Origin of the sequence: Occallatibacter sp., assembly GCF_036502485.1 — a bacterium.
Lineage (GTDB): Bacteria > Acidobacteriota > Terriglobia > Terriglobales > Acidobacteriaceae > Telmatobacter.
This window is the reverse complement of record NZ_DASXYM010000137.1, coordinates 1-57,671: the sequence shown is the minus strand read 5'-3', so window position 1 is coordinate 57,671 and position 57,671 is coordinate 1. Positions and strand designations below refer to the sequence as shown.

The 57,671-nt window shown below is 61.7% G+C and carries 37 protein-coding genes and 1 tRNA gene (1 of these 38 running past the window's edge); 19 read left to right on the top strand and 19 right to left on the bottom strand.

Annotated features, from left to right (window positions below; all coding sequences use genetic code 11):
• Nucleotides 1–2,409, top strand: partial view of a penicillin-binding protein 1A gene (locus VGL22_RS17670; RefSeq protein ID WP_465268268.1) — the 3' portion only. It extends 147 nt beyond the left edge of the window; the window shows 2,409 of its 2,556 coding nt (coding positions 148–2,556); its start codon lies off the left edge, out of view; its stop codon occupies nucleotides 2,407–2,409.
• 298 nt (nucleotides 2,410–2,707) lie between these two features.
• On the opposite strand, the gene ribF is transcribed toward VGL22_RS17670, so the two are convergent.
• The 4 genes from ribF to VGL22_RS17650 form a co-directional block, all read right to left on the bottom strand.
• Nucleotides 2,708–3,682, bottom strand: a complete 975-nt coding sequence (gene ribF, locus VGL22_RS17665; RefSeq protein ID WP_465268267.1) for a riboflavin biosynthesis protein RibF — start codon at nucleotides 3,680–3,682, stop codon at nucleotides 2,708–2,710.
• Nucleotides 3,679–4,512, bottom strand: coding sequence for an MBL fold metallo-hydrolase (locus VGL22_RS17660; protein WP_465268266.1), 834 nt, complete (start codon nucleotides 4,510–4,512; stop codon nucleotides 3,679–3,681). The genes ribF and VGL22_RS17660 overlap by 4 nt, the downstream gene beginning before the upstream one ends.
• Nucleotides 4,513–4,734: 222 nt before the next feature.
• Nucleotides 4,735–8,295 carry a carboxypeptidase-like regulatory domain-containing protein gene (locus VGL22_RS17655; RefSeq protein WP_465268265.1) on the bottom strand — a complete coding sequence of 1,187 codons (3,561 nt, stop codon included), beginning with the start codon at nucleotides 8,293–8,295 and terminating at the stop codon, nucleotides 4,735–4,737.
• A gap of 832 nt (nucleotides 8,296–9,127) precedes the next feature.
• Complete coding sequence (locus tag VGL22_RS17650; RefSeq protein WP_465268264.1) at nucleotides 9,128–9,946, bottom strand: RDD family protein; 819 nt, start codon at nucleotides 9,944–9,946, stop codon at nucleotides 9,128–9,130.
• Here VGL22_RS17650 and VGL22_RS17645 point away from each other — a divergent pair.
• A complete protein-coding gene (locus VGL22_RS17645) occupies nucleotides 9,945–10,925 on the top strand; it encodes a stage II sporulation protein M (RefSeq protein WP_465268263.1) in 981 nt (326 codons plus the stop codon). The two genes, VGL22_RS17650 and VGL22_RS17645, sit on opposite strands and share 2 nt — an antisense overlap.
• 105 nt (nucleotides 10,926–11,030) lie before the next feature.
• On the opposite strand, the gene VGL22_RS17640 is transcribed toward VGL22_RS17645, so the two are convergent.
• From VGL22_RS17640 to VGL22_RS17630, 3 genes are all read right to left on the bottom strand, one after another.
• Complete coding sequence (locus VGL22_RS17640) at nucleotides 11,031–11,759, bottom strand: CPBP family glutamic-type intramembrane protease (protein WP_465268262.1); 729 nt, start codon at nucleotides 11,757–11,759, stop codon at nucleotides 11,031–11,033.
• Between the two features lie 27 nt (nucleotides 11,760–11,786).
• Entirely contained in the window at nucleotides 11,787–13,316 is a 1,530-nt protein-coding gene (locus VGL22_RS17635) for a glycoside hydrolase family 27 protein (RefSeq protein ID WP_465268261.1), read from the bottom strand.
• A 109-nt stretch (nucleotides 13,317–13,425) separates the two neighbouring features.
• Nucleotides 13,426–14,625 carry an acyltransferase family protein gene (locus VGL22_RS17630; protein WP_465268260.1) on the bottom strand — a complete coding sequence of 400 codons (1,200 nt, stop codon included), beginning with the start codon at nucleotides 14,623–14,625 and terminating at the stop codon, nucleotides 13,426–13,428.
• Nucleotides 14,626–14,878: 253 nt separating this feature from the next.
• On the opposite strand from VGL22_RS17630, the gene VGL22_RS17625 reads away from it, so the two are divergent.
• On the top strand, nucleotides 14,879–15,304 hold the full coding sequence (locus VGL22_RS17625; protein ID WP_465268259.1) for a hypothetical protein: 426 nt from the start codon (nucleotides 14,879–14,881) through the stop codon (nucleotides 15,302–15,304).
• Here VGL22_RS17625 and VGL22_RS17620 read toward each other — a convergent pair.
• Nucleotides 15,301–16,254 (bottom strand): EamA family transporter, encoded by a 954-nt coding sequence (locus VGL22_RS17620; protein ID WP_465268258.1) that lies wholly within the window; start codon nucleotides 16,252–16,254, stop codon nucleotides 15,301–15,303. The two genes, VGL22_RS17625 and VGL22_RS17620, sit on opposite strands and share 4 nt — an antisense overlap.
• Nucleotides 16,255–16,364: 110 nt before the next feature.
• Nucleotides 16,365–18,581, bottom strand: a complete 2,217-nt coding sequence (locus tag VGL22_RS17615; protein ID WP_465268257.1) for a protease pro-enzyme activation domain-containing protein — start codon at nucleotides 18,579–18,581, stop codon at nucleotides 16,365–16,367.
• A 351-nt stretch (nucleotides 18,582–18,932) separates the two neighbouring features.
• On the opposite strand from VGL22_RS17615, the gene VGL22_RS17610 reads away from it, so the two are divergent.
• Entirely contained in the window at nucleotides 18,933–21,140 is a 2,208-nt protein-coding gene (locus VGL22_RS17610; protein WP_465268256.1) for an OPT family oligopeptide transporter, read from the top strand.
• A gap of 227 nt (nucleotides 21,141–21,367) precedes the next feature.
• On the opposite strand, the gene VGL22_RS17605 is transcribed toward VGL22_RS17610, so the two are convergent.
• Entirely contained in the window at nucleotides 21,368–22,939 is a 1,572-nt protein-coding gene (locus VGL22_RS17605) for a carboxylesterase/lipase family protein (protein ID WP_465268255.1), read from the bottom strand.
• 246 nt (nucleotides 22,940–23,185) lie between these two features.
• Between VGL22_RS17605 and VGL22_RS17600 the strand changes: the two genes are divergently transcribed.
• The 3 genes from VGL22_RS17600 to VGL22_RS17590 all read left to right on the top strand — a co-directional run bounded on the left by VGL22_RS17600 (nucleotide 23,186) and on the right by VGL22_RS17590 (nucleotide 27,213).
• Nucleotides 23,186–24,604 carry a PAS domain-containing sensor histidine kinase gene (locus VGL22_RS17600; protein WP_465268254.1) on the top strand — a complete coding sequence of 473 codons (1,419 nt, stop codon included), beginning with the start codon at nucleotides 23,186–23,188 and terminating at the stop codon, nucleotides 24,602–24,604.
• A gap of 48 nt (nucleotides 24,605–24,652) precedes the next feature.
• Nucleotides 24,653–26,335, top strand: a complete 1,683-nt coding sequence (locus tag VGL22_RS17595; RefSeq protein WP_465268253.1) for a SpoIIE family protein phosphatase — start codon at nucleotides 24,653–24,655, stop codon at nucleotides 26,333–26,335.
• A 128-nt stretch (nucleotides 26,336–26,463) separates the two neighbouring features.
• Nucleotides 26,464–27,213, top strand: a complete 750-nt coding sequence (locus VGL22_RS17590) for a hypothetical protein (RefSeq protein ID WP_465268252.1) — start codon at nucleotides 26,464–26,466, stop codon at nucleotides 27,211–27,213.
• A gap of 234 nt (nucleotides 27,214–27,447) precedes the next feature.
• Here VGL22_RS17590 and VGL22_RS17585 read toward each other — a convergent pair whose 3' ends face one another.
• Nucleotides 27,448–28,359, bottom strand: a complete 912-nt coding sequence (locus VGL22_RS17585; RefSeq protein WP_465268251.1) for an IS1595 family transposase — start codon at nucleotides 28,357–28,359, stop codon at nucleotides 27,448–27,450.
• Between the two features lie 128 nt (nucleotides 28,360–28,487).
• Here VGL22_RS17585 and VGL22_RS17580 point away from each other — a divergent pair, with 128 nt between their 5' ends.
• The 9 genes from VGL22_RS17580 (at nucleotide 28,488) to VGL22_RS17540 (ending at nucleotide 41,193) form a co-directional block, all read left to right on the top strand.
• Nucleotides 28,488–30,389: a serine/threonine-protein kinase gene (locus VGL22_RS17580; RefSeq protein WP_465268250.1), complete on the top strand. Its 1,902-nt coding sequence runs from the start codon at nucleotides 28,488–28,490 to the stop codon at nucleotides 30,387–30,389.
• Nucleotides 30,390–30,919: 530 nt separating this feature from the next.
• The gene (locus VGL22_RS17575; protein ID WP_465268249.1) at nucleotides 30,920–31,978 is read left to right on the top strand and encodes a threonine aldolase family protein; all 1,059 of its coding nucleotides are present in this window, start codon (nucleotides 30,920–30,922) and stop codon (nucleotides 31,976–31,978) included.
• 505 nt (nucleotides 31,979–32,483) lie between these two features.
• The gene (locus VGL22_RS17570) at nucleotides 32,484–33,233 is read left to right on the top strand and encodes an SDR family oxidoreductase (RefSeq protein WP_465268248.1); all 750 of its coding nucleotides are present in this window, start codon (nucleotides 32,484–32,486) and stop codon (nucleotides 33,231–33,233) included.
• 96 nt (nucleotides 33,234–33,329) lie between these two features.
• Complete coding sequence (locus VGL22_RS17565) at nucleotides 33,330–34,691, top strand: Gfo/Idh/MocA family protein (RefSeq protein ID WP_465268247.1); 1,362 nt, start codon at nucleotides 33,330–33,332, stop codon at nucleotides 34,689–34,691.
• 51 nt (nucleotides 34,692–34,742) lie between these two features.
• Complete coding sequence (locus tag VGL22_RS17560; RefSeq protein ID WP_465268246.1) at nucleotides 34,743–35,708, top strand: 3-keto-disaccharide hydrolase; 966 nt, start codon at nucleotides 34,743–34,745, stop codon at nucleotides 35,706–35,708.
• A gap of 398 nt (nucleotides 35,709–36,106) precedes the next feature.
• Entirely contained in the window at nucleotides 36,107–37,147 is a 1,041-nt protein-coding gene (locus VGL22_RS17555; RefSeq protein ID WP_465268282.1) for a PhoH family protein, read from the top strand.
• 337 nt (nucleotides 37,148–37,484) lie between these two features.
• The gene (ybeY, locus tag VGL22_RS17550; RefSeq protein WP_465268281.1) at nucleotides 37,485–38,099 is read left to right on the top strand and encodes an rRNA maturation RNase YbeY; all 615 of its coding nucleotides are present in this window, start codon (nucleotides 37,485–37,487) and stop codon (nucleotides 38,097–38,099) included.
• Nucleotides 38,096–39,418 carry a hemolysin family protein gene (locus VGL22_RS17545; RefSeq protein WP_465268245.1) on the top strand — a complete coding sequence of 441 codons (1,323 nt, stop codon included), beginning with the start codon at nucleotides 38,096–38,098 and terminating at the stop codon, nucleotides 39,416–39,418. The genes ybeY and VGL22_RS17545 overlap by 4 nt, the downstream gene beginning before the upstream one ends.
• 86 nt (nucleotides 39,419–39,504) lie before the next feature.
• Nucleotides 39,505–41,193, top strand: a complete 1,689-nt coding sequence (locus VGL22_RS17540) for a M1 family metallopeptidase (RefSeq protein WP_465268244.1) — start codon at nucleotides 39,505–39,507, stop codon at nucleotides 41,191–41,193.
• 19 nt (nucleotides 41,194–41,212) lie between these two features.
• On the opposite strand, the gene VGL22_RS17535 is transcribed toward VGL22_RS17540, so the two are convergent.
• On the bottom strand, nucleotides 41,213–41,719 hold the full coding sequence (locus VGL22_RS17535) for a helix-turn-helix domain-containing protein (RefSeq protein WP_465268243.1): 507 nt from the start codon (nucleotides 41,717–41,719) through the stop codon (nucleotides 41,213–41,215).
• Between the two features lie 398 nt (nucleotides 41,720–42,117).
• Here VGL22_RS17535 and VGL22_RS17530 point away from each other — a divergent pair, with 398 nt between their 5' ends.
• Nucleotides 42,118–44,655 carry an ABC transporter permease gene (locus tag VGL22_RS17530; RefSeq protein ID WP_465268242.1) on the top strand — a complete coding sequence of 846 codons (2,538 nt, stop codon included), beginning with the start codon at nucleotides 42,118–42,120 and terminating at the stop codon, nucleotides 44,653–44,655.
• 123 nt (nucleotides 44,656–44,778) lie between these two features.
• Here the strand turns inward: VGL22_RS17530 and fusA are convergent, their stop codons facing one another.
• The 5 genes from fusA to purL form a co-directional block, all read right to left on the bottom strand.
• Nucleotides 44,779–46,938, bottom strand: coding sequence for an elongation factor G (gene fusA, locus VGL22_RS17525; protein ID WP_465268241.1), 2,160 nt, complete (start codon nucleotides 46,936–46,938; stop codon nucleotides 44,779–44,781).
• Nucleotides 46,935–47,204: a hypothetical protein gene (locus VGL22_RS17520; protein ID WP_465268240.1), complete on the bottom strand. Its 270-nt coding sequence runs from the start codon at nucleotides 47,202–47,204 to the stop codon at nucleotides 46,935–46,937. The genes fusA and VGL22_RS17520 overlap by 4 nt, the downstream gene beginning before the upstream one ends.
• A 138-nt stretch (nucleotides 47,205–47,342) precedes the next feature.
• A complete protein-coding gene (locus VGL22_RS17515; protein WP_465268239.1) occupies nucleotides 47,343–49,415 on the bottom strand; it encodes a fused MFS/spermidine synthase in 2,073 nt (690 codons plus the stop codon).
• A gap of 93 nt (nucleotides 49,416–49,508) precedes the next feature.
• Nucleotides 49,509–51,038: an amidophosphoribosyltransferase gene (gene purF, locus VGL22_RS17510; protein ID WP_465268238.1), complete on the bottom strand. Its 1,530-nt coding sequence runs from the start codon at nucleotides 51,036–51,038 to the stop codon at nucleotides 49,509–49,511.
• On the bottom strand, nucleotides 51,035–53,506 hold the full coding sequence (gene purL, locus VGL22_RS17505; RefSeq protein ID WP_465268237.1) for a phosphoribosylformylglycinamidine synthase subunit PurL: 2,472 nt from the start codon (nucleotides 53,504–53,506) through the stop codon (nucleotides 51,035–51,037). Before purL ends, purF begins: the two co-directional genes overlap by 4 nt.
• A 182-nt stretch (nucleotides 53,507–53,688) precedes the next feature.
• Here purL and VGL22_RS17500 point away from each other — a divergent pair.
• Nucleotides 53,689–53,775 (top strand) — tRNA-Leu (locus VGL22_RS17500).
• 350 nt (nucleotides 53,776–54,125) lie between these two features.
• The gene (locus VGL22_RS17495; protein ID WP_465268236.1) at nucleotides 54,126–56,102 is read left to right on the top strand and encodes a hypothetical protein; all 1,977 of its coding nucleotides are present in this window, start codon (nucleotides 54,126–54,128) and stop codon (nucleotides 56,100–56,102) included.
• 77 nt (nucleotides 56,103–56,179) lie between these two features.
• Here the strand turns inward: VGL22_RS17495 and VGL22_RS17490 are convergent, their stop codons facing one another.
• Together VGL22_RS17490 and VGL22_RS17485 are read right to left on the bottom strand one after the other, a co-directional pair.
• Nucleotides 56,180–57,187: a tyrosine-type recombinase/integrase gene (locus VGL22_RS17490; protein ID WP_465268235.1), complete on the bottom strand. Its 1,008-nt coding sequence runs from the start codon at nucleotides 57,185–57,187 to the stop codon at nucleotides 56,180–56,182.
• Nucleotides 57,188–57,358: 171 nt separating this feature from the next.
• A complete protein-coding gene (locus VGL22_RS17485; protein ID WP_465268234.1) occupies nucleotides 57,359–57,574 on the bottom strand; it encodes a hypothetical protein in 216 nt (71 codons plus the stop codon).
• Between the last annotated feature and the right edge of the window lie 97 nt (nucleotides 57,575–57,671).

The following is a 57,671-nucleotide window of genomic DNA, read 5'->3' as shown; positions in this document are numbered from 1 at the left end:
CTGATTGTGCTTTCGGCGGTGACGGGATCGCTAGCGGGGCTGACGCTGGTGTACTCCTCGGACCTGCCGCAGATCGAGGACCTGGAGCGCTACCGGCCTTCGACCACCACCGATCTCTACGACCAGAAGGGCCGGGTGATCGGATCGTTCGCTCTGCAACGTCGCATCGTGGTGAACTACAACGACTTTGCGCCGGTACTGCGCAAGGCGGTCATCTCCATCGAAGACAAAGATTTCGAGTCGCACGGAGGCATCAACTTCTGGCGCATCTGGGGCGCTGCCTGGCACGACATCCGCAGCAAGGGGCGAGCACAGGGGGCTTCCACGCTGACCATGCAGCTGGCCCGGAACCTGTTTTTGTCCGCGGACCGGACGGCGGGCAGGAAGGTGCAGGAAGCCTTTCTGGCCATCCAGATTGAACGCTCGTTCACCAAAGAACAGATTTTCACTCTGTATGCAAACCAGATCTACCTGGGCAGCGGGATGTATGGGTTTGAGGCCGCGAGCCAGTTCTATTTTGGCAAGCACGCCGAGGATGTGAGCCTGACAGAGGCGGCGCTGCTCGCGGGTCTGCCCAAGGGGCCGTATGCCTACTCGCCGGTTCTGAACCCGGAGAAGGCGCTGAAACGGCGCAACCTGGTGCTGAGCGAAATGGAGTCAGACGGGCTGATCACGCACGAAGAAGCCGCGCGCGCCAAGGAGAACCCGCTGGGGTTGAAGCTGACGCAGCCCGAGAGCTCCGTGGCCCCGTGGTTTCAGGAAGAGGTGCGCCGCGAGCTGGAGAAGCAGTTCGGCACCGAGCAGGTGCATGAGGCCGGTCTGCGGGTGGATACCACGCTCGATCTTGACCTGCAAAAGACCGCCAACAGCGCGGTGCTGGACGGACTGGCCGCCTACGAACGGCGGCACGGGTGGAAGGCGCGCCTGCAGAACGTGACGGCCGACGGGTCCGATCTGGAGAGCTACCGGCATCCGGACTGGACTTTGAAGTACGCTGCCGGGGATTATGTGCATGCGGTGGTCACCTCGGTGCTGCCCACCATGGTGCGCGGGCGGATCGGCTCCGACGAGGTCATCCTGCAGCCCGATGACTGGAAGTGGACGGGGCAGCGCTACGCGGACGCGCTGCTGAAGCCCGGCGACGTGATCTACGTGCACCTGCAGGATGGGTTTGAGGGGAGCGCGCGCAAGGCGAGCCTGGAGCAGGATTCCGGCGTGCAGGGCGCGCTGATGCTGATGGACAATACCACGGGCGATGTTCTGGCCATGGTGGGCGGGCGCGACTATTCGGTGAGCGTGTTCAACCGCGCCACGCAGGCGGAGCGGCAGACGGGTTCGAGTTTCAAGCCGTATGTGTATACGACGGCGATCGAGGATGGCGCGAAACCGGACGACATTGTTGTGGACGGGCCGGTGAGCTTTGGGTCGTACACGCCGCACAACTACGAGAACGACTACAAGGGCGCGATGACGCTGGTGAATGCCTTCGCGGAGTCGCGTAACATTCCGGCGCTGAAGCTGGCCGCGCACGTAGGCATTCGCAAGGTGATCGACATGGCGCACCGGTTCGGGGTGACTTCGAACATGCCGGCGTATCTGCCGGTGGCGCTGGGCGCGGTGGAGATCTCGCTGGAGGAGCAGGTGGCGTCGTACTCGGTGTTTCCCAATGACGGGATCCGGGTGCAGCCGCGGATGATCCGCAAGGTATCAAATGCGGACGGGATTACGCTCTGGGAAGATCCGCCGCAGGTGAAGGAAGTGATCAGCCAGCAGACGGCGCGCACCATGATGACGCTGCTGCGGGCGGTGACGGCTCATGGAACGGGCGCGGCAGCCTCGCAGTTGAATCATCCGCTGGGAGGTAAGACGGGAACGACCAGCGATTACACCGATGCGTGGTTCCTGGGCTTTTCGCCGAGCGTGACGTGCGGCGTGTGGGTGGGATTCGACAGCCGGGAGTCGCTGGGCGAGAAGGAGACCGGGGCGAGGGCCGCGCTGCCGATCTGGATGACGGTGATGAAGCAGGCCATCGCGGGCAAGGATAACGAGCGGTTCCTTGGGGACCAGGGCGATGTGAAGGCGCCGCTGCTGCAGGCTTCGGCTGGTCCGGGGGTTGCCGCTGGCGCGGGGGTTGCGGCTGGGGCGGTGAAGGCGGATGCTACGGCTGGTTCGGCTGGCATCAAGCCGGCAGCAGCCACCAGGGTATCCACGATGCCCCGCTCCTCGCTGCCCGGAATGGGTGCCAAGGCAATCACTACTGTGCCGGTGCGGAGCGCGCCGAAGTCCGTGAGTGCGGCGGCTGCCGCCCGGCCGGCGAATGGGCCTGCGGTGAAGCCGGCGCTTCCTGCTGCGAGCGAACCCGTAAAGGCCAGGCCGGTGGTGAAGCCGGCGATCAATCCGGGCAGATAGCCACGGTAACTCCGTGCAGAATCCTGTCGCCTTTTTTCTGGCGACAGGGTGGAAACCATGAACCCCAATTCAGACAGGTACGGGATGCTCTCTTCCAGCGCCCCTACCGGGGCTTCGCAGGTTTTCTTGGGCTGCATACCCAGGACTTTGTCCCCGGATAACCTCCTGCCGTCGCTGCGGGACTGTGTCGTGGCGCCGGCGAAATCCAGGTTCATTGCAAGTGCAACTCGCGCTACGCGATTGAGGCTGCTCAGAACGACACCGAAGGTGGGGTCCGCACGGAACCTCAGCGGGACATTCAGGGACCGGCACGGCGGAAGTAGCGCTGAGCTTTCTTTACGTCGGCGAGGATCTGCGCTTTGAGGGCCTCGGGGGTGGGGAACTTCTGCTCGCCGCGGAGGTGGAGGAGGAATTCGAGCTCGAGCGGCGTTGATTCGTCCAGGTCGACCGGCTGGAAGTTGAGGATGTGGGTCTCGATGCTGAAGCCGGCGCCGGCAAAGGTGGGGCGGTTGCCCACGTTGGTGACGGCCTGGAAAGTGCGGGTAGGGCTGCTCCCCGGCTGCACGCCCCCTCCCTGCTCGATGTGGAGGCGGGTCACGTAGACGCCGTGGGCGGGAACGAGGCCGTTGTAGGCGGCCAGGTTCACGGTAGGGACGAGGAGGCGCGCGCCGACGCCGCGATCGCGCTTCTGGGTGGAGCTTATGGCGAAGGGGCGGCCCAGCATCCAGCGGGCGCGGCGCATGTCTCCGGCGGCGACGAGCGCGCGGATGGCGGAGCTGGAGACTTCAAGGCCGTGGACGCAGACGGACGGATGGACCGAGACCCTGAACCCGCATTCCTCGCCGAAGCGTGCGAGCTCCTGGACGCCGGCTTCGGCTCTGTGTCCGAAGCGGAAGTTGCCGCCTTCATGCAGACCGGCGATACCGAGGGCGTCGCCCAGAACCCATTCCACAAACTGACGGGCGGTGAGGCGAGCGAGTGCCTCGTCGAACAGCAGGATCACGATGGCGTCGACACCGGTTGCGGCGAGCAGGCGAACGCGGTGGTCCATAGGGGTGAGCAGGCCGGGGGCGCGGCCGGGACGGAGGAACTGCTCGGGGTGCGGGTCAAACGTGATCGCGACGCCCTTCATGCCGCGGGTGCGGGCCTCGTCGACCACCGCGTTGAGGATCTGGCGGTGGCCAAGGTGCACGCCGTCGAAGTTGCCGATGGCGGCGATGGAGGGGCCGAAGCCGGCAGGGAGGGAGCGGAGGCCGCGATAAACGGGGATCATGCCGCCTCCGGGGCGCCGTTGAGGCGGATGGGGACTTCGAGCCCGTCCCAGGCCATGCGCACGTTGTGAGGGAGGAGGCTGTTGGTCTCGTGGTGGCCGAGCTCGTGGGCGATGTGGGTGAGCCAGGTTTGGCGCGCGCCGATGCGTCTGGCCCACTCGACGGCCTGCGCGACCGTGGCATGGCTGGGGTGGGGCTCATGGCGGAGGGCGGGGAGGACGAGGGTTTCGAGGTCCTGAAGGAGGGCGAAGCTGGATTCGGGAATCTCGCTCACGTCGGTGAGATAGGCCGTGTCGCCGAAGCGGAAGCCGGCAACTTCGAGCTTGCCGTGGAGGACGGGGACGCGAAGAAATTCGGCGCCATGGAGGTTGAGGCGGTCGGCGAGGGGGCGAATCTGGACGCGGGCGCGGGTGGCGTAAGTGGCGTTGGCCTTGAAGGTGTAGTCGTAGACGCGCTCGAGGACGGCCTGGGTCTCAGGTGATGCGTAGAGGGGGAGCGAACTGCCGGCGCGGTGGGCGACGAAGCTGAGCGGACGGAGGTCGTCGAGGCCGAAGATGTGGTCGGCGTGGGCGTGGGTGTAGAAGACGGCGTCAAGCTGGGTGAGGCGGGTGCGGAGGGCCTGCTCCCGGAAGTCGGGTCCGGTGTCGATGACCACGTTGCGTTCCCGGGGAGGGAGGCCGGGGGCGGGCTGGGCCTGGCTCCAGCGGATGAGGACGGAGGGGCGGAGACGGCGGTCGCGAGGGTTGGCCGAGGTGCAGACGGAACAGGAACAGCCGACCGTGGGGACACCCATGGAGGTGCCGGTGCCGAGGAATGTGAGGGTTCCGTTCATGGGGAGTCAGAGGTCGCGATGGTGGCCTAGCTGGGTTTGTGGTTTCCCACCCCAGGTTTGTGGTTTCCCCAGGCGGGTTGGAGTCTGTGGTTTCCCACTCTAAACACAACGGCGTGTTTAGCATCCGTGCTTCGATTCTCTCGCGGCGTGTCACTCCAGGCAAATTGACCAAAAAAAGGGCGCGTCGGGAATAGCCCGGCGCGCCCGCTTGTTTGCGTTGCTTTAGAACACGAACTTGCCGCCGAGTTCCAGCGTGCGAGGATCCCACGCGCTGGTGACCTGGCCGAAGTTGTTGGTGACCTTGCCGAAGTTGTCGGTGCCCAGGTTGGAAGAGACACCGTTGGGCTCGAAATGGTTGAAGGTGTTGAACGACTCAAAGCGCAGTTCGACGTGAGCGCGCTCCGTGATCGAGAACGACTTGTAGAGCGATGTGTTGAAGTTCAAACGGCCGGGGCCGACCACCGCATCCTTACGAGCGCTGCCGAATCCCATGTTGGGGCCGCCCAGCCACGAAGGCACGGGAGCCGAGAACGAACTGGGATCGAACCACTGACCGCCATCCGCATTGGAAGGCTTGTGCTTGATGTAGTGGGTGTGTGCGATCTGGTTGGGACGGTTGGTGTATCCGCCGCCCAGTCCGACCGGATCCCACGGAATGGAAAGTCCAACGCCCTGATTCGCGATGATGGTGCCGGTCTGCGCGAGCGCCGTGCCGGCCACTTCCCATCCGCCGAGGAGCGACTTGGTGAAGCCGGTGGAGTGAGCGAAGAACGGCGTCTTGTACACGTAGTTGATGCTGAGGATGTGACGGCGATCGAGCGCACCGGAACCCTTGTCGTACTTGATGTTCCAGGGATTGCTGACTCCGTTCAGGTCGTAGCTTGTGATGTCGATTTCATGCGAGAAGGTGTAATCGACCTCACCGCTGAGACCCCAGCGGTTCTGCAGGCGAAGACCGCTCTGGAAACCGTTGTAGTTTCCGTTGGTGGTGTTTTCCTGCTGGTTGATGTCGTTATAGCCCTGGTAGGTGCGGAAAGCGTTGATACCGCCGTTATTGGTAAAGCCCACCGTGCAGGCTGAATCAGGTCCGGAGATATCGTTGCTCGGATCCGAAAGATACTTGCCCGAGCCATCGCCCGCGATACAACGGATGCCCTCGCCGGTGGACAGAGGCAGGGTGTTGATGTGGCGCTGAATGTTCTGGTGCCACGCCAGGTTGCCGACGTACTGAGCTACCCAGATGACCGCCGGCGACAGCTCATGCTGCACGCCAAGGCTGAACTGTGCGACAGCGGGAGCCTTGTAGTCATGCGCCAGGTTGGTGACGCCCGACGAAAAGACCGGGACGCCCGAGACGGTGGAGCCTGTCAGCCAGTTGTTCCCGGGCGTTGTAAACTCCGTATTGCTCAGGCTCAGGTTGTAAGCAAAGGGCGCATTGGTGGCAGCGTTGTAAATGTCGTTGCCCTGCATGCGCTCGAAGAAGGTGCCGAAGCCGCCGCGGAGAACCGTCCTGCCGTTCCCGAACAGGTCTTCAGAGAAGCCTACGCGGGGCTGCAGCGTTTCAAAATCGTTCTTGACCAGTCCTCTGGGGAAGCCGTTCTGTCCCGCCAGGCCCATGCCGTTCAGGTAATAGGTGGCGCCGTTGAGCGCGACCAGTGACGGGCTTGCCGAGTTGATGGTGTTGTCGGCGTTCCAGATCGGAGCCTGACTCTGGAGGTAATCAGCCGGGTTGAAGTTGGCAACCGCGTTGCTCCGCTCCCATGCGTGCGGCAGCGCGTCATAGCGCAGACCGAGCTGCAAGCTGAGCCGCGGAGTGACGTGCCAGTTGTCCATCACATACACCGACGGCGTCTGGTTCACGTAGTGACGGATGGGAGCTGCCTGAAACTGGCCGTAGCTGCTGGCCAGGCCGAGCAGAAGATCCATGGAGCTGTCGTTGGTCAGATTGCCGAACGAGAACGTTCCCTGCTGGTTGCCGAAAAGCTGCTGGTTTTTGGTGTACCGGTTGTAGCTGAAGCCGTACTTCATGGCGTGCTTGCCCATGGTGTACGAGATATCGACCTTCGGCTCATAATCCTGCGCAGCATTGTGCCATGGCGCCGACGCGGTGTCTTCCGTGGTGCCAAACGGGGTGCCGAGGCTTACGCCGGGCAGCGCATCGCGCGTCACGGCAAAGCTCGGTGTCACAGGGTTGCTGACCCAGCCTGCAGGCAGCTTCGAGTTGTCGCTGTTGACGATGTCGATGACGTTGCCGTCGTAGTTGATCGAAGCTTCAACCAGCAGGTTGGGGCTGAGCGTTCCGCTCAACTTGATGGCTGCCGAGTTAGATGGGTTCGACAAGGTGCTGGTGATGGTGTTGTAGCTCGTGCCGTTCCAGCCAAGCTGCGGCTTTGCATAACCCTGGCTAACCGAGTCATGCATGTAGTGGCCCAGGAGCGCCCACTTGTCGGTGAACTTGTGATCGATGCGGACGATGTCGTCGCGCACATCGATCGGATTGACCGCGTTGAAGATGTTGTAGCCGTTGGCCTGGTTCGACGTGGGAATCACGCCTGTGTTGAGGAAGGTCACCGCGTTCGAATCGAACAACTGGTGAGGAATAATCGGGTTGCCGGATCCATCGAGGGCGAAGCCGCCAGGAGTGCCGGACGCCGCGCCATGGACTAGCCCGAGAGGCGTGAGCACATTCTTCTGGTAAGCGGAGGTGGCGCCGACATTCGGGACCGTAAGCGCGTTCGACGAGAACGCCGGTTTGACGTAGTGCAGATCCGTGTTCATATCTGCGGGGATGTTTGACGCCAGAAGCGCCGGGTTGTTCGAGGTTCCCGCGCCGGAGAGGATCTTGCGCCACTCTTCGTTCACGAAGAAGAACGTCTTGTTCTTGTTCGTGTTGTAGACATGCGGTATGAAGAGCGGGCCGCCGATGTTGCCGCCGAAGATGTTGTAGTGCGCGTTGGTCAATGTGCGCGAGATCGGCTCTTTGGCGTTGTAAGCGGGCGTGCGGTTGAACTCCCACAGGGTGCCGTGGAATTTCTGCGTGCCGCTCTTGAGCGAAAGGCTCATCGTCGCGCCGGAAGAAATGCCGTAGTCCGGAGGATAGTTCGAGGTCAGCATGTTGAATTCGGCAATGGCATCCTGCGAAGGCATGATGTCCATGCCGCCGGCGCCGCCGCGGTCATCCGCTTCGCCGCCGTCGATCAGCCAGATGTTATGGCTCTGGCGAAGGCCGTTGACGCTGATGGTGAAGTTGGAGGCCACCGAGGTGGGAGTGTTGGAGTCAGGAAGAGCCGAACTGACACCCAAACCCAGCGCGGCGAGAGCGGCGAAGTTGCGGTTTTGGGTGGCGATTTCGCTGATCTGCTCGGAGCTGATAAGGGTGCTGACGACGTTCGAGTCGGTCTGCACCTGCAGCGAATCGGCTTGGACCGTCACGGTCTGGCTCTCAGCGCCGACCGTCAGTTTGACGTCGGTGCGCACCGTCGCGGAGACGTTCACCACGACGCCGTTCTGCGCGTAAGCCTGGAAGCCCTTTGCCGCGACCTTGAGATTGTAGGTTGCGGGGTTCAGGCCGTTGATGTCGTAGAGCCCGGTGGCTCCGCTTTCAGTGGCTTTTATGGCGCCGGTAGCGGGATCGATGAGCGTAATCTTCGCTCCCGGAACTACCGCTCCTGTCTGGTCTGTGACGATGCCCGTCAACTCTGAGTTGGCCTGCGCGTATAGCCCTGCGCACGCCAAGACAAAGAGCAACGGCAACAGGAACAACCTGTTTGTTGCGTGTCTCATGTGACCTTCCTTTTCAAATGGTGTTTCAGTCATTGATCAATTTGTGTTGCAGTCCTTGTTGCGTCTACGTCTGTTGCTTCTCCGTTGAGGTATGAAGCCGTGTATGAAAGTGCCAAAGAGGTGAAGTTGATCCGTTCACCCGGAGGAGAAAAGCTCTCCAAAAAGCCAAAGGGCCCGAATTTCGTAACAATCCGCCTGTACCTGCGCCATTTCTAGTGGTCTTCCTGGCCTGCGCCAGGCCGGTACAGCGATTTACTAAATTTGAACAAGCACTTTTCGTGACTTGCGGTGGTTGAATCAAACGCGTGCATGGATCCTGAGCATTCTCAGGGAAGCGTGCGGTTCCGGATTTCTTCCGTTCGTCTCGATCTGATCCGACGACCGTGAAAGACCCCGGCGATGAGGCAGACCCAACCGGCCGGAGACGCGGCATATCTCCGCTTTCATGAAGTAAGGACATTGTCCTTATCCAGTTTTTGGTATGCCTGAGCTGAATCGTTTAAGTAAAGCCCAGATGAAAACCCGTTTGACGAATCGGCCATATTAAATGCGGTCCTTAGAGCGATTGTCAAGACGGAAAATTTTGGCGTCCATGAGGAACTGCGCGGGAAGGTTGCCCCCAACAGATTTGATAACGCTTACATTGTTTTCGGGATTTGCGGGGCTGGTCTGTGAGGATGCCCGTGCGTCGCGGGGTTCGCCGGGGTTTACATCGTTTCTCGACGGGAGCGAATCGGCCTGAGGTGGGTCAGCATGTCACAGTCGACTATGACAACGGTGGATTTATAAGGGGCGCAAATCCCTGCTTACGCCTGGATATATGGGGAATTTGCTATTTGAGGCGTGAGGCGTCACGCAGGTCCCGCGCGGCCGCTTCCAGAAACGTCTCCGTGCTGACCCCGGCGGGCGGCTCCAGGCCGGATTTGGCGACAAGTGCCGCCGCAATGCGCTCTGCCAGTTTCTGCCGTACATCCAGCGGCATGTCGAGGCGCCGCGCAAAGAAGCCCTCCAGCACCTCCAGGTCGGTCGTCGAGAGCCTGGCGATTCCCGTGACGGGCAGCGTGACGCGCGTGTGGGGCTCGAGGGGCGCCTCCCGGGGAGTGAAACTCGCGGCCGTGAAGGTTCGCGATCCCGACTCGGCCCACAGGGGCGCCTCCTGCTCGCGATCCTGCACCACCAGGGTCCCGGCGGCCAGGTCGCCCAGCCGCTGGTGCTGCCGGGTCACGAACATGGTGATGACCCCCACGGCATAGAAGAACGGAAACTGGTCGACGTAGCGGATGAAGTTGCGCGCCATCGACTCAAACAGCCCGATGGGCCGGCCCGAATGCTGAATCACACGAATTTTGGCAATCTTCTTTCCCGGCGTGCGCCCGTTCCAGAAAGCTTCAAACAGCGTGAAGTAGCCCCAGTTGAACAGGAACACAACAAATATGACGAAGGCGACAGCCCACTGCGCCGATATCTTGTTGAATGCCGCGATGGCCGGCGCCAGGAGGCTGAACAGAAGAATGACCAGCGCGAATCCGGCAAACCACAAGAGGGTATCCACCAGAACCGCGATAAAGCGGCTGCCGATGCCGGCGAGGGGCATTTCGATCGAAACCAGTTCCGGCGTATCGATGCTAAGCTGATCAGAACCCGCGCTCATGGCGTACATCCTCTCCAATCAATGGCTCGCGAAGCGCCGTCCGTACTGGGACCGTCTGCAGGCCCTGCTCGGTCAGGCCGACTCAGCCGGTCTTGGCCGCCTTTCGCGCGCAGAGCTGCAGGAGATGGCCCTGCTCTACCGCCAGGTTGCGGCGGACCTCTCGGTGCTGCGCCAGGACGCGACCGCGCGCACCTACGCGGCCCATGTGAATCAACTGCTCGCTCGCGCTCACCATATCATTTATGCGGGCCGCAAGACGAGCATCGCCGGGCTGTTCCGCTTTTTGCGCGATGAGTACCCGCGCATCTTCCGCCGCAACCTGCGCTATGTGGCGGCATCCCTCCTCATTACGCTGGCCTGCGGAGTGCTGGGCATGATCCTCACCAGCACCCGTCCGGACTTCATGCGGCACTATCTCCATCCGGCCATGATTGCCACGATGGAGCGTCACCAGATGTGGACGCAGTCCATCGTCAGCGTGGCTCCCATGGAAACCAGCCACATCATGACCAACAATCTGTCGGTGTGCTTTGCCACCTTCGCCGGCGGAATCACCTTCGGGGTGTACACGCTCTTCCTGCTGTTCGTGAATGGCATGGAACTCGGTGTCGTCGGGGCCGCCTGCCATCACTACGGCATGTCGCTGTCCCTGTGGAGCTTTGTGGCCGCGCATGGATCGCTCGAATTGCCGTCCGTGATCCTCGCCGGAGCCGCGGGTCTGCGCATCGGGCATTCCATGCTGTTTCCTTCCGGCTATCGATGGAAAGACTCACTGGCGGGCGGCGGCATCGAGGCCACCCGGCTGGTCTCCGGCACCATTCCACTGCTGGTGATTGCCGGATGCCTTGAAGGCTTCTTCTCGCCTTCGCACGCGCCTGTGTGGCTCAAATTCACAGTGGGCGCGGCGCTGTTCACGCTGCTGAATCTGTGGCTGTTCCGGCCGGCGAGAGAACGGCAGACCGCCGGGGAGACACAGTAACTAACCCTCGATCAGATCACGCAGCTTCTTCATGGGGTTGTCCCATGGGCTGCCTCGAGTACGGTAGACCACCGTACATCTAACGTATACGTGATTGCCTGGAGTTCATCGCACCCGGCCTGTTTCGGGATCAATCAAAAGTGGTCTCCCCTTCCCCGGCGGCCGATATCTGAGATAGCCAAGACCTACACGCATGTTATGGATCACCGGTCCGGGGACCGTGATGGCCAGGGTCACGCCCAGAATGGCGTGCGTCAGCATGAGCGTGTAGAGATTGCGGCAGCGCAGAAATACGATGCACGCCACCGCGCCCCATAGCAGCGTCACGCACGTCAGCAGCGGATTAGGCAGATGCGCGGCGGCAAAGATGGCGGCCGCCCATGCCGCCGCAGCTTCGCGCCGTGATGTGAGGCGCAGCATGCGGAACAGGAAGTAGCCCTGCAGCAGAAATTGCTGCGCGAACGACCACACGATATAGCCGCCCCAGGCCAGAACCCAGCCCAGCACGGTGTGCGGAACCCGCAGCGTGTGCAGCCGCATGGCGATCAGGACGGCGGTTGCCGACAGCACCGCGGCCAGCACCACCAGCCACAACGACGCGACAAAGCCGCCGCGCCGGAAGCCCATGGCCTGCCACCCCGGAAACGACCACCAGGTTGAGGCCGCAATCCACACGACCGATGCCCACCACAGCCAGCCCTGCGCCGGACGCGGCGTCCACACCGTAGCCAGGATCAACCCATATCCGATGCAGAGTTCGAGGAGGGCCCGCCGCCCGCCCCGCGCGCCGGCCTCCCCGGAGGCGGCGATCTCGGTCTGGACAGCATCGGCCATAGTGGTGATCCGCAAAGACAGCGGGAGTTACCTCACCAGAATCGCCTGGATCGACGGCAAGGCGTCTGAGGGCGTCGTGTCATTCGGGGCTGAAAATGTGAGCACATTTCCGTCCTCGGCGCGGTCAAGCATGGTTTGAACCGTAACCGCGCCCGACGCCGTGCCCGTGGCGGGAAACGCGATAGTCGTCGGGCCTTGGCCGTTCACGCGCAATTCGGCGTAGCGCAGCGTCCGGCCGGGATTGGTGTAGGCAATTTGCACCCGCGCCCAACCGGCATGCATTGCCACTTTGGCAAACCGCACCGCGCAGCCGCGGCAGGCGGTTTTTGCGGCCGAAGCTTCGGGCCGGTAGGTCACCGCTTCGGGCTCGGTTCCCTGCACCCGCACCAGCACTGCATCGCCGGCGGGGACCTTCACCATGTAAGCGCCGAAGCTGGGCAGCTCTTCGCCGCTCCACAGGTTCTTCACCCGCGCCTCGGCATTCGCCAGTCCCAGATCTTTCCACTCCACCTTCATCTCCGCGGGCGCTGCCGTCCGGTTCAACAGCACCACGGCGCGCGCTCCGGGATTGGTGAGCACCTTGGACCACACCTGCAATCCTTTTTCCGTCTCCGCCACCTTCACGGCCTGCAGGCCAAGCGCGTCCTGATCGATGCCAATCAGATCGGAGTTGGTCAGCATGGCCACCGTGTCCGGCGTCAGTTTGGTGAGGTCCGCGCCCACCAGCAGCGGAGCGCCGGAGACTACCCACAGCGCCATATGCACACGGTTCTGCGCATCGGTCAAACCCGGCATGCCGATCACCATCATGTCGGGGTCGTTATAAGCGCCGGTGTGCTGGGCTTCAGGATGAATCCCCTGATCGAAGTTGGCCAGCATTTTTTCAAAGCTCACCTTGCGGTCTTTGTGCTCACCGCTGGCCACAATGGGATCGACGATGTCGCCGCTGGTGCGCCACACATTGGCCGGCACGCCGCGCAGGTGCGGAGCCCACGTCCACGGGCTCTGCTTGCCCCACTCGCACAGCGAGAAGTAAAGCCGGTGCGCAGTCTGCTTCTCGGCCTTCTGCATGGCGCGCGCAATCTCGGCGTACTGCACCGCCGGGTCGAGGTTCTCCTTGTCGCCGCCGCACCAGTCCACCTTTACGTAATCGAAGCCCCACTTGGCGAACTGCAGAAAGTCCTGCTCGTAGTGCCCTTCGCTGCCGGTGCCGAAGACCTTGGGGCCCAGGTCGGGATACATGCTGCAGCCGTCTTTGCCGGCGTCGGTATAGATGCCGGCTTTGAGACCCATTTTGTGAATGGAGCGGACAATGTTAGCCATGTCGCCGGCGGTTTCGCCCGCGGCCATGGCCGGCCATGCCTGCGGGTCGACCACGATGTTGCCGTCCGCGTCGCGCTTGCCCAGCCACCAGCCCTCGTCGATGTTGACGTATTGATAGCCGGACTTCTGCAGGCCGGTGTCCGCCATCGCCTTGGCCTGTTCCATGACGATCTGCGCATTCACCGTGTTGGAGAAGCTGTTCCACGACGACCAGCCCATCGGCGGACCAGGCACCGGAACAGTTCCGGGGCTGCTCTGCCCGAGGGCTGCGGTTTCCAGGACAACTGCAAGCAATGCAAGCGCGATCTGAGTCGCTGCGAATCTCTTTCTGGTTCCCATGGCCCTACACTTTCAGGAAAATTTTTCTCCGATAGAGAATCCACACGGGGATAAAGCAAAATGCCGCAAACGTTGCCGACCATCCGAATTGCGCCCATCCGGTGGGAAAGACCTGCGTATAGAAGTGCCGCATCAGCCACTCTTCGAGCGTAACCGCGCGGCCGCCGTCGTGCAGCTTCACCATCCATATCAGAGACGGCGTGAGTTCGCTGAACATGTATGCCGCAATGGCGTTCGATCCGAACACGATCCAGGGATAGGTCCAAACCTTGCGCCAGCCCATCACCTCGATTGCCCAGAACGCGAGCAGAAGGACCAGCAACGAATAGCCGCCCGCCACCAGCACAAAGGAGCTTGTCCACATGTTCTTGTTCAGAGGGAACTCAAGCGACCACGCATAACCGATGGCCAGGCTGGCGACGCAGCCCGCCAGCAGGCCCAGCGCTTTGGCGGATACCGCGCGCGACGACCGCAGCCAGATGCCCGTGAGCACGCCCATCAGCGCCGTTCCAATGGCAGGCAGATTGCTCAACATCCCTTCAGGATCGCGCACGTTGTGATCGGGCGAATACAGATAAAGGTGGTAGGGGAACAGGTGTTGATCGATCCACGAAACCAGGTTGCGGTTCATGTCCATGAACGGCAGATCCTGCCCGGGGGTTCCCATCCCCGGCACCGGAACCCAGCGCACCAGAACCCAGTAGCCCACCAGCGCCGTGACCAGCGCCGCCACCTTGGTCCACGCGCGCGAGTCATACAGGTAGAACAGCCCTGCCACCAGGTAGCAAATCCCAATGCGCTGCAGCACGCCATAGAAGCGCATGTGGTCCAGATGGAAGTACGGAAAGCTGTTCACGAGAATTCCGAAACAGATGAGCACCAGCGCGCGGATGACGGTGTGCTTCGCCAGTTGCCCTCTTGGCGCGCCTTTGCCAAGCCGAGCCTCAAACGCGAACACGATGGAGACGCCCATCACAAACACGAAGGTGGGAAACACCAGATCAGTAGGCGTGAGACCGTTCCACTCGGCGTGATTCATAAAGCCCCATGAACCCGCGCCGCCGTTGTCGTTCACCATGATCATGAAGCAGATCGTGATGCCGCGTAACACGTCCAGCGACAGCAGCCGCTTCATGGGCGATGCTGCCATGCTCGGATTGGTGATTGTGCCTCGTGGGGAAGCTGCCAGGCCCGGCTGACTCATCGAAGACTCCGTAGGAACGATCGATTCCGCGCTTCATCCTTTGCAACGGAACGATCTGGTATTGCCCTTCACCTTACGCGGTACCCAGCCCATTCGCCAAGTGCGGCGTTTGATCCTCGAACGCAGTCGAAGTGCAAATCCCCCAGGGCCGGACGAAAGAAAGGCTCCCGCGAAGACTGGATGGCGCTTCGTCGATCTCGCCGATCGGGGCGAAGTTTCCGGCGCTACAATCGCACTACGGATCCCACACAATATGGCTTTGCGATTTTTCACGAGCGCAGCTCTGCTGTTGGCGGCCGCTCTCAGCGGCTTCGGTCAACAGGCGCCAGACGACGCTCCCGTCGCATCCGCGCACGTGGCCGGGCCCCACGGCCTGGAAGGCTGGACCCTCAACTCGCCCCTTCCCGACGACAGCACCCATGAGCGCTACCCATTCACGCTGGTCATCGCACGGAACGGCAGGGCTCTCCGAAAGATCCCGGGCAGTGCGTTCGTCTGGCATTGGATCTTCTGGAACGATGGCCGCCAGGTCGCCTACGAATCCGGTCCTCTTCATTTCGGCATGTCCTGCAATCTCTACGATCTCGCGTCCGCCCGCGACGTCGAATCGGTAGATTGCTGGCGCGGCATCCCGGACAACAGCCCCGCGTGGCTGGTCGCTCTCGAGAAGCCGCACTAGCTCCCGATCTCCTCCGACGCGGGCTCGCCTGACAACTCCCGCTCGGGCTCGCTCGCCTTCCCCTGCACCAACATGATCGCCAGCACGCTGGCCAGCACCAGCGCGGTACCCACAATGGTGCGCGTGGCCAGTTCCTCGCCGCCCAGCCAGTGGCCCACTGCCACCGCGACCACCGGGTTTACATACGCGTATGTCCCCACCCGTGTGGGCGACTCACGATGCAGCAGCCACAGGTACGCCGTGTATCCAACGATGGAGCCAGCCACTATGAGGTAGATCAGCGCTTCCCACGCATGCATGGAAACCGCGGCCGGATGAAATCGAGGCCACTCGCCGAACACCGTCGCTGCGCCGAACAGCAGCAAGCCACCGACCAGCATCTGCGCGCCCGAGCTCACCATCTTCGACTCGGGCAGCGGCAGCCTGCGCGTGAGCACGGTAGCCACCGACCAGCTCGCCGCCGCCACGATCAGCGCGGCCGCGCCGGCACCGCTCACGGCCTCCCCGCCCAGGCCCACGGATTTCACCATCAGAATGGCTACGCCCGCCAGTCCCACCAGCAGCGAGACTCCCAGGCCAACAGTGAACTTCCGTGTCCGCAGCAGCAGGGCTTCGGCAATCGCAATGAATGCCGGAATGGTGGCCAGCAACACTGCGGCGATGCCTGACGGCACCCGCGTCTCCGCCCAGAACAGCAGTCCGTAGTCGCACATGAACATCAGGGCGGCCAGCACCGTGACACCCAGCCATTGCCGTCCCACAGGCGGTTTCTCGCCGCGCATCCGCGCCCAGGCGAACAGCAGCAGGCCGGCGGCGCCAAACCGCATCGCCGCCATCAACAGGGGCGGCATCTCCTGCACGCCCACGCGGATGGCCAGGAACGTCGATCCCCAGACAATGTAGATGATCCCAAATGCCAGCAGCGTCTTGAGCAGTGGCCGCTTATCCATTCGCACCTGCTTATCCCAGTAGACACTGCATGGGCTAAAACCGGAAGACCCGCACACATGCACGAAGGCCCGGACCAGTTGATCCGGGCCTCCGCGGTTTCAGCACGCTGTTATTGCACGGTCAGAGTCACCGTGGTGGTCTTGGTTGTGCTCCCGCTGGTTCCGGTAATGGTGATAGTGCGCGTCCCGGTGGTGGCGCGCCGGTTCACCGTCACGTTCATGGTCGAGGATCCACTGCCCGTGACCGAGCTGGGGCTGAATGAAACCGTAACCCGGCTGCCCTGTCCCGAAGCGGAGAGAGAAACCGCGCCGCTGAATCCGCCCGACGGCGTCACCGTGATTGTCGAACTCTTGGCGCTGCTGCGGGTGATGGTCAGTGCGGTCGGGGAGGCGCTCAGCGAGTAGCTGGGATTCACCCCGGTTACTGTCAGCGTTACCGTCGTCGTATGCACCGTGCTGCCCGCGGTTCCGGTCACCGTAATCGGATAGCTGCCGGCGGCGACGGAGGACCCCACCGTAAGGGTCATGGTCGAGCTGCCCGCGCCGGTAATCGACGTCGGGCTGAACCCGACGGTTACGCCCGACGGTTGCCCCGATGCGCTCAGCGCCACGGCCGTATTGAATCCGCCCGTCACGCTGCTGGTGATGGTGGAACTGCCCGCATGGCCCTGCTGCACCGATACCGACGAGGGAGAAGCCGACAAACTGAAGCCCGCCTGGGCCGGCCCGGTCAGCGCGGCAATCAGCCCGGAGTTCGGACTGCCCCACCCGGTCACCAGGTCGTAGCCGGTCACCGCCGAGTAGCTGCCCGACGTGCCGCTGGTGATGTCGTGGAAGTCCGCCGCGTACTGCCCGCTCACGTTCTGCTGGTAGAGGGTCGGATTCAGGAAGCCGATGGTCGGCTGGCTGTTCGCCGCCAGCTGCTGGTTCACCAGCGCGATATAACCCGCCCACATCGGCGCCGCGAAGCTCGTGCCGCCGTATGAGTTGGCCGTGCACGCCTGCCGGTCAGCGCACACATAGAACGTGAAGTTGGCATTGGCCGACACGTCCGGGCCGTTGCGCAGCGTGGTCGATCCCTTGTTGGTCGAATTGATCACGCCTGAAAGCTTCTGCCACGACGGAATCGCAAACGAGTTCGTCGTTATGCCGCCGCCCGAGTCAACCCAGGCCGTCTCCGACGACCACGGTCCGCCCGCGCCCGACGTCACCAGATCCGTGCCGCCTACGCTCACAACATTGGGGTCATCTGCCGGCCACGGCGCGGCGCTGCCCGTCCTCTTCCACGTCGAGCTGTCGCCGCTGGCAGCAAAGAAATTCTGCCCCTGCGCCGCCATCTTCTGGAAGTACGGATCGAGCGACGAAGGATCCACCGGCGACCAGCCCCATGAACAGCCGATCGTCGTCGGGAGCGGATTGTGCGTCGTCATCGCGGCGATGATGGCCGTGTCTGACGTGGTGCTGACGTACACGTCAAGGCTTGCCAGGCCAGGCGCCATGCCCAGCGCCTGCGTTATGTCGAGGGTCTGCTCCGTGTCGTCGCAGGCAGGATAGGTGCAGCTCGTGCTGCTTCCATCGACGGAGATGAGGTTGATCGGCACACTATTCGTCTGGTGCACGTTGGTGTAATAGGTAGTCACGTCGGCCAGGTTGGTTCCCAGAAACTCGAACAATCCCACATGCTGTCCGGCGCCGGTGAGCGATCCGCCTCCGTAGTACGCAGCCCGCATATCGCTGCCCAGGAACGACGCCGACGGGCCCGATCCAGTCGTGGCATGATTCACCACCATCTCCGGATAGACGCCGTGGCGCGCCGCAAACTCATCGCGCTTCACAACCAGCGGCCTCGGAATCGAATAATTGTCCAGTCCCGAAACATGCCACAGGTTGAAGGACAGATTCGGCGTCGGCTCGCGATCCGGCGCAAAAAATGTCCGGTCCTCGGTGGGATGGCGGTAGGTGGTCATGTTCACGTGCAGGGCCGTTTCAATCGTGCCCACCGTGCCCTTGACCTGCACCAGCATCTGGTCCCGCGATCCACCCATGACGCGCAGCCCGTTGTTCCGCGCGAAGCGCACCGCCTCGTCATACTGCGCCTGCGTGGGTCCAAACCGCGCCGTAAACTGCTGCGGCGTCAGAAACTGCCGGTAATTGGGACTTTTCGGGTTGTAGACATCGGCCAGAAAAGTCTTCAGTCCCTGGGGATCTCTGACCGGCAGCACCAGGTCGATCTGCATCATCTGGGCTTGCGGCAGCCTGCCCACAGGCCGGGCATCGCCGTTCCGCACGGCGGTGCGTACGTGATGGGTCATCACGTTCTGAGCCATGCTTGCGGCGGTGAGGCAACAAACAGCCGCACAAGTTGGAAACACAACTTTCCAGTTTCTAAATCTCACGACGTCTCCTTCGATCTGAAAGGGGGATAGATTTGGCCGGATACGCCGACTTGGGGAAACATATATAGACTGCAGTGCATGCATTGTTAGCTGACCGCGAGCGGATTGTCCAGCACTTTCCGCGCCCCCTGCGCCGCATCGATGCCGATACCGCATAGCACAACGTGGTCTTCCGGTCCGAAACGTGACGGCCGCTATCGAACTTGCGCCCCTCCAACTGCTACACTCCCCCTTTCAGGCAATCTCATATCTGTTGCAGCACGCCTTGCCCGGAGGCAATTCATGCCCGAAGTTGAAACCCAGCAGCCTGCGTTCCGCCCCTTTGTCTCCCCGGATCAGAAGCCGCCCGAGTTCACGGCGCGCGCACTGATCATCGGCTGCGCCTTCGGCATCATCTTCGGAGCGGTCACCGTCTACGTGGGTCTCCGCGCCGGGCTCACGGTGGCGGCGTCCATCCCCATCTCGGTCCTGTCGATCTCGATTCTGCGCGTGCTGGGCCGCGCCTCCATCCTCGAAAACAACATCGTCCAGACCACCGGCAACGCGGGGCAATCCATCGCCTCCGGCGTCATCTTCACGCTGCCCGCGCTGGTCTTCCTGGGATTTGAACTGGAGTACTCGCGCATCTTCATGCTCGCCCTGATCGGCGGATGGCTGGGCGTGCTTTTCATGATCCCGCTGCGCCGTCAGCTCATCGTGAAAGAACACGGCGCGCTGCCCTACCCCGAAGGCACCGCCTGCGCCGATGTGCTCATCGCCGGCGAAAAGGGCGGCTCTCTTGCATCCAGAGTGTTCCTGGGTCTCGGCCTGGGCGGCGTCTATACCTTCCTCGCCAACAAGAACCTCCTCGCCGTTTGGCCCGGCTCACCCGGCTACTCCCTCGACCTGGGCCAGCAGCATGTTCTCAAAGGCGGCGCCATCAACGCCGATGCCACCAGCGAATACCTGGGCGTGGGCTACATCATCGGCTCGCGCGTTGCGGGAGTCATCTTCGCCGGCGGCGTCTTCTCGTGGCTGGTGGTGATGCCGCTCATCTACTTCTTCGGCAAGGCGCTCCCCGGCCCCATCTATCCCGGCCAGGTTCCCATCGCGCAGATGGGCCCCTCTGACCTCTGGGCCGCTTACATCAAGCCCATGGGCGCCGGAGCCGTTGCCGCCGCCGGCCTCATCACTCTGCTCAAGACCCTCCCCACCATCTGGGCGGCACTCGCTGAGGGCGTCAAGAGCATGCGCGGTGGCGCGGGGGCCGTCAAGGCCAAGCCTGTCCGCACGGAGAACGACCTCTCCATGACCGTCGTCCTCATCGGCTCGCTCCTCATCGTGGCGTGCATGTTCGTCTTCCTGCAGTTCAAGCCGGTGCCCGGCGCGTTTGTGGGATGGGCCGCCAATCTGGCCGCGTCGCTGCTCGTGGTCGTCTTCGGATTTCTCTTCGTCACCGTCAGCTCGCGCATTGTCGGCCTGGTCGGATCCTCCGCCTCGCCCGTCTCCGGCATGACCATCGCGACGCTCATGGCGACTGCCGCAGTGTTTCTGGTGCAGGGCTGGACCGCCCCCGCGTTCGGCGCCCTCGCCATCACCATCGGAGGCGTGGTCTGCATCGCCGCTTCCAACTCCGGCGACACTTCGCAGGACCTCAAAACCGGCTACATCATCGGCGCCACGCCACGCTACCAGCAGATTGCGCTGATGATCGGCGTCGTCGTCTCGACCCTCATCATTGGAGTCACGCTCAACCTGATGAACACCGGCCTGCAGGAGTTCCACCCTCTCCCCAAGGTCTGGGACCTCAACGCGCCTCACGCCGGGGTCGCCATTCAGGCTGACAAACAGCACCTGCCTGACCAGATCCGGGTGGTCGACGAGACCACCAAAGCTGCCTCCACGCACAATAAGTCCGAATACATCATCCTCAACGCCATCGGCTCCACGGAGCTGCAGGACGGCAAGTATCTCTACTCGCCCGCCTCGCACCAGATTGAGGTGGCATGGATCCAGGGCATCGGCAGCCCCTCGGCGCCCGCCCCGCAGGCTCGTCTGATGGCGACTGTCATCAATGGCATCCTCAGCCGCAAGCTGCCCTGGGGGATCGTGCTGCTGGGCGTCTGCCTGGTTATCGCCGTCGAGCTGCTCGGCATCCGCTCGCTCACTTTCGCCGTCGGCTTTTATCTGCCCATCGGAACCACGCTGCCTATCTTCTGCGGCGGAGTGGTCCGCTGGCTGGTGGACCGCGCCGCCCACCGCGCCGGTGAAACCGACGCCGACAGCGAGATCTCTTCGGGCTCCCTGTTCGCCTCAGGCCTCATCGCCGCAGGCGGCATCGCCGGCCTGATCGGCGTAGCTCTCAAAGCGCTCGAAGCCACCTACTACCAGAACCGCGACCTCCTCAACGTCCCCCACACCTTCCTCGATAACAACTGGGTCAGCGTCCTCGGCTTCGCGGCGCTCGCATACAGCCTGTACCACTTCGCGCGGAAGCCGGTAGACAAGTAGCAACCTGTGCCCGGCCGAACAACACACCTCAGGAGGTGTGCCATGAAGAGATCGTCGCTCAGCCCTCCTGGCCGGATGCCCCGCTCGGGCGGGGATCAAACTTCCCAGCCATGAGGCTTCCAGCGCGCGGCCCACATCTCGGGTTGCGAGCGTAACGCGGCCAGGAAAACTGAATTGGCGGACGGGACTTAACCGTGAGGAAGCTGGTCCCTTTAGTTCCTGCTCCCCTAAAAAATCGGCGCCGTCTTACTCTGCTCCGACTCAAAATACTTCTTCCAGAACGCAAACCGCGCATCATCCGCCGTCGCCATCGGCCCGCTGTCCACGCCCAGCCGCATGACCGACCGGCCGGCGGAACTTACCGGCTCCCAGCGCGGCTCCCCCGCCCCATTTGGATTCCCACGTGCCGTCATGCCCTTCCAGTACGTCATCATCATGTGCGCAATCTTCTGATCGGCCGGCTCCCACGGCCGGTCCAGCACCTTGAGGTTGCCAAACGTGTACGGCAACTCGCCCGAATGAAACGCGCCAAACTCCGGATGCGCCGGCCACGGAATAGCGCGGTCGAAGAAATACACATAGACCGGGCTCTTGTGCGTCGCCGCGCGCTTGGTGGCCCACAAAACCATGCCGCTCCGCGCCCGATCGCGCGCGCTCAGCGTCTCAGACTGCTTCGCCTCCTCGTCCGTCTTCGCGGGATACAGCTTCAGAAACTCGTCTGCCATGCCGCCATACATCGTGCGCGCCATCTGTTCGAACCGCGCTGCGGTCATGGGCGGCCCGCTGCCGGCCATGCGGAAATCATCCGCCTGAAATCCCGTAATCACCGGCACATCGTTGTCGCGCCCGGCGCTGGTTGTCAGCATCATAGGCTGGTCGGGCACCACCCACCCATCCACGATGGGCGAAAACTGTCCCCCTCCCAGCACGTTCGCCGCGGGTAGCGCGCGCAACGCGGCCAGCGAATCCGCCTTCTTGGCGGCGGCCCATGCGGCCCCGGCCTTCTCCGCCTCCGCCAGCGACCGCACCGGCACACCCCGCCCGCCGATGCCGCTATCGGCAATGGCCGCGTGAAACAGGCCCTTCGCCAGCGGCGACGCCAGCAGATCCTCCACGCTCATGGCGCCCGCGGACTGGCCCGCAATCGCCACCCGCGCCGGATCGCCGCCAAACGCGCCGATGTTGCCTTGCACCCAGTGCAGCGCCGCAATCTGGTCCATCAGGCCGTAATTGCCGGAGGCATGATGGTCGGACTGCGCCGTCAGCTCCGGGTGCGCCAGGAATCCGAACGGCCCCACACGATAGTTGAACGTGACCACCACCATGCCGGTCTTCGCCAGCGCCGTGCCGTCGTACACAGGCACGTCACCCGAGCCGCTCGTGAACCCGCCGCCATAGATATAGACCAGAACCGGCAGCCTGGCCGCGGCCGCCGTCTTGGGCGTCCAGATGTTCAGGTACAGGCAGTCTTCGCTCGCCGGCGTCACATACATGTACTCCTTCGTCCATGGCCCCATCGGCGTGTTCGGCCCCTGCATGCACGATGCTCCAAAGTGGTCGGCCTTCCGCACGCTGGTCCAGGGCGCAGCCGGCTGCGGCGCGCGCCAGCGCAGCGGACCCACCGGCGGAGCGGCAAATGGAATGCCCTTGAAACTGGTCACCGCACCGTTGTCGCTCGCAACACCGGACACCTTGCCGCCCTGCGTGACAACCACAACCTCCGCTGCTTGGGCCATGAAAGCGAAGCCCGCAATGGCCACGAAAATCCCCACGCCGAATCGAACTAACCCCTTGCTCATACGCACGCTGCTCCCCTGTTCGCGCTGCATCCATCACGCGCAAAAAGCCACGGTCCATCATACGCAACAGGTCCAGCCTGACAGGATGCCGATGCGCGGCCCGGGTAACCAATTTCGGTGATTCCAACGTGTGATTGAACCACTCGCCGTAAACGACTACCATGGGCCTTGCCTCCCCATACGCCCTGTACGAGTGGCGGAGACCGACGTCGCAGGTCCGCCAATCCAGTGTCCTGCGGAGGAGCTATGGGTCCGCTGCCATCCACCGAGACATACCGCGCCGCGTTCGAGCAGGTGCCGGTCGGCATCGGCATCATCAACTCCGGCGGCAAATACCTGTTCGTCAATCTGCGCCTGTGCCACTTCACCGGCTACTCCCGCGAGGAGTTACTCTGCCGGAGTTTCCAGGAACTCACGCATCCCGACGATCTGCCCAGGTGCGTCGCCGCATTCGAGAGATTTGCCGCGGGCGAGGTGCAGAGCTACTCCATCGAGAAGCGATACCTCTGCAAGGGCGGCCGAAGCGTCTGGGCCCGGCTCTCGATTTCGCGCTTTGTAGATGAAAACCCCGACGCGCCCCTTCGATTTATCGCCATCATCGACGACATCACCGAATTGAAGCGCGCCCAGGAACTGCAGCTCACGGCGGAAGAGAAATGCGTCAAGGCCTTTCGTCAGAGTCCCATGGCCATCATGATCACCAGCGCGCTTACTCACCGCTACCTCGAGGTGAATGATGCTTACGAGCGCCTCACCGGCTACACCCGCGAGGAAGTTCTGGGACGCACTCCCTTCGATCTGAATCTCTGGTGTGAGCCGGAGCAAAGGCATGAACTGGCGGACTCCATCCTGGCAGGCAAAAATGTCATGGGCGAATATCGATTTCGCGCCAGGGACGGCCGAATCCTCACCGCCCTCGGCACCGCCGAGCCGATCGAAATCGATGGGGAACCCTGCATTATCGCCGCGGCCCTGGACATCACCGAGCGCAAGCGCCTGGAAATCGAACTCCAGGAACTCAGCGGCCGGCTGATCAAGACCCAGGACGAAGAACGGCGCCGCATCGCCTCGGAACTCACTGACAGCCTCGGCCAGTCCATCGCCGCCGTGAGCTTCGAGGTGTCGCACCTGGCACAGACCTCCCAGGGCGACTACAGCCGCAGATTGAAGACCATCTCCGCTAGAATTCAGGACGTGACCGCGGGCCTCGCCGTCATCTCCCAGAGCCTTCACCCCGCCAGCCTCGATTACACCGGCCTGCCCTGGTCCATCGAAGTGCTTTGCCGGCGCTTCATGCATGCCTATGGGCTCAGCGTGGCCTTCCGGCATGATGACGTGCCCGCCGTGGTCCCTCCCGATGTGGCCCTGTGCCTTTACCGCGTGGTGCAGGATGGCCTCGAGAACGTGCTGGAACATAGCGGTACGCGCAAGGCGTGGATCGAGTTGACCTGCAACCAGCGCGAGATCCACCTCGTCCTGTGGGATAAAGGAGTGGGCTTTGACGCCGCCACGCTCCGCTCCGGACTGGGGCTGCTCACCATGCGCGAGCGCTGCCGCCGCCTTAACGGCCAGATCACCTTTCGCAGCGACGGGGGAACCCGGATCGAAGCGCGCATCCCGCTCAATTCACCGGACACGCCGCTGTTCGATCGTGCCGAAGAATAAGCTGCGCAACCGCATTTCCGCCTCGGTGATAAGATTCGACTCGACCCCATGCCTGTGCCTGCGTTGACCACTGAAGCGATCCTTGAAGTAGCACGCCCCGGCTCGATACCCGAGTTTGTGCCCGTCTCCCACTCCCCATTCCTCATAGGCCGCGGCGCGGAGAGCGGCAACCACCTCCTGCTGGAAGACCCACGCATCTCGCGCAGTTGCGCGGCCCTCGTTGAGGAGAACGGCACGTTCCGCGTCGAAGACCGGGGACAGCGCCACGGCGTGTTCGTGAACGGCATCCGCGTGGAGCGCCGCGACCTTCACGATGGCGACGTGATCGGCTTCGGCCTCGACGACTCCTACCGCATCACCTTCCGCACCTCGGCCGCACAGGACTCGGTCGAAGGCATGCTCACGCGCCTCGGCAGCATGTCTTCCATGAACCGCAGCTCCAGTTCCGCCGGCCTCGCCAATCTCAATCTCCTCCTTGAAGCCACTTCCCTGCTGCACTCCTCGCTGCCCCTCGAGTCCGTGCTGGCCACCATGCTCGACCACGCCATCTCCCTCACCCATGCCGACCGCGGGGTGCTCCTTGAACCAGATCCGCAGGGCGTGCTCAAGGTCCGCCTGGCCCGCAGTTCCAACAAGCACGACCTCTCGCCGGAGGGCATTGCTCCCAGCCAGACTGCGCTGCGCCAGGCCATCCAGCAGCGCTCCCCCATCATTACGGACGACATCAGCATCGGCGGCCTCGACCTGCAGGCGGCGGAGAGCATCATGGCGCAGCAGCTTCGCGCCATCGTGGCCATTCCGCTCTACCCGGTCTCCCGCGCCACCGCGGAACAGACCAGCCCCTCGCCCGCCGGCCAGTTACTGGGGGCTATTTACCTTGATTCCCGCGGCCCCACCGCCTTCTCCAACATGGACTGCCAGATTCTGGCCGCGTTAGGCGGCGAGGCGGCCAGCATCCTTGACAACGCCCGCCTGGTGGAGCGCGAACGCGAGCGCCAGCGCATGGAGCAAGAGCTGGAGATCGGCTACCAGATCCAGCAGGGCCTGCTCCCCCACGGCCTGCGCGACTTTCCGCATGTGGAGCTCTCCGGCAAGCAGATCCCCTGCCATGCCGTGGGCGGCGACTACTTCGACGTATTTCCGCTGGGGGAACGCACCGCGTTCCTCATTGCCGACGTAGCCGGACACGGCCTGGGCGCGGCACTGGTCACCACCATGCTGCAGGGAGCGCTCTCCGGCATGACCCTCGGCGTGGATCCGGTGAAGGTGCTGAACCACGTCAACCTCTTCCTCTGCGAGCACACTGCCGTAGGACGCTACGTCACCATGTTCTTCGGCATCCTGGCGCCCGACGGCACGCTCGACTACATGCGCGCGGGGCATCCCTCGCCGCTGCTCATTCGCAAAGACAACGTCTCGGACCTTTACAACCAGGGCTCGCTCCCCATCGGCATTCTTGAAGACGCCCAGGTAACCGCGGCCCAGACACGCCTCGACCCCGGCGATACGCTGGTCCTGTTTACCGATGGAGTGACCGAGGCGCAGGATCCCGAAGGCGAATTGCTTGAAACCAGGCGTCTGCGCGAGATTGTGGCGGACGCAACCGACAAGCCGGTGGAAGAGCTTCTCGATACGGTTCTCAGCCGGGTGAACCACTTCACGCGCGGCGCCGAGCCTTCTGACGACGTCACCATGCTGATTCTGCGTTACCGCACGCCGCCGGCAGCCTGAGAGCGGCGGAATGCCCAAACTCCGGCCCCCGGCCGGCGCGGGATTGAGCCTTCTGCCGGTAGCGCTTCCGAAGGGGTTTGGTTAGGGAATTATATACTTGACTCCCTTTTTGGGTTAGAATGCTGGGCATGCTCGCAATTCTCCTTTGTTTTTGCTTATGGCAACAGCCTGCCAGTAAACAAAATCCCGTATCCGGCCCACTCCAAAAGAATGGCGGGCAAAAACAACAGGCGTTTCCAGAAAATCTGCCTGTCCAGCGTGGCATTCCAAGCGGGCCACGCGAAGACCAGTCCCATCAAAACGAGAACTATACCGATCCAGGCTGGTATACCATGTGGACCACGATTGCTTACACGCTTGTAAGCTTGGGGACGCTGATCGTAATCTCTCGTCAGAATAGCTCCATCAAAAAACAGATCGGAATTCAGGAGGAGAGCCTTAGGCCGCGCCTCTCGATCAGCGGGTTTTCTTCGATGGCCGGATCTGGTGGCACACCATGGATGCAGGCAACTGGCGGAAGATTTATAACATTTCATGCTGAGTTCTATAACAGTGGCGGAATTCCCGCCTACAAGGTCATCCCCGAAACTTGGCTCGAATTTTCGGGTGTTCCATTCAGGTTTTCCGCAGATGCCCTTTATTACCGGGGAGACGAGTTGACTATTCCTCCCGGACGTCCGGGACTTCGCTATATGATCCCGTTCAACAGATCGCTTACTCTGGAAGAAATACAGGCGTGCCAGCAGGCGAAAGGGACGGTCTGTATTCGCATCAAGCTGACCTATCCGGTATGGGGAAAGGATGTTTTCACCGAAGAGGCTTATTCCATGGAGCCAACATCCATGAAGACAATCATTGGATCGGCAAAAGCCAATTGAAAGTAAAAACCAGAGAATGAGCACATCTACCCTTCCGCCGCGCATATAATGCGGCTAGGGTGATGTGAAAACTACAAGGGGTGCGACCCAAGTAGAATTCGGCCCGACAAATCTACTTCGCCTTTTGCTGCTTGAGTTTCCGCCTCTTGCGCTTACGTGCGGCCTTCGTCTTAGGCTTCGGACGATAGGCCAGCACGGTATCCACCATTTTGTTTAGCGCGTCTGGAATTTCCTTCATCCAATCAACCTCGCATACGTGAGCCGTTTCCCGTCTACGCCATCCACGAAGCTATCAAGCCTGTCGAGAGTGTGCCGTGTCACCTTGGCTGCGTTCAGGCGAAATGCCACTTCATCCACGTAGCGGTTTAGATGCTTCACGCTGACCTGATGCCACGTTCCGTAGATGCCGCGCTTCAATAGTGCCCACACGCTTTCGATCCCGTTTGTTGATACTGCACCGCGCGTATATTCCCCAGCCAGATGGTTCACTGATTCGTGGTTGAGGAATACCAGCCCCTTGTAGGCAATGGCTTCATCCGTCATCACGGTCGAACCAAGTTCCACGTTGTCATAGATGGCGTTTTGAAGTGTCTCCCTGTCGGTTGCATCAATCGGCATAGCGATCGTACGTCCGCCTCGCTGGCGAAGCCCTATAACGGCCTTCTTGCCAACCGGGCCGCGCCCTTCGTGCAGTTTCTTGGACTCGTGCTTGTTGGCTTCCTTGCCGCCCACGTAAGTCTCATCAATTTCCACGATGCCAGACAGTTTGTCCATCTTTCCGGCGCAAGCCTCGCGGAGACGCTGGAGAACAAACCAAGCAGACTTTTGCGTGATGCCGATTTCCTTGGCAAGCTGCATTGAAGAGATGCCCTTGCGGGCCGTTACGACTAGGTACATCGCATATACCCACTTGTGCAGCGGCACGTGTGAACGCTCAAAGATCGTGCCAGTGCGCACGGTGAAGTCTAGTTTGCACTTGTTGCAGCGGTAGTATCCGCCTTTGCGAGTCGTGATGCGGTCTTTGCCGCTGCATGTGGGGCAGGTAACGCCGTTCGGCCAAAGCCTCGATTCCAGATACATCCGAGCGGTTTCCTGATCTGGAATCAGTGCAAAGAGTTCAAAGGTTGAAATCGTGCTCTTGCTCATCTAAGTTCCCTCTACTGTTCTAAATTATTACGCTTTTTGGGCGAGGGAGTCAAGTATATAATTCCCTTTGGTTAGGACTCAGCTATCCGGGCATGTTAGATTGAACAGACCCCGCTCCGGACGAATCAATGGACCGCAAACGCATAGGACGATACGAGATAGTTGGTGAACTCGGGCGCGGCGCTATGGGTGCGGTCTATCGCGCGCACGATCCCGTAATGGGGCGTCCGGTCGCGTTAAAGTGTATCCTTTCAGCCGCCCTGGCAGGCGACCAGACCAACGAATATCGGCAGCGATTCTTTCGCGAAGCGCGCGCCGCCGGCGCCTTGGCGCATCCCGGCATTGTGCCGGTGTTTGATGCTGGAGAAGACGACGGCATCCCCTTCCTGGTGATGGAACTGGTACAGGGGCAGAACCTGGCGGATAGCCTCAAGAACGGTACCCGCTACTCCCTTGACCAGGTCTGCGAGATCGGCCAGAACATCGCCGACGCCCTCGGGTTCGCGCACCGCAACGGCGTCATCCACCGCGACATCAAACCCGCCAACATCCTGATGACCTCGCGCGAGATCTATGGGGCGGAGCGGCCGCGCATCACCGATTTCGGAGTGGCCAAGCTGGCCGGCGGCGAGGTCACCACCACCGGACAACTGCTCGGCACGCCGGCTTTTATGCCGCCCGAACAGTTCACCGGCGCACCCATCGACGGCCGCACCGACCTGTTTTCGCTGGGGGTGATTCTCTACCGCATGGCATGCGGCGAGCAGCCTTTTTTGGGCGAGACTCTCACCGCCGTCTCCTACAAGATTGTGCACACCGAGCCCATTCCGCCTTCGCGGCTGAATCCGGCCGTAAGCCAGGGCGTGGAAGCGGTGTTGCTGCGCTGCCTCGCCAAGAATCCCGCGGAGCGCTTCCAGACCGGCGAAGAACTGGCCGGCGCGCTCGCCGCGGTGCGTTTTGCCAGCCAGACCATCAGTCCCCCGGCAGCCTATCCCGCGTACGCTACCATGACCGGCTATCGCAGCGACGGAACCGTGGATGTGACGCCCACGCCGCCGCGCCCCACAGTGAGCGCACCGCAGCGGCAGCCGTTCCCCAGCCACGACCCACCGCAAACCTCGTATCCGCCGCCAGCGCCTGCCGCGGGAGCCTACACTCCACCGGCGCCGCCGGTTGCGGCTCCTCAGCCGCCGGCGCCGCGGCCCTTGACGCCTGCCCAGCCATCCGCCACCAGGCCGCAGCCCGCAGCCGGACCGCAGCCCGCAGCTGGACCACTGGCCGCTCCCCGCACCGCCACCGCCGTCTCTCAATCCATGCCGCTGGGAGTTCGTCCTTCGCCAGCGGCAATGAACGCACCGGCGCGGCCGCCTGCTCCCGCGCGAGGCGCCGCGGCGGCAGCGGTCTTCCGTACCGGCGCAAACGAACTGCCCGCGCGCAAACCCACGGTTACGGTCAAGTCTGCAGCCGACCAGGAAGAGCCCGCGAAAAAGCGCGGCTTCTCGCTCATCGTGTGGATCCTCATCGCGGTAGTGGCGGTGTTTGTCATCCGCTACATGCTTCAGGACCGCGTGCAGCGATCGCTCGAGGAGGCCGCCACCGGAAAGCAGCAGGCCGGCGCAAGCGCGCCTTCCGCCGGACCAAAACTGGGCTCCAGCAGCACACAAACCGATTTCAATCCGCATGGGCTGGACCCCAGCCGCAGCGGGCGCCTGAGGCTCGACCTGGACGCTCTGCCTTCTGGTCTGCCCGTATCGCTTCAGGTGGACGGAAAACCCTATTGGAGCGGCACCGCCGAGATGCAGAACAGCTATTCGGGATTCATCGTGCCCGGCGGCAGGCATCTCCTGCGCCTGGTCGCCTCGGGAGGAACCGCCGCCGTCGCTTCCAACAGCGTGAGCGCCGATCTTTCCGTAGGCAAACGAGCGCTGCTGACCGCCCAGGTCCTGCCACAACCTACCCCGGGCTCGTCATTACTTGAGCCCGGCACACGAATCACCCTCACCGTCGGCCCCGACGCCATGATGTTTTAGGAACAGTGGTCAGTGATCAGTGGTCAGTGCGTTTTCCTATTGCCTGATTCCTATTGCCTATTGCCTTTTCCCTGTTTCCCTTTTCCCTTTTCCCTTTTCCCTCTTTCCCTCTTTCCCTGTTTCCCTGTTTCCCTGTTTCCCTGCCTTTCCCTCTGTGACGGCTCTCACAGCGCTCCATTCCTCATCTGAGGCATACTTAGTCTCGATGGGGTTCCCGCGCGATCCGGGAACCCCATCGCTGTTAACCATAAAATCAACCAATTTAACACAAATTTTTTCCACAGAGGGGCTTGACAAGATTTTTGGATAACTCCTTCAAAATAAAGTTTGTAACCCCAGCAAGTCCAAATAAGGGTTTCGTTCTAGATTCGCTTTTTGAGGCATGTTACTAAAGATTCTTGAGCGAAGGTAAACAAAGCTGCCCCGCCACTATGTTAATCATTCAGTAAATACAGGAATCGCTCCCAGCCACAGCTCCTTCCCGGTATGCGCACCCCCTCTCATTACCCGGGCGATATCCTTGAACCAGCATGAGCACAGCCGTTTCCACGTATCCTGATGTCCTTCCGCAACAGTTTGGCAGCGACAACTACGCGGGCGTCTGCCCGGAGGCCTGGGCCGCGATGGACGAGGCCAACCGCGGCTTCGCGCCGGCCTACGGCGACGACATCTGGACCGAACGCGCCTCCAACGCCTTCCGCGAGCTCTTCGAGACCGACTGTGACGTGTTCTTCGTCTTCAACGGCACAGCCGCCAACTCGCTCGCTCTGGCGTCGCTCTGTCAGAGCTATCACAGCGTGATCTGCGCCGACGCCTCGCACGTGGAAACCGACGAGTGCGGCGCGCCCGAGTTCTTCTCGAATGGCTCCAAGCTGCTGGTGGCGCAGTCCATAGACGGCAAGATGACCCCCGCCGGCATCCACGAGCTGGCCACCAAGCGCCAGGACATTCACTATCCCAAGCCGCGCGTCGTCACCATCACCCAGTCCACCGAAATGGGCACCGTCTACTCTCTCGACGAGCTGGGCGCGATCTCTGAAGCCAGCAAGCGGCACGGCCTCTCGCTGCACATGGATGGCGCCCGCTTCGCCAACGCCTGCGCGCGCCTGGGCGCCTCGCCCGCCGCAATGACCTGGAAGAACGGCGTAGACGTGCTGTGTTTTGGCGGCACCAAAAACGGGCTGGCCGTGGGCGAAGCCGTCCTCTTCTTCGACCACAAGCTGGCCGCCGACTTCGACTACCGCTGCAAGCAGGCGGGGCAGCTCGCCTCCAAGATGCGGTTCCTTTCGGCGCCCTGGGTGGGCATGCTGGAGTCCGGCGCCTGGCTGCGCAATGCCAGGCACGCCAACCGCTGCGCCGCCTACTTCGCCGGGCAGATCGCCGGCGTTCCCGGCGTGCGCATCGCCTCGTCCGTCGACGCCAACGCGGTCTTCATCCTCAGCACAGACCGAATCCTGAACAATCTGCGCGACCGCGGCTGGCGCTTCTACACCTTCATCGGCGGAGCGGCGCGATTCATGTTTGCGTGGGATTCGGATCTGAGCCGGGTCGACGAGTTGGTGCGCGATCTGCGCGCCTGCGCTGCCTAGGAGCCGCTCAGGGTGCCCGCAAAGTCAGTCGGTCTGCACCACCGCTGCGCGAGTCGGGGGATAAGCTGAGGGCAAACTGATCAATGCGTGAGGTGTCAGTGCGTCAGGCGCCAGATGAACCAGATCAGCCATAACATCAGGCCGATGGTGAGTTCGATCATCAGGTGCAGTCGGATCTTGAATTTCCGTGAGTGTACCGGCGGAGGCGGGGGAACGGGCATAACGCACTTGCCTGCGGGGAACCGATAGAGCCGGGCAGACCGTCCTGGGCCCTGAGGATGCGGCGTTCGCACCGTGTTTTCGTGTTTCGAGATGTCCAGAACCTGGCCCGTCACTGCTGCCGCTCCTGCTGAAGAGAAACCCTGCTAATCCGGGTCTCAGCATTGCCATTGTCTGCGAGTTCTACGCACGGTGAAGTGATCTCAGTCACTTCACACAGCAATCACAAAACTGAAGCCAGACGCCCCAGGCAGCCATCCTATGATGACTTGAGGAGAACGTGTGCATGAACCCTTCCGGCAACACAATTCTTATCACGGGCGGCGGTTCGGGAATAGGCCGCGGCCTGGCAGAGGCTCTACATACTTTGGGGAATCAGGTCATCATCTCCGGGCGGCGTCAGAAGGCTCTGGACGAGACCACGGCGGCCAATCCGGGGATGCAGTCGCTGACTCTGGATGTGGAGCAGCCAGGATCGATCCGGGCCTTCGCTTCCGGCGCAGTGGAGAAGTTCCCTGCCCTCAATGTCTTGATCAACAATGCCGGCATCATGCGCGCGGAAAAGCTGCTCGAGCAGCCGGAAGATCTGGCCGACGCCGAGGCGATCGTCGCCACCAACCTGCTTGGGCCTGTCCGGCTCACGGCCGCGTTGCTGCCGCACCTGAAGCAGCAGCAGGGAGCCGCCATCATCAACGTGTCCTCTGGTCTGGCCTTTGTGCCGCTGGCGATGACGCCCACTTACTGCGCGACCAAGGCGGCGATCCACTCCTATACACAGTCCCTGCGCTGGCAGTTGAAGGGCAGCGGCATCGAGGTCGTCGAGATTGCTCCGCCCTACGTGCAGACCGAGTTGATGAACGGAGCGGAAGATCCGCGCGCCATGCCGCTCAAGGAGTACATCTCTGAAACCATTGCACTCCTGACCCAGCAGCCCACGCCGCCGGAGATCCTGGTGGAGCGGGTAAAAGGCTTGCGCTTTGCGGCCGAGAACGGGAAGTACGACGCAATGTTCCAGGGGATGAATTCGAGCTTCTGACTTGGCCGGGCGGCGGTCCCGATCGTAAGGAGTCCTTGACAGCCGCAGATCACAGCGATAGAAGGTTTGGGTGCTTTCCTGAAGGAATTCAAGGACATGACCGAACCCCTTCTCTCCCGCCGCAGGTTCCTGCAGACCTCGACGGTGGCTGCCGCCGCAGCCGCCCTGGCCCCCAATTCCATTCGCATTGAGGCTGAGCCCAACTACGCGGCCGCCGCCTACGCGGGCCCGAATGACCGTATCCGCTTTGGCATGGTGGGCATCGGCATGGAGGGCTCGAGCGTGCTGGCCACCGCATGCGGGCTGCCGGGAACCGAGTGCGTGGCGGCTGCCGACCTCTACGACGGCCGGCACACCCTGGCGCGCGAGATCGTGGGCAAGCCCATCAAGACCACGCGGCGTTACCAGGAACTACTCGATGACAAGTCCATCGACGCCATCCTGATTGCTGTGCCGGACCACTGGCACAAGCAGGTGGTGGTGGACGCGCTCGCCGCGGGCAAGGACGTGTACTGCGAGAAGCCCATGTCGCACACCCCGGCCGATGGCCTGGCGATGGTGGCCGCGGCCAAGAAGACCGACCGCATTGTGCAGATCGGCGCGCAGCGCACCAGCTCGGTGCTGTGCCACAAGGTGCACGAGATGATTGCGGGCGGAGCTATCGGCGATCTGAACCTGATTGAAGCCACCATGGGCCGCAATGATCCCACCGGGGCGTGGGAGTATCCGCCGCCGCCCGATTTGTCGCCGCAGAATCTGGACTGGGATACGTGGCTGGGAACGGCTCCCAGGAAAGCCTTTGATCCGCTGGCGTTTGCGCGCTGGCGCTGCTGGAAGGAGTACGGCACCGGCGTAGCCGGCGACCTGCTGGTGCATCTGATCAGCGGGATGCAGGTGTCGCTGGGGATCAACGAGGTGCCTAAGCGCGTGTCGGCCTTTGGAGGCATCTATCGCTGGAAAGACGGCCGCAACATGCCGGACGTGCATGCGGCGCTGTTCGAGTACATGGGGATACCGGTGTATATGCGGCTGAGCCTGGGCTGCGAGTCGGCCGAGGTGACGCGCTTCCAGGGGTCGAAGGGGATGATCGAGCTGAAAGAGTTTTCGGTGACGTACTCGCCACAGTCAGGCGAGGATTCGTCGCCGAGCTACTACACCGCCAGCTACCCCGGGGCCATGCGTGCGGCCTACCTGAAGGAATGGCACGAGAAGCACGATCCGCCGCCGGGGAAAGAGCCAGCGCCCCAGAGCATCACCATCAACGGCAACGACTACGACGACCTGCGGCCGCATGTGTGGAACTTCCTCGAAGCGGTGCGGTCGCGCAAACCAGTGGTGCAGGATGCGGTGTTCGGCCATAACGCGGCGCTGGCCTGTCATCTGGCAAACGAGTCGTATTTCCGCGGAACGCCGGTGCGGTGGGATGAAGGATCGCAGTCGATCAAGTCGCTGGTTTAGTCAGAAATATGCCAGAAACTTCGCGCGCGGGGAGTGGAGCACATGGGATCGATGATAGTCAGACTTGGAAATTTTCAGCGGATTGCTTCGGCCGCAGCGATAGCCTGCGCGCTTTCCGTCGCCGGTTTCGCGCAGGGCCCCAATCCCGATCCGGATGGACAGTTTCTGGGCCGCTGGGACCTGACGCTGAAGGCCGCGGGGCAGGAGTATCCATCGTGGATCGAGATCGGCAAGAAAGACGGGAAGCTCACGGCGCTGTTCACCGGGAGGTGGGGCAATGCGCGGCCGCTGCCGCAGATTTCCATTGCCGGGACCGAGATCACCTTCGTCTCGCCCAAGGAAGAGGAAGGCGCTACCGCCGACATGCTCTTCCAGGGCGCGCGCAACGGGGAGAGTCTTTCGGGCACGGTCACAGGCCCGGACGGAACAACCTGGAAGTGGACGGGCGTAAAGGCTCCGGCCCTCGACCGCTCCGGCACCCCAAACTGGGGCAAGCCCATTGAGCTCTTTGACGGCAAGGACCTGAAGGGCTGGCATCAGAGCAAGGCCGGCCCTCCGGACTGGTCCGTGAAGGACGGAAACCTGACGACTCCGGGGAACGGGCCGGAGCTCATGAGCGACCGCAAGTTCCAGGATTTCAAGCTGCACGTGGAGTTCAATTGCGGCAAAGAGTCCAATGCCGGCGTGTACCTGCGCGGTCGCTACGAGGTGCAGATCGAGACCGATTCTGTGGCCGAGCCTGCAAGCCATCACACCGGCGGGGTGTATGGCTTCCTGGAGCCGAAGCCGGAGCTGGCGCGGTCACCCGATGCGTGGCAGACCTTCGATATCACGTTGATCGGCCGGCGTGTGACGGTGGTGCAGAACGGGACCACGGTGATCGATAACCAGGAGATTCCCGGTCTGACGGGCGGAGCGGTCGATAGCCATGAAGGAGAGCCTGGTCCCATTTATCTGCAGGGCAGCGAAAAGGGCCATGTGCTGTTCCGGAAGATCACGGTGACACCGACAAAGTGACAGAGCCCCGCCCGAATCACGAAAGTACCGAGAAACCCGGAATAAACCCCGAAAATTCACAGCATACCCCGTTGACTGCGGACAGGAGTCGGGCTACTCTCTAGCGCAGATACCTTACTTGGTCGCGCACACCAATTCGCCGACTCGCAAGGCAGGCATGAGCCCCGGCTCAGGCTTGCGCAGCGCCGGCCGGAAATTCCCCGAAAACCCAGGGCCCATTGCGCTTGAGCAATGCACGAGGCGGATGTTTTCCGTTCCTCTTGTAGCGAGCGCGCCCCCTGCGGCATCCAATGCAGTAGCTCCTTTTGTTCGTCTCGCTGGTGGGTGCGCCGCCAGCCGGGAACGAGCAAGGTATTCACAACGTACGACTTAACCAGACGCCGTGGAGGGCTTTCGAAATCTTGAAAATCGCTCTGGAGATCACGCCAAACCTTGAGCCCCTGTTCGGGACCCGTGATGAAAACCTCAGGTTAATGGAAGATTCGCTGGGCGTCCGCATCGACCTCAGATCAGACGCTGTACACGTGGAAGGGCCGGAACCCGGCGTGAGCCGTGTCCGGGGCGTGTTTCAGGATTTTGAAGCGTTGCGCCGCCAGGGAATTCACCCCCATAATGGCGAACTGAACGGCATGCTCAAGCTGGTGGTAGCCGACCCGGCAACCACATTGAAGGGCTTGGCAGACAGCGGCAAGGCGCGCTCCACGGGCGTGAAGCGCGTGGTGCAGCCGCGCTCAGTGAATCAGCGCAAGTACGTCGAGGCAATCGAGCAGAACGACATGGTGTTCGGCGTGGGGCCGGCGGGTACAGGCAAGACATACCTTGCAGTTGCGATGGCAGTAAGCGCCATGAATGCCAAAAAGGTGAGCCGTATCGTGCTGGTTCGTCCGGCGGTCGAAGCCGGCGAGAAGCTGGGCTTTCTGCCTGGCAGCCTGCAGGAGAAGGTGGATCCCTATCTTCGTCCGCTCTACGACGCGTTGTATGACCTGCTCGAACCGGAGAAGGTCGACAAGATGCTCGAAAAGAACGTGATCGAAGTGGCGCCGCTCGCCTTTATGCGCGGCCGCACGCTCAACGACGCCTTCATCATCATGGACGAGGCGCAGAACACCACCGCCGAGCAGATGAAGATGTTCCTCACCCGCATGGGCAACAACTCCAAGGCGGTGATCACGGGCGACATCACGCAGATCGATCTGCCCAATCCGCGGAAATCTGGCCTGGTGGACGCGATCAACATCCTTGAAGGCGTGGAGGGCATCAAGTTCTGCCACTTCGAGGACTCGGACGTGGTGCGCCACGCGCTGGTGCAGAGGATTGTGCGGGCCTACGACGCCACCAAGCCGCAGCAGCAGGAACTGCCGCTGGGCATGGGCGACTCGATGGAAATGCCGGCACAAGGGCGCGAGCAGAGGGCGCAGCATCCCGCCAAGCCACAGTAAGACCGAGCATCCATTCTCGGGCCGCCGATCCGAACGGATCAGCGGCCCGCTGCGTTAGGGCTCGCGGCGATGCCTCGCCTTCAGACAAACCTCTGCGCGCTTCTTGTTCTCGCCACGGCTCGGAGACGGAGACGACGAGAGTGAAGTGTACCTGAATTTCAATTCTGTCTCCCGCAAGGCTCAGTTCTCAGAGAAAGACGTCGACTACGGTGATGCGGTGATCGCCAAGCTGGCCGCGGTTCTGTAGGTCGCCTGCGCCGGCAACGCAGTTCGTGTGATTCGCATAGAATAGAAAGAATCGGGGGCCGTCCGCAGCAGTGGACGGCCTTTGCGCACGATGATCCTTCTCGACCCAGATTTGGACCAATCTCCCGGCCCCTCTGCAAAGAAGGGCGGCTCCTCGCCTGAATCCCGCAAAGCTGAAAAAGAGGCCCGCCTGCCTGCGGCGCGGACGCTCGCTCGTTTTCTGCACGAGGCGCAGGCGGCAGTGCGCCTGAAGGGGATGGTGAGCGTGCTGCTCACGACGGACAAGAAGATCAAGACGCTGAACCGGGACTTTCGCCGCAAAAACAAGGCTACGGATGTGCTGTCTTTCCCGGCGGCTGAGATTTCGCGCGGTGAAGTGGCGGGGGATCTGGCGATATCTGTCGACACGGCATTGCGACAGGGCCGCGAACATGGACATGCGCTGAGGGTGGAACTGAAGGTGCTGATGCTGCATGGATTGCTGCATCTGGCAGGGTTCGACCATGAGACGGACGGCGGCGAGATGGCGCGGAAGGAGCGGACGCTGCGGGCCAGGCTGAAGCTGCCGCTGGGATTGATTGAGAGGATGGATAGGGGTTCGTCGCCTCCCACCCTGCCGCCAGAAAAAAGGCGACCGGCTCCGCTCGGCAGGACAAAGGCTAAGGGGAGTCCCTCAAAAGCGGCTAACGAAAGGCGGACCGCATGACGTTGACCGCCATTCTTGTGGTGCTGGTGCTGGCGGCTGTCGAGGTGCTGGCCTCATACATCAGCCGGATCTATGCCGAATTCGGCAAGATCCTGGCGCGGACCGTACAGGAAAATCTGGACGCCTGGGAAGAACACATTGAGCCGCACCTGGGGTTGAGCCGGGAGCACGCTGCCATCTCGGCGCTGGTGGTGCAGCAGTTTGCGCTGTGCGGCATTGCGCTGGAGTTCGGGGCGGTGCTGTTCGACAGGGCGGCCGGGGGGGCGCGACCCACTACGGCGGAATTCGTTCAGGCCATTCTGGGCGTGGTGTTAGTGGTGGTGTTCTGCAACCAGGTGGTGCCGTGGCTGCTGTTTGAACGTACCGAAGGCCACTGGGCAAGGCGTTTGATGTGGGTGGTGCGGCTGCTGCTGTGGAGCGTCACGCCCATCACCATTCTGATCCGGTTCTTCTTCTCGCTGGCAGCGCTGGCGGAGGAGCCGGCAAGCGCCGAGGAGGAGGCCGCGGTGGACGTAGAGGCCCTGCTGGAGGCCGGTGAGGAAGAGGGAATTCTGGAGAAAACGGATCGCGATCTGGTGCGGTCGGCGGTGGAGTTCGGCGACAAGCTGGTCAAAGACGTGATGACGCCGCGCCCCCAGGTGTTCGCCGTCAAGGACACAACCACGCTGGAGGAGTTCCTGGTGGAATTGAAAGAGCAAAACTTCTCGCGTGTGCCGGTGTATGCGGGGACCGTGGACAACGTGACGGGGATTGCGTTTTCACATGATCTGCTGCAGATCACGGATGAGGAAGCGCGCACGCGGACAGTGGCGAGCATCCAGCGGCCGGCCGCGTTTGTGCCGGAGACGAAGAAGGGATATGAGCTGCTGCGCGAGATGCAGAAAGAAAAGCAGCACATGCGGATTGTGATCGATGAATATGGCGGCATGGCGGGGATTGTAACCATCGAAGATCTGCTGGAGCAGATCGTGGGCGAGATCCGCGATGAGCATGAGGACGAGGCCGCGAAGGAGAATCCGGAACGGGAAGAGAGCGGGGCGTGGGTGGTGCCGGGGAGTTTCCCGGTGGATCAACTAGGACCGCTGTTTGGCGATGGGTTCGAAGTGGGCGAAGAGTATGAAGCCACAACGGTGGGTGGGCTGGTGAGCGAGATCGAAGGGCGCATTCCACTGCGGGGCGAGGTGGTGGTGTTGAAGAGCGCGGGCATGCGGATGGAGGTGGTGGCATCCACTGACCGGCGCGTGGACCGGGTGCGCGTGTTTCCGCCGGCGACTGCCGAGGAAACTCGGGAGCAACGCCAGGCCGAGCGCAGGGAGTAACGCGGCGGCGGCGACTGCCGACGACCGGATAGTATGAGCCCATGTGTCTTCCCCTGTCTCGTGTTGCCGGAGTTGGTTTGTGCCTGATGATGGCGTGTGCGGGCGGACTGCTTGCGGCCCAGAGTACCCAGCAGCCCGCCCACCAGAATTCCGAGAAGTCCAATCCAAATACGGCAAGCGAGAATCCGAAGCCACGGGTGCGGCCGGTAGACGTTGCACCGGCCCTGCCGACACGGTTTGATTTTCTGCGTGGCGCGTACGGTGAATACCGCGCCAACAACGACCTCCTCTACTACCACCTCGACATCCGTGTCGATCCCGAACAGAAGTTCATTCTCGGCAAGAACACCATCCGCTTCCGCATGCTGAAGGCGGGCGCGCGCATTCAGCTCGACCTGAATGAGGCCCTGGCGATCGACAGAATCGTGTGGGGCGAGACGGAGCTGAAGTACGAGCGAGATACGGGAGCGGTGTTCGTGGATTTTCCGCGGACACTGAAAGTCGGCGAGTTGGTGACGATCGACTTCTACTACTCGGGGCATCCTGCGGAGACGGGTCGGTTTGGCGCGTTCACCTTTAAAAAAGACGCCGCTGGCCGCACGTGGATTAACACGGCGTGCGAGGAGAGCGGCGCCAGCATGTGGTGGCCCAACAAGGACCAGTGGCACGATGAAGTCGAGCAAATGGACATCAGCGTCGCCGTGCCGATCGGGCTGACCGATGTGTCGAACGGGAAGTTCGCCGCGAAGACGGATTTAGGCGATGGGTATACCCGGTGGGACTGGCATGTGTCGTACCCGATCAACAACTACGACGTGTCGCTGAATATCGGCGCATACGAGCATTACTCTGACAAACTGGGCGATCTGGCGCTGGATTTCTATGTGCTTCCGGAGGATCTCGAGAAGTCGAAGCCGCAGTTTGCGCAGGCCAAGGGGATGCTGGAAGCCTACCAGCACTACTTTGGGGCGTACCCGTTTGCGAAGGATGGATACAAGCTGATCGAAGCGCCGTACTCCGGGATGGAGCATCAGTCCGCGGTGACGTACGGCAACCTGTTCGAGAACGGATACCTGGGGAAGGACTGGACGGGTGTGGGCATCAGCCCGCGGTTCGACTTCATCATCATCCACGAGAGCGGGCACGAGTGGTTCGGGAACGCAGTGTCGGCGCGGGACAAGGCCGACATGTGGATCCACGAGGGGTGGACGACGTACCTCGAGAGCCTTTATGTGGAATACCGCTGGGGCAAGGAGGACGCGCTCAAATACCTGAGCGGCTACCGGCCCAAGGTGCACAGTCTGCGGCCCATTATGGCGGAGCGGGGGGTAAATGCCGATCCCACAGAAGATCAGTACTTCAAGGGCGCGCTCATGCTGAACACCCTGCGCAGCGTGGTGGGTGACGACGCGAAGTGGTTTGCGCTGATCCGCGGGCTCTATCAGCAGTACAAATATCAGAACATCCTCACCGAGGATGTGGTGGCCTACTTCAATCAGCACACGGGCATGAACCTGACGCCGATTTGCAACCAGTATCTGCGCCACGCGGCGATTCCACGGCTGGAGGTGTTGTTTGGGGAGGCGGCGGGAACGGTGATGTACAAGTGGAACGCGGATGAGCCTGAGTTTGCCATGCCGGTGCGAGTGGGGATGGCGGGGCAGTGGAGGCTTCTCCAGCCGACCACGCAGTGGCAGTCAATGAGGTGGGACGGGACGAGGGAAGATTTCCAGGTGGATTTGGATCACTACTACGTGGATCTGAATAAGCAGTAGGAGATGTTGGCTGGACAGATCAGGCGAGGAATTTGCCCACCCAGACGCGGGCGGAGTCGTACCAGGAGTGGAGCTTGAGGCCAACGTGGTTTGACGGAATCAGAGTCTGCCACCAGCCAGCCTTCACGCCGTAGAGGCGGACGGCGATGAACCCGAGGAAGGCGACGACGCCGAGGAGAAGCAAGACGCCAAGCCACTTGATTCGGAACTCGGCGGCCTCGCGCTGCTGAAGACGAGCTTTGCCGACATTGGAAGCGAAGGCGGTCCAATCGCCTTCGTCCGACTGTCCGGAGGCCCGCCACGCTTTCATGAAGCGCTCGGTCCAGTCCTGCTGGTCAAGGCCGACAGCGCTGGCGTAGCCGCGGATGATGCCCTTATTGAGAATCCCGCCTGGGAGTTGACGAAAACGCTCCTGCTCCAGCGCCACGAGGTGGTGCTGACTGATCTTGGTCACGGCCGTGATGTGTTCCAGCGCAATGCCGCGGGACATCCGCTCCATGCGCAGGTCTTCTCCGAAGCTGCTCATCGGCTAACCAGCAGGGGTTAAAGGCCCTATTGGAATTTTCCTCCCAACCATAACCGGAAGTCCAGCGAGAGTCAAAGGTAATGGGGGTTTTCGCCGGAATTTCCGAGTTTTAGGGTCAATTTGCGACGTTTTCGGCTTTTAAAGCCGAGAGCAGGAGATTACTTCGGAGTAGCTGGGCAGGACTTCCGCGCTAAGTTGCGACTTCGGCGCCGTGCAGGACTGCACAAAAGGCAGCGTTCGATTTCGGACACCGGGTGGCGGATTCGGACGCAAAATGGAGTCGGGGGCGGCACGGAGAAGACGCCTGAAGCTGTTGAGCAACTGCTACTTACATTCTGGAACCGGATTGGCTGGTGAACTGCACGGGCACAAATGTCGTAGTGTGCGTGGAGGTGAGAGTGAAGGCTCTGCTGCAGGATATTCGATTTGCAATCCGGCAACTGTTGAAGGCGCCGGGGTTTACGGCCACGGTGCTGCTGACGGTGGCGCTCGGTATCGGAGCCAATGCGGCGATCTTCACGCTGGTGAATTCGATCATGCTGCGCAAGCTGCCGGTGGTGGATCCAAAGACTCTGGTGCGGATTGGGGATGACGATGACTGCTGCGTAAATTCCGGCAGCCCCGACAACGGGAAGTACTCGATCTTCTCCGTCGAGGCTTACCTGCACCTGAAGAAGCAGTTGCCGGAATTTGAGGAACTGGCGGCGATGCAGTCGGGATTTTCTTATGTGCCGCTGACGGTGCGGAGGAATGGGCCGGGGATGCTGGCTCGCTCGCGGGTAGGGGAGTTCGTCTCGGGAAACTACTTCAGAACGTTTGGGCTGCAGCCGGCAGCGGGGCGGCTGTTCATGGACTCGGATGACGTGAAGGGCGCGCCCATTGCGGCGGTCATGAGCTACTCGGCGTGGCAGCATGACTATGCAGGGGATGCGGGCGTGGTGGGCAGCACGTTTTATGTAAATACCAAGCCGGTTACGGTGGTCGGGGTAGCGCCGGACGGGTTTTTCGGCGACCGCGTGACGAACACGCCACCGGAGTTTTATCTGCCGATCGAATCGATGGAGCCCATTAATAATGTGCCCTATCTGCACGACCCGGATGTGAACTGGATCTATATGGTGGGCCGGGTGAAGCCGGGGACCGGTCTGGCGGCGCTGCAACAGAAGGTCGGCGGGCTGTTGCGGAACGAACTGGCGGTGACCAAGACCTACAAGCGCGAGAAGAGCAAGCCGATCCTGCCGAAGATTCACGTGGTGCTGACACCGGCGGGAGGAGGCATCCAGAACCTGCAGCAGGGGGCCAAATCGACGCTGCGGCTCCTGACGGGGGTTGCGGCAATGGTGTTGTTGGTGGCGTGCGCCAACATCGCCAACCTGCTGCTGGTGCGCAGCATGAGCCGCAAAGCGGAGATGTCGATCCGCACGGCTCTGGGGGCGCGGCGGACAAGGATTATCCGGCAACTCCTGACGGAGAGCCTCGTGCTGGCGACGGCCGGAGGGCTGCTCGGGCTGGTGGTGGCGTACCTGGGCGCGCGCATGCTGCTGGCGCTGGCGTTTCCAGATGCGCAGAACATGCCGATTGAGGCCGCGCCGTCTCTGCCGGTGATGGGATTTGCGTTTGGATTGTCGCTGCTCACAGGAGGGCTGTTCGGGTTGGCGCCGGCGTGGGTGGCCTCGCACGCACAGCCGGCGGATGCGCTGCGAACGGGGACGCGCACGACAGGGTCAGGGGCGTCGATTCTACAGCGCGGACTGGTGGTGCTGCAGGCGGCGCTGAGCCTGGTGCTGCTGGTGTGCGCGGGGCTGTTTGCCAAGAGCTTATACAAGCTGCAAACGGCGGATATGCATCTCGACACGCGCAACCGATACATCGTGCATATCAATCCAGCGGCGGCGGGGTATAAGGGCAGCCAGCTCGAGGCGCTGTATCGCACCATGGAGGAACGGTTCCATGCATTGCCCGGCGTGGTGAAGGTGGGGATCTCGAATTACACGCCGATGGAGGACAACAACTGGAGTTCCGGCCTGCAGTTGCAGGGCGAGCCTGATCCTAACAAGGGGGCGTCGTTCATCAAGGCCAACGTCGAGTACTTCGATTCGGTCGGAACACACGTGGTGATGGGGCGAGGAATTCTGCCGCAGGATTCCTCCAAGGCTCCCGCCGTGGCGATGGTCAACGAGACGTTCGTGAAGCAGTTCTTCAAGCCGGGCACAAATCCCATCGGGAGGCGATTCGGCAACCCGGGCCCGAAGTCATCGGGAGATTACGAGATTGTGGGGGTGGTGGACGACACGACCTACACCTCCGTGCAGTGGAAGGACCACAGCATGTTTTTCGTGCCGATTACGCAGAGGCCGGCGAGCGCTGACGACCCGGTGGACAGGGACCTGAGCCTCTACGCCGGAGCGATCGTGCTGGCGACGGATCGCCCGGTGAATGACATGGAAAAGCAGGCGGCGCAGACTCTTTCGGCAATCAATCCAAACCTGACGGTTGTGAAGTTCCAGACGTTCACGCAGCAGATTGCGGATCGCTTCAACGAGGAGCGGATGGTGTCGCGTCTGACGATGATGTTCGGTGGGTTAGCGCTGCTGCTGGCGGCCATTGGGCTGTACGGCGTAACGGCGTACGGGGTGGCGCGGCGGACGTCGGAGATCGGCATCCGCATGGCGCTGGGCGCGGCTCGCCGAACCGTCATTGGCATGGTGATGCGCGGCGCGATGATTCAGGCGGGGATAGGGCTAGTGATCGGGGTACCGGTGGCAATTGTGTGCGTGCGATTTGTGAAATCGCAACTCTACGAGATCACTAAGATGGACGCGCCGATTCTGTTGGGGGCGATTGGGGTGCTGGCGGTGGCAGCGTGCGTAGCGGGGTTGATTCCTGCAAGAAGGGCAGCGTCGATTGATCCGGCGCGGGCGTTGCGAATCGAGTGACAAAAGCCGCACCGGCCCCGTGCCGCCGGGCTATCCGTCAGGTCTGATGCTCTCCCACCCTGCGCGAGAGCCGGCTGCGCGCAGAGTGGGTGAGCCGGTAAAAGTTGCCCCCAACGCAGGCGGCTATTCTTCTTCTTCGTCGACGGGGCGCTTGGCGTTGGCGAGGATTTTTTCGGCTACCAGTTGCGGGACGAAGTCGTAGTGATCCATCTCCATGCGGTAGCTCCCCTTCCCCTGGGTCATCGAGGTGAGCTGGGTCCCGTAGGTCAGCATTTCAGCCATGGGGACTTCGGCATTGACCACCGTAGTTTTGCCCTTCGAGGTCATGCCTTGGGGCCGGCCGCGACGGCCGCTGAGGTCGCCCATGATGGCCCCGGCAAACTCATCGGGTGCCTCGATTTCAACCTTCATGACCGGCTCCAGCAGAGCAGGCTTGCAGACCTCCATAGCCTTTTTGAAGGCGAGGCGTCCAGCGGTCTTGAAGCTCATTTCGTTGGAGTCGACGTCGTGGTAGCTGCCGTCATAAACGATGGCCTTGAAGTCGACGACGGGAAAACCGGCGAGGTGGCCGCGGGCGGCCGCCTCCACGACACCCTTTTCGATGGCGGGAATGAACTGCCGTGGAATGGCTCCGCCGAACACCTCGGAGGCGAACTCGAATCCAGCGCCGCGTGGCTGCGGCTCCATGCGGATTTTGCAGTCGCCGAACTGGCCGTGGCCGCCGGACTGCTTCTTGTGCCGACCGTGGGCCTCGCCGCGCGCGCGAATGGTCTCGAGATACGGCACCTTAGGTGATTTCAGGGTGACTTCAGCGTGGTAGCGCTTTTTGAGGCGGGAGACGATGGCCTCAATGTGCGGCTGGCCGGCGCCGGCAATGAGGAACTCGTTGGTCTGCGGATCGCGGTAGAAGCGGATGAGCAGGTCCTCTTCCATGAGCTTGTGTATGGCGGGGGCGAGCTTGTCTTCATCGGCACGGGATTTTGGCTCGATGGCGTACGTCATGGCCGGCTCAGGGACGGGATACAGATCGACCAGTATGTCTGAGCCCTTGACGCCCAGGGTGTCGCCCGTCAGGGTGTCCTTGAGCTTGCCGATAGCGCCGATGTCGCCCGCGTGGAGCTCGGAGACTTCAACAGCCTTGCGGCCCTGCATGATGGAGAGATGGGAGAACTTTTCCTGCCCGCGGCGGGTGTAATTCTCGAAAGCTGCGTCATTCTTGACCGTGCCGCTCACGACTTTGAAGAAACTGATGCGGCCGGCGAAAGGGTCGGACATGGTTTTGAAGACGACCAGAGCAGGGGGCTCTGAGTCGGCGACGGCGCGCGTGGTGGTCGGGAGTTCGGGTGCGTCGGTAGCCGTCCCGCCGCCATTGCCGTTGGACGCCGCGGCCATCGCCGGCGTGCGGACGGCAATGGGAGCGCGCTCAATGGGAGCGGGCGCGTAGACCTTGAGGAAATCGAGGAGGTGATCGGTGGCGACGTTGGTCTCGCCGCTGCAGAAGAGGACGGGGAAGATGCGGTCTTCGCGGATGGCTTCGTGGAGCGCCGTAATGAGGTGCTGCTCGGGAATGGTTCCTTGGGCGAAAAACTCTTCCATCAACTCGTCTTTGCCTTCGGCAACCAGCTCGACGAGGGCTTCGTGGGCTTCTTTGGCCTGATGAGCGAGATTGGCGGGAATCTCTCCGGTGATTTTGCCACGTCCATCGCCGTTGGGGGTGTAATAGAACGCCTCCATGGTGATGAGATCAACAACGCCCTGGAATCCGTTGGCATCGACAATGGGGAGCTGGACGGGCGTGCAGGTGCGGCCCCAGCGCTCGTGGAGGTCTTCAATGAGCGCGCTCAGGCCACCACCCCCGCCGGCCTTGGGGTGATCCATCTGATTGATCACGACGATGCGCGGGACGTTGGCTTCTTCAGCGTATCTCCAGACGCGCTCCGTGACCGCCTCAACCCCGTTTTGCGCGTTGACGATGACGACGGAGGATTCGACAGGCAGGAGGGCGGCGCGGGCTTCATGACAGAACATATGGAAGCCGGGAGTGTCGACAAAGTTAATTTTGACGCCCTGCCACTCGGCGAAGGCGACGGCGTTCTGCATGGTGGTGGCGCGCGCAACCTCTTCTTCGTCGTAGGCGGTGACGGCGGTGCCATCGTGCACGCGGCCCTGGGCTGGGGTCATTTTGGCGGCATGCAGCAGAGCGGAAATCAAGGTGGTTTTACCGCTGTGCGCATGCCCTGTTACAGCTACGTTGCGGATCTCACTTCCCTGGTACGTTTTCATGGTTCTTCTCCTCCACCTGCGGTAAGGCCAACTGCCTTCGGCCAGTGTTGTTTTCGGTTGTGAAAGGCAGATAACGCGACAGGATGCATTCTCACGTCCGCCTCGCGCAGGCTGAAAGGATCGATGAGGGGCAACCATGCCGGAAATTCGCCGTCATTTGAGATGGTTTTGGATTGGCACAGGGATAGGCGGAGGGCGTCCATGAGGGCGTCGAATTGGCCAATTGTTGCGGCCAAAGATCCCGGTCTGCCGTCTTCCTCGTCCATGCGGAGGGTCTCGGGCAGGCGCCTGGCGGTTCTACGGGGACAGCCGCCGCCAAGCGTCTATCAGTTGAGGACCGAAGGCTATCACACGCAGACTGTGAACGTCATGTGACAGGGAATACAGGGGACTCCCGGAAGGCCTTACCAGTGAAGGACCGGAAGGAGTGCGGAGTAGTCGTCGGTCCAGAGCTTGAGGCCCTTTGGGAGGGCGTCAACTACGTGGGCATGAGGGGCCACGTCGGGAATCTCGAAGAACTGCGGATCTGCGGTGACCAGTATCCAGGTGGAGACGTACTCGCCGGGATCCTTTGGATTGTCGACGTTGAAGCGGCGGGCCTCCATACCGGCGGACTGGGCGAGCAAGACGATGGGCGGGGCAAGGTCGACGTGGCGATTGGAAATGTGAAAGGCAAGAATGCCCTTGGGAGTGAGGTGCTTGCGGTAGAGGGCCAGGGCCTCGGTGGTGAGCAGATGGACGGGTATTGCGTCTCCGGAAAAAGCGTCGACGACGAGAACGTCAAAGTTCTGGGGCGGCTCGGAGGCGAGCGAGTTGCGGGCGTCCCCTTCGACGATCTCGACCTGGGCGGCTGAATCGCGGATGTACGTGAAGACGTTACGCGCAATGGGCGGGACGGCGGGATTGATCTCGTAGAAGCGAATGTGATCGCCCTGGCGGCCGTAGGCGGCCATGGTTCCCGCGCCCAGCCCAATGACGCCAATGTTGGCACCTGCGGTGCGGCCAACCGCGCCTTCGGCGCCATTCGCACCGGCGGCGGGCGCGAGGCAGCAGTACTGCATGGCATAGCCGACGCCGGAGTTGCGGGCATAGTACGTGGTGGGGGTTCGGCGCAGGTCGTCGGTGCCGAAGATCTGAGTGCCGTGCTGGATGCTGCCGTTCATGAGCGTGCGGACCGTGGCGCCGGGGTAGCTGAACAGATCCTGTGTGACGCGGAGGCTGGCATAGAAGTTGCGGGTGGCGACTTTGGTGTCGTGGGTGTACGCGCGGCGGACCATGAAGACGAGGACAACCATCGCGGCGCTGGCGACGATCCAGAGGAGGCGTTGGTTCCATGTGCCGCGCCAGTTAATCACCAGAGCAAGCAGTGCCGTTACGAGGAAGGTGACGGGCAGGTCGAAGTTGTAATCGGAGAGAAGCGGGGCGGCGATGCCGATGAGGAACGAGCCGAGCGCGCCGCCGGCGGCGAACAGCAGATAGAAAAGTGTGGCCTGAGACGATCGCGCGGGACGGAGGCGGAACGCCTCAGCGTGGAGAAAGTAGCAGGCAAAAAAGAGCTCGATAAGGAAGAAAAGGATGGAGAGCCAAAGGGGCCAGCCTGCGTTGGTCTTGGTGAGCGAGTATGCCAGGCCGCCGAGCATCACGACCATGACACGCGCAATGATTCCCCAGGGCAGAGTGAAGCGGAACTGGAATGCGAGGATGAGCGTGAGCAGGTAGACGCCGAGAGGCAGCACCCACAGCAAGGGGATGGCGGCAACATTGGCCGTGAGATAGGCCGTAATGGCGCTGAGCTGCATGGTTGCGCCCATCGGGAGAAGGACCCAGAGCAGCTTGTCGCCGGTAGTGGCAGCAGGGGCGTCGGGTTCAGTTGCAGCGGGCGCAGGCAACGGTTGAACGGTGCGCATGCGGAACGCGATCGTCGCCAGAAGCAGTGCGAACGCCACGAATCCAGCCGACCAGACGAGGCGCTGCATGTGGAGCGTCAGATTCGGTTCGACTAGTGCGGGATAGGCGGCAAGCGCGAGGAAGGATGCGAGGTTCGAGAGCGCGTAAAGGCGGTAGGGGATCGGGCCTGACTCAGACCGCGCCCGCCACACCTGCAACAAAGGGCTGGTGGCCGAGAGGACGATAAAGGGGAGGCCGATGTAAGTGCCGAGCACCCGGAAAACGGTCCCGATGGGATGAGCAGCGCCCTGCAATTCACCGCCGTGCATAGTCGACCAGGCGATGGCACTCCCGGCCGCCAGGGCGATAGAGATCAAGAGCGCAATGGAGCGAGGGCGCTGTGCCAGCCAGTGAGCGTAGAGATAACCGACGAGGAGCGCGGTCTGGAAGAAGACCAGGCAGGTGATCCAGACGGAGGCGGAGCCACCGAGAATCGGAAGAAGCTGGCGGGCAGCCATGGGTTCCACAAGAAAGAGCAGGAAGGCTGCGAGAAACACGGCAGCGGCAAACAGAAGGCGTACCTGGGACATGCATCCTCGGACAACGGAACGGATTTCCGCCGAAAGTCGAGTGTAACGGACCGAGCGAGTGTTCCCGGTGGAAGTGATGCAGAAGCGAGTGCTTTACGCGTTTGCCGTCGCAGGGAGGATGTCTTCGACGTCGACCCATTGAGTGGGGTAGTTGCCGGTGTAGCAGGCGACGCAGTAGCCAGTATTCGAGCCGCAGGCCTGGTAGAGGCCGTCGAGGGATAGGTAGGCGAGCGAGTCGGCCTCAATGAACTGCCGGATCTCATCAATGGTTTTGTTGGCGGCGATGAGGTCGCGTTTGCTGGGAGTGTCGACGCCGTAAAAGCAAGGCGATATGGTGGGCGGGCAACTGATGCGGAGGTGGACCTCTTTTGCGCCGGCGCCGCGGACCATTCGGACAATTTTGCGCGAAGTGGTTCCGCGGATAATGGAGTCATCAATAAGGATGACACGTTTGCCCTCGAGCAGATTGCGCACGGGGTTGAGCTTGAGTTTGACGCCGAAGTCGCGGACCCGCTGCTCGGGCTCAATAAAGGTGCGGCCCACGTAGTGATTGCGGATCAGGCCGAAACGGAAGGGGACGCCGGCTTCTTCGGCATAGCCGAGCGCGGCGGTGACGCCGGAGTCAGGGACCGGAACGATCACATCCGAAGGCACGTGCGACTCGCGAGCGAGCTGGCGGCCCATCTGATCGCGGCTCTCCTGGACCCACCTGCCGTAGATGCGGCTGTCAGGGCGTGCGAAGTAGACGTGCTCGAAGATGCAGCTGGTCTGCTCAACACCGCTGGAGTATTGACGGCTGGTGACGCCGTCTTCCGTTACCATGACGAGTTCTCCGGGGAGCACATCGCGTTCGTATTCGGCGCGGAGCAGGTCGAAGGCGCAGGTTTCACTGGCGAAGACGATGGTGTCGCGGCCGCCAGGATTGCGGATGCGGCCCATCGAGAGCGGACGGAAGCCGCGAGGATCGCGCGCGGCGAAGACGCGGTCACGAGTCATCATGACGATGGAGAAGGCGCCATCGATCTGGGAAAGGGATTCGGCGATGGCATCGACCAGCGTGCCGGCACGAGAGTGAGCGATGAGTTGGACGATGATCTCAGAGTCGGAGGTGGTCTGGAAATAGGCGCCGTCACGCTCAAGCCGGGCGCGCACATTGCCGAGGTTGACCAGGTTGCCGTTGTGAGCGATGGCGATGAGGCCCTTGGTAGATTCGACACGGATGGGCTGCGCGTTGAGCAGGGCGGAGTCGCCGGTGGTGGAGTAGCGCGTGTGCCCGATAGCCATGTCGCCGGGGAGCTTCTGGAGCACATCGTCCGTGAAGATTTCGCTGATCAGGCCCATGCCTTTGATGTTGGCAAGGCGATGGCCGTCGGCGGTGGCAATCCCGCCGGACTCCTGGCCGCGATGCTGGAGAGCGTAGAGACCAAGATAGACCTGGCGCGCGGCATCGGCATGGCCGTGAATGGCCACCACGCCACATTCTTCGTGAAGCTTGGGATCGTCCTCGCCGGCACGAGATGCAGGTCCTTCGCCGCGTTCAGGATGACAAATTTCCTGGTTTGAACGCAGAACTTCAGAAACGTCGATGGTGCCTGCAACCCCCTGATAGAGGATCCGGGTCATGCGAGTACCTCTTCGTGAAGGGCGGACTCGAGGGTGGTGGCCCAGGGCTTGCGAAGGTCGTCCACGCTGGCGGAAACAAAGGTGTCTCCGTAGACGGTGATTTCGAGGCGGTCGCCGCCGGTGGTTCCGACGCGGGCGGTGTAGAAGCTGAATTCGTCGGCCAGCTCCTCAATAGCGCTGACCTGGCTTGGATCGCAGGTGAGGAGCACGGTGGAGGCCGGTTCCGCGAAGAGGCCGAAGAGCGGATGGATCATGAGCGCCTGCTCCTGCTCGACTTTGGCTCCCACTCCGTGGCCGAACGCTGCCTGCGCCAGAGCGACAGCGATACCGCCATCGGCGAGATCGCGCGCCGAGGTGATGAGTTGGCGGTCAGCGAGGACGCCGAGCAGGCTGTGCAGATCGGCTTCCGCCTCAAGATCGATGGACGGCGGCGTGCCCCATATTCCGCCTAGAATAATTTTGGCGTATTCAGAGGAACCGAAGGCGGCCAATTCCGCGGGAGCCAGCTCCTGAGTCAGCGGCGCATCTTCTGAGACGATGGTAGGCTCATCGCCCATGACGCCGGGAACCAAGCTGGATTGTGCATCCGAGGGCTCAGCATCGTGCGGAACGGCGATTTCAGGTTTGGGCTCATAGGCGCGTGGAATGGGCCACAACAGCAGGATGGCTTCTCCTCCGCGCTGGAAATGCGCAGGAACAGCCTTGGTGACGTCCTCAAGAATGCCCACAATGCCCAGAACCGGTGTGGGATAGATCCCTTCGCCACGGGTTTCATTGTAGAGAGACACATTGCCGCCGGTAATGGGGGTGCCGAGAGTGGTGCAGGCTTCTGCGATACCGTCGATAGCGGCGGAGAGCTGCGCCATAATCTCAGGCTTCTCAGGGTTGCCAAAGTTGAGGCAGTTGGTGGCGGCAACGGGTAGAGCTCCGGACATGGCGACTTTGCGGGCAGACTCGGCGACAGCATGCATAGCGCCGAGCTTGGGATCGAGATAGCACCAGCGTCCATTGCCGTCCAGAGCCATTGCGAGGCCACGCTCGTGGTTCGGCGTTCCTGTGCCCTTGATGCGCATGACGCCGGCTTCGCCGCCGGGGCCGAGGACAGTGTTGGTTTGCACCATGGTGTCGTACTGCTCATGGACCCAGCGCTTGGAACAGACATTGGCGCTCGCGAGAAGCTGCTTGAGCTCTGCGGTATAGTCGTGATCCTGCTCGAGCTTTTCCTGCGCTGCGTCCGGCGGGACCTGAGTCACCCCCGGAGTCCAGGTGCCGATCGGGCGGTGGTAGAGGGGAGCGTCGTCGGTGAGGGATTCGTTGGGGATGTCTGCGACGAGCACGCCGTGATGGCGGATGCGGAGGCGCGACTCGGGCTCGACGGTGCCGACGATGACGGCATCAAGGCCCCACTTTGTGAAGACCGTGAGGACTTCGTCTTCCCTGCCCTTTTCTGCGACGAGCAGCATGCGCTCCTGACTTTCAGACAGCATGATCTCGTAGGCGCTCATGCCGGTTTCACGCTGCGGAACGAGGTCGAGTTCGACATCGAGACCAACGCCGCCACGGGCGCCCATCTCGCAAGTGGAGCAGGTGAGGCCGGCGGCGCCCATGTCCTGAATGCCGACGATGGCGCCGGTCTTCATGGCTTCAAGGCACGCCTCGAGGAGGAGCTTCTCCATAAAGGGATCGCCGACCTGTACATTGGGACGCTTGGCTTCAGTACCGGCGTGAAACTCTTCACTGGCCATGGTGGCGCCATGGATGCCGTCGCGGCCAGTTTTGGCGCCTACATATATGACGGGGTTGCCGGTGCCGGTGGCTTTGGCGTAGAAGATCTCGTCTTTGCGGACAAGGCCGAGAGCGAAGGCATTGACTAGCGGATTCCCGCTGTAGCATGGCTCGAATTTTGTTTCGCCGCCGAGGTTGGGCACGCCGAAGCAGTTGCCATAACCGGCTATGCCGCTGACGACGCCTTCAACGATGGAATGGTTTTTGTGGATGAGTTCCTGGTCGGCGCTAATCTGTGATCCGGGCTCCGGCAAGATGGAGCCGAAGCGGAGGGAGTCCATTACAGCCAGGGGGCGGGCGCCCATGGTGAAGATGTCGCGGAGAATGCCGCCCACGCCGGTAGCCGCGCCCTGATGAGGCTCGATGTAGCTGGGATGATTGTGGCTCTCGATCTTGAATGCGCAGGCCCAGCCGTCGCCCACGTCAATGATGCCGGCGTTCTCGCCGGGTCCCTGCACTACGCGGTCGCTTTCTGTCGGCAGGCGCTTGAGATGCACGCGGCTCGACTTGTACGAGCAATGCTCGCTCCACATGACGCTGTAGATCCCGAGTTCTGTAAGGGAGGGGACACGGCCGAGCGCCTTAAGGATGCGATCGTACTCGTCGGCCGTGATGCTGTGCTGCGCAAGAAGGTCCGGCGTAACAGTCGCCGGCGAAGGGACAGAGGAAGGAGAGGCAGTCATCTCGGTCACTCTTCATTGTCGCATGACTGTTTGGTTTGCCGATAAAGGCCGGTAGACGTGATGGGCTTGAGGAGGAGCAGGGCAAGCGCAATTCGAAATGCGGTTGCTCTGGTGGAGGGGAGCCAGACTGCTGGCATTGTGAACGAAGCGTATGCGATACTTTTATTTGCCCACCATGCTTGGCCGGGATGGCGGAACTGGCAGACGCAGCGGACTCAAAATCCGCCGATCGCAAGGTCGTGGGGGTTCGACCCCCCCTCCCGGCACCAACAAAACAAAGAATTTAGATTGAATTGGCCTCTCGAAATCCGAGAGGCCAAAATCGTTTGGTGGCTGTTCTGGTGGCTGTTGGTTCTGACATTGGCATCCCGCGCACAGAAGGCGGCGGAAAGATCCCGCGAAATTTAGACGAGTGCATTGGCCCTGCAATTACAAACTGAGGATTATGGCACGCATGCGAGATTGCAACGGCAATCGCATCCACCCTTCTCGCGAGCGGAGACGTTTACTGTAGGACAACTCTGCTACCACCTGAATCGGCCCTCGGGAGAGTCACTCGGGAACATGTAGTCTGGTAGTGGTGTCTAAAGTATCGAACACATTTGCTTAGGCGGAAACGATGAAAGCAAGTTTCCTGGCCGTGTTATCGCTTCTGGTCGCTTCATCCTCCATTGCACAGCTACCCGTTACAGAGGAGGAAGCGGTTGCCTACGCCAAAGCCCTGGACGTCAAGATACTCGATCCTTCACTTCCCTCGCAGGGTCTCCAGGAATGGCTCCAAAATGGCCCGCCACACATAGAGACTCTGCGGTGGCAAAGTGATGATACCTGCGATCTGCACCCCGACTCGTCAGATAGCGACTACCCGCGTTGTGTGCGCATAGCATTTGCACGTGGTGGCCAGGAGGGATACTTCCTCGTCCTCATCGGGAGCCTCAAAAGAGGAATCATCGGTCCCCCGCAACTCTATTACGGGCCTGATGTCGTGGAGCCAGGCTTCGTACAAACTGGAAGCACCGACCGACTCTCCGGCCTTCCCCATCTTCTCGAGCTCCCCGCTGTCACAGGTGGGGTGAGCGACCTCTACCAGAAGATCGTGGCACAGCACCCGATCGGTATCCCCCAAGGCGCGGACAAGGCAGCCCTCTGGCCATTCCTCAGCCGGCGATTGACGCAGCAACTGGAGACTGCGCAAGCCTGCCAGGACGACTACTTTCGCCAACAGTCGGCGGCAGGCACTATTTCAGAACCGGCATGGATGACTAGCGATTTGTTTTCAGGCGTGGATGATCGAGCAGCGCCCTTCTTTGTAAACGTCGTTCATAAAGAGCCGCTAAAAGAGGGATTCTTTACGGTGCAGCTCGATGCGGTCGAGCGGGATGTTACGGGAAAGAATAGCTCCATCATCGCAGGTGGGGTCCGGGCCTATAGAGTCAAAAAGGACCGGCCGATCATCGCCACCCTAGTCCTTCAAAACGAGCGGTTCGTCGTCGATGACATTCGCATCTTCGAGGAAGACACTACCGACGGTCCATCGCATGTACTCTCTGAAAGCTTCGCGGGCTGTGACGGCCCCCACTGGACCGGAAAACTCGTCGAGAAGAATCTCGTTGTGGCTCATGTTCCTCCACCAATTGTGGATTGGAACGCCGTCAACCTCCTGCGATCGACCGCCTATAAGGAGGAGGTAGCCTTCGCGAAGGAAGTCGATGTCCACCAGCTTGACCCATCCTTGCCCTCGCAGCGCCTGGAAGACTGGCTCAACTCGACGAACTTGCATGTCAATCACATCGGATGGGCTGCCCACCAATGCAATATCAAGGAAGGCCGCGACGGCGCCACGCTGAATCCGAAGGGTGGCCTATGTGCCGGAGTTTGGTTTCACCGCGGCAACGCCCGTGCTGACATCCACGTCGGCAAGAGTATCTCCGATCCCCCCAAAGTCAAATACATCGGAGTCAGAGATAAGGACGAGGGTCTTCTGATGCCCCTGGGAGGAACTGGAGACCCGGTCTCCGACTCCGACCGGCTGTCGAATCTTCCCCGTCTCCTGAACGAAGAATCGGTCATCGATGTCACTCGGAACCTCTACGACATCGTCGTAGCCCATCACCCACTCGGCATCCCGCAAGGCCCAGACAGGACCAGGATCCGCCCCCTGCTGAGCAAACGTCTCAACGATCAGCTTGCGACCGGGCAGGCCTGTCAAGAGGATTACCTCCGGCAAGCTCCAAACCGGGGCGCAAGCCCGCGGCCCGTGTGGCCTGGCGCCGGGTTGTTCTCCGGTGAGGGCAAATTGGCCTTGCCGAACGCGGATCTTGTCGACCACAAAGTTCGAGAGGGTGACGGTTCCTTCGTGGTCCTTGTGTGGCTCTCGCACAAGGAGTCAGGCGTGCCGCCCTCCCCAACAGCAAATGCAACGTGGAAGAACTGGCGGGCTGATGCGAGAGTGATATCGGAAGACGGGCACTTCGTCGTCGATGACGTCAAGCTATTCGATGGAGTCGCCGCCGACAGCTCATCCCATTCGCTCTCGGACTTCTTCTCCGAGTGCGATGGCCCGCGTTGGGTTGGCATGGGTGCTAGAGATAGGTAAGCTCCCACTACTCACAGGTACAGAAAACGGTACGAGTTCAGTGGGTCGATGCAACACAGGCCTCTCACCAATCGCCTTCAACTCACCGTGGCGATTCGATCGATCACCGAAAGCCTGTGCTCCGGCGAAAGATGGCTATAGCGCGCAGACATCGTGATTGTCTTGTGGCCGGCGAGTTCCTGGATCTCTATAATTGACGCTCCTGCCATTGCCAACCAGGAGCAAAACGTATGCCGGTTTGAGTGCCAAACGTAGTTGGTAATCTTCGCCTCCTCGAGACAGGGTTGAAACCAGGATCGTGTGTCGAATCGCCCCTGCGATCCCTCGCGTGGAAACACCGGATCGGATGCCTTTTGTAGTGGCCGTTTGAGCGAACTGATCGCCGTCAACGCGTCGGCGTTGAGATGTACAGTTCGAGCGGAACCATTTTTCGTCTTCGTCAGCTCGATTGTTCGCCGTTCGAGGTCGACTTGAGACCACATGCATGAATACTGCTCGCTCAGCCGCATCCCGGTGTGAACGCTAACAACAAACTCGGCTAAACGCTCTGGGAATCGCACAGCAATCACTTTGTGGAGCCGCTCGTATTCTTCACGGCTAAGGAACCGAAGCCGACCCGTTCCTTCTTTCCTTTGCCGCACCAGACGGGCGGGATTAACGGTCACTTTACCATTGCGAATACCCTCGCGATAGCAGAGTGAGACAAAGGCCTTATAGCGGTTCGCCGTAGCTGGCGTTTTGCAGCGGATTCTAAGCCACCGTTCCAGTTCCTGCGGAGTTAGATCAGCAGCAGGTTTAGACCCGAGCGCTTTCCTGACGATCTCTCCCTTGCTTTCGTAGCTCCGATTGTCCTTATGATGCGCGACGAATTCGAGCACATCATCGATCAGTTCCGACAACGTAACAACCTTGCTGTTGCGCAGTTCGGGAAGCTTTCTTCCAGCGACTACGTCGGCCTTGCGTGATTGGTACAACTTGATCGCATCCGACTTACGGCCGACCTTCTCACGATGCCGCTTTCCAGCCGCATAGTAGTGAACCCACCAGATGCCGCTCCCCAAGGGATTTTCATAGACTCCGCGCATGGCCCACCTCACAGTATTTGCTCTTCAGCATTTTGATGACATTCCCCGGATATTGGAATGATTTGCCGAGGCACTAGGGGCGGTGTCAAGGCTCTCTGACCGCGAAGCGGCGCGCGGAGCGCGGCCTTGACTCCGCCCCGGCCTCGGCTATTCTCTGCTATCCGGGGAATGTCATTCGGTCGCCCTTCGGGCCTCTTCTGCGCGCCGATTCGCGCGCTTTGCGAGGAGTTCTTGCGCCTGGATTAGCTTCGTCTCCTGGACCCGATCGAAGAGTGCCTTAATGTGCTCCGTCGCCATTCCAGACGCTTTCAGGAGCGGGTCGAATGCAGCCATCATCAACATCTTGACCTGACCCCATTGTTCGTCCAGTTCGGTGTACGAAATCATAACTCACATTTTTCTGCTTTGCTTTCTTGAAAAGAGATTTCTTGGCCGTGGATCAGCCGTGTCAAGGCCGGAGCGAAGCGGAGCCCGTCAGGGTCGC

Bases quoted from the DNA above. Each gene is read 5' to 3' on its own strand.
- VGL22_RS17575 (WP_465268249.1), top strand. From the start codon at position 30,920: ATGAGCACAGCCGTTTCCACGTATCCTGATGTCCTTCCGCAACAGTTT.
- VGL22_RS17625 (WP_465268259.1), top strand. From the start codon at position 14,879: ATGGCTTTGCGATTTTTCACGAGCGCAGCTCTGCTGTTGGCGGCCGCT.
- VGL22_RS17545 (WP_465268245.1), top strand. From the start codon at position 38,096: ATGACGTTGACCGCCATTCTTGTGGTGCTGGTGCTGGCGGCTGTCGAG.
- VGL22_RS17650 (WP_465268264.1), bottom strand. From the start codon at position 9,946: ATGAGCGCGGGTTCTGATCAGCTTAGCATCGATACGCCGGAACTGGTT.
- VGL22_RS17540 (WP_465268244.1), top strand. From the start codon at position 39,505: ATGATGGCGTGTGCGGGCGGACTGCTTGCGGCCCAGAGTACCCAGCAG.
- VGL22_RS17630 (WP_465268260.1), bottom strand. From the start codon at position 14,625: ATGAGTCAGCCGGGCCTGGCAGCTTCCCCACGAGGCACAATCACCAAT.
- VGL22_RS17495 (WP_465268236.1), top strand. From the start codon at position 54,126: ATGAAAGCAAGTTTCCTGGCCGTGTTATCGCTTCTGGTCGCTTCATCC.
- VGL22_RS17645 (WP_465268263.1), top strand. From the start codon at position 9,945: ATGGCGTACATCCTCTCCAATCAATGGCTCGCGAAGCGCCGTCCGTAC.
- VGL22_RS17610 (WP_465268256.1), top strand. From the start codon at position 18,933: ATGCCCGAAGTTGAAACCCAGCAGCCTGCGTTCCGCCCCTTTGTCTCC.
- VGL22_RS17520 (WP_465268240.1), bottom strand. From the start codon at position 47,204: ATGGACGAGGAAGACGGCAGACCGGGATCTTTGGCCGCAACAATTGGC.
- VGL22_RS17570 (WP_465268248.1), top strand. From the start codon at position 32,484: ATGAACCCTTCCGGCAACACAATTCTTATCACGGGCGGCGGTTCGGGA.
- VGL22_RS17580 (WP_465268250.1), top strand. From the start codon at position 28,488: ATGGACCGCAAACGCATAGGACGATACGAGATAGTTGGTGAACTCGGG.
- ribF (WP_465268267.1), bottom strand. From the start codon at position 3,682: ATGATCCCCGTTTATCGCGGCCTCCGCTCCCTCCCTGCCGGCTTCGGC.
- VGL22_RS17600 (WP_465268254.1), top strand. From the start codon at position 23,186: ATGGGTCCGCTGCCATCCACCGAGACATACCGCGCCGCGTTCGAGCAG.
- VGL22_RS17565 (WP_465268247.1), top strand. From the start codon at position 33,330: ATGACCGAACCCCTTCTCTCCCGCCGCAGGTTCCTGCAGACCTCGACG.
- VGL22_RS17490 (WP_465268235.1), bottom strand. From the start codon at position 57,187: ATGCGCGGAGTCTATGAAAATCCCTTGGGGAGCGGCATCTGGTGGGTT.
- purL (WP_465268237.1), bottom strand. From the start codon at position 53,506: ATGACTGCCTCTCCTTCCTCTGTCCCTTCGCCGGCGACTGTTACGCCG.
- VGL22_RS17595 (WP_465268253.1), top strand. From the start codon at position 24,653: ATGCCTGTGCCTGCGTTGACCACTGAAGCGATCCTTGAAGTAGCACGC.
- VGL22_RS17585 (WP_465268251.1), bottom strand. From the start codon at position 28,359: ATGAGCAAGAGCACGATTTCAACCTTTGAACTCTTTGCACTGATTCCA.
- VGL22_RS17640 (WP_465268262.1), bottom strand. From the start codon at position 11,759: ATGGCCGATGCTGTCCAGACCGAGATCGCCGCCTCCGGGGAGGCCGGC.
- VGL22_RS17515 (WP_465268239.1), bottom strand. From the start codon at position 49,415: ATGTCCCAGGTACGCCTTCTGTTTGCCGCTGCCGTGTTTCTCGCAGCC.
- VGL22_RS17655 (WP_465268265.1), bottom strand. From the start codon at position 8,295: ATGAGACACGCAACAAACAGGTTGTTCCTGTTGCCGTTGCTCTTTGTC.
- VGL22_RS17560 (WP_465268246.1), top strand. From the start codon at position 34,743: ATGATAGTCAGACTTGGAAATTTTCAGCGGATTGCTTCGGCCGCAGCG.
- fusA (WP_465268241.1), bottom strand. From the start codon at position 46,938: ATGAAAACGTACCAGGGAAGTGAGATCCGCAACGTAGCTGTAACAGGG.
- VGL22_RS17535 (WP_465268243.1), bottom strand. From the start codon at position 41,719: ATGAGCAGCTTCGGAGAAGACCTGCGCATGGAGCGGATGTCCCGCGGC.
- VGL22_RS17620 (WP_465268258.1), bottom strand. From the start codon at position 16,254: ATGGATAAGCGGCCACTGCTCAAGACGCTGCTGGCATTTGGGATCATC.
- purF (WP_465268238.1), bottom strand. From the start codon at position 51,038: ATGACCCGGATCCTCTATCAGGGGGTTGCAGGCACCATCGACGTTTCT.
- VGL22_RS17615 (WP_465268257.1), bottom strand. From the start codon at position 18,581: ATGGCTCAGAACGTGATGACCCATCACGTACGCACCGCCGTGCGGAAC.
- VGL22_RS17605 (WP_465268255.1), bottom strand. From the start codon at position 22,939: ATGAGCAAGGGGTTAGTTCGATTCGGCGTGGGGATTTTCGTGGCCATT.
- VGL22_RS17590 (WP_465268252.1), top strand. From the start codon at position 26,464: ATGCTCGCAATTCTCCTTTGTTTTTGCTTATGGCAACAGCCTGCCAGT.
- VGL22_RS17485 (WP_465268234.1), bottom strand. From the start codon at position 57,574: ATGATTTCGTACACCGAACTGGACGAACAATGGGGTCAGGTCAAGATG.
- VGL22_RS17660 (WP_465268266.1), bottom strand. From the start codon at position 4,512: ATGAACGGAACCCTCACATTCCTCGGCACCGGCACCTCCATGGGTGTC.
- ybeY (WP_465268281.1), top strand. From the start codon at position 37,485: ATGATCCTTCTCGACCCAGATTTGGACCAATCTCCCGGCCCCTCTGCA.